The organism is Citrobacter sp. BIDMC107, assembly GCF_001037575.1.
GTDB classification, from domain to species: Bacteria; Pseudomonadota; Gammaproteobacteria; order Enterobacterales; family Enterobacteriaceae; genus Citrobacter; species Citrobacter freundii.
In genome coordinates this window covers 733,801-791,471 of the sequence record NZ_KQ089848.1, presented here as the reverse complement: position 1 = coordinate 791,471, position 57,671 = coordinate 733,801, and the positions used below count along the sequence as shown (strand labels likewise).

Annotated in this window: 56 protein-coding genes (1 of these 56 running past the window's edge); 29 read left to right on the top strand and 27 right to left on the bottom strand. The window is 51.6% G+C overall.

Annotated features, from left to right (window positions below; genetic code table 11):
* The 6 genes from ybiO to rhtA form a co-directional block, all read right to left on the bottom strand.
* Window positions 1-541: the start of a mechanosensitive channel protein gene (ybiO, locus tag SK39_RS03830; RefSeq protein ID WP_044701102.1), read on the bottom strand. Its footprint begins 1,697 nt before the window's first position; only the first 541 of its 2,238 coding nucleotides appear in the window; it begins with the start codon at window positions 539-541; the stop codon falls past the left edge of the window.
* Window positions 542-659: 118 nt separating this feature from the next.
* On the bottom strand, window positions 660-1,382 hold the full coding sequence (glnQ, locus tag SK39_RS03825) for a glutamine ABC transporter ATP-binding protein GlnQ (protein ID WP_003035246.1): 723 nt from the start codon (window positions 1,380-1,382) through the stop codon (window positions 660-662).
* On the bottom strand, window positions 1,379-2,038 hold the full coding sequence (gene glnP / locus SK39_RS03820; protein ID WP_003035248.1) for a glutamine ABC transporter permease GlnP: 660 nt from the start codon (window positions 2,036-2,038) through the stop codon (window positions 1,379-1,381). Before glnP ends, glnQ begins: the two co-directional genes overlap by 4 nt.
* 137 nt (window positions 2,039-2,175) lie before the next feature.
* Complete coding sequence (gene glnH / locus SK39_RS03815; protein ID WP_003035251.1) at window positions 2,176-2,922, bottom strand: glutamine ABC transporter substrate-binding protein GlnH; 747 nt, start codon at window positions 2,920-2,922, stop codon at window positions 2,176-2,178.
* A 365-nt stretch (window positions 2,923-3,287) separates the two neighbouring features.
* Window positions 3,288-3,791: a DNA starvation/stationary phase protection protein Dps gene (gene dps, locus SK39_RS03810; RefSeq protein WP_032936399.1), complete on the bottom strand. Its 504-nt coding sequence runs from the start codon at window positions 3,789-3,791 to the stop codon at window positions 3,288-3,290.
* Window positions 3,792-4,095: 304 nt separating this feature from the next.
* Window positions 4,096-4,983, bottom strand: a complete 888-nt coding sequence (rhtA, locus tag SK39_RS03805) for a threonine/homoserine exporter RhtA (protein WP_003845428.1) — start codon at window positions 4,981-4,983, stop codon at window positions 4,096-4,098.
* Between the two features lie 353 nt (window positions 4,984-5,336).
* On the opposite strand from rhtA, the gene ompX reads away from it, so the two are divergent.
* The gene (gene ompX, locus SK39_RS03800; protein ID WP_048216674.1) at window positions 5,337-5,852 is read left to right on the top strand and encodes an outer membrane protein OmpX; all 516 of its coding nucleotides are present in this window, start codon (window positions 5,337-5,339) and stop codon (window positions 5,850-5,852) included.
* Window positions 5,853-5,916: 64 nt separating this feature from the next.
* Here the strand turns inward: ompX and SK39_RS03795 are convergent, their stop codons facing one another.
* On the bottom strand, window positions 5,917-7,503 hold the full coding sequence (locus SK39_RS03795; RefSeq protein ID WP_048216673.1) for a phosphoethanolamine transferase: 1,587 nt from the start codon (window positions 7,501-7,503) through the stop codon (window positions 5,917-5,919).
* A gap of 276 nt (window positions 7,504-7,779) precedes the next feature.
* Window positions 7,780-7,908: a manganase accumulation protein MntS gene (gene mntS, locus SK39_RS03790; protein WP_003836996.1), complete on the bottom strand. Its 129-nt coding sequence runs from the start codon at window positions 7,906-7,908 to the stop codon at window positions 7,780-7,782.
* A 186-nt stretch (window positions 7,909-8,094) separates the two neighbouring features.
* On the opposite strand from mntS, the gene mntR reads away from it, so the two are divergent.
* Together mntR and SK39_RS03780 are read left to right on the top strand one after the other, a co-directional pair.
* Entirely contained in the window at window positions 8,095-8,568 is a 474-nt protein-coding gene (gene mntR / locus SK39_RS03785) for a manganese-binding transcriptional regulator MntR (RefSeq protein ID WP_003035264.1), read from the top strand.
* Window positions 8,565-9,677 carry an anion transporter gene (locus SK39_RS03780; protein ID WP_048216672.1) on the top strand — a complete coding sequence of 371 codons (1,113 nt, stop codon included), beginning with the start codon at window positions 8,565-8,567 and terminating at the stop codon, window positions 9,675-9,677. Before mntR ends, SK39_RS03780 begins: the two co-directional genes overlap by 4 nt.
* Before the next feature lie 61 nt (window positions 9,678-9,738).
* On the opposite strand, the gene ldtB is transcribed toward SK39_RS03780, so the two are convergent.
* On the bottom strand, window positions 9,739-10,659 hold the full coding sequence (gene ldtB, locus SK39_RS03775) for a L,D-transpeptidase (RefSeq protein WP_003035268.1): 921 nt from the start codon (window positions 10,657-10,659) through the stop codon (window positions 9,739-9,741).
* Window positions 10,660-10,891: 232 nt separating this feature from the next.
* Here ldtB and SK39_RS03770 point away from each other — a divergent pair, with 232 nt between their 5' ends.
* Entirely contained in the window at window positions 10,892-12,487 is a 1,596-nt protein-coding gene (locus tag SK39_RS03770) for an ABC-F family ATPase (protein WP_003035269.1), read from the top strand.
* Window positions 12,488-12,630: 143 nt separating this feature from the next.
* Here SK39_RS03770 and SK39_RS03765 read toward each other — a convergent pair whose 3' ends face one another.
* The 4 genes from SK39_RS03765 to SK39_RS03750 form a co-directional block, all read right to left on the bottom strand.
* A complete protein-coding gene (locus tag SK39_RS03765) occupies window positions 12,631-13,893 on the bottom strand; it encodes a DUF1479 domain-containing protein (RefSeq protein ID WP_003035273.1) in 1,263 nt (420 codons plus the stop codon).
* A 153-nt stretch (window positions 13,894-14,046) separates the two neighbouring features.
* Window positions 14,047-14,862, bottom strand: a complete 816-nt coding sequence (locus tag SK39_RS03760; protein WP_044701108.1) for a Cof-type HAD-IIB family hydrolase — start codon at window positions 14,860-14,862, stop codon at window positions 14,047-14,049.
* Between the two features lie 167 nt (window positions 14,863-15,029).
* Window positions 15,030-17,462 (bottom strand): glycyl radical protein, encoded by a 2,433-nt coding sequence (locus SK39_RS03755; RefSeq protein ID WP_003845442.1) that lies wholly within the window; start codon window positions 17,460-17,462, stop codon window positions 15,030-15,032.
* A gap of 5 nt (window positions 17,463-17,467) precedes the next feature.
* Complete coding sequence (locus tag SK39_RS03750) at window positions 17,468-18,367, bottom strand: glycyl-radical enzyme activating protein (RefSeq protein ID WP_048216671.1); 900 nt, start codon at window positions 18,365-18,367, stop codon at window positions 17,468-17,470.
* 132 nt (window positions 18,368-18,499) lie between these two features.
* Here SK39_RS03750 and fsa point away from each other — a divergent pair, with 132 nt between their 5' ends.
* The gene (gene fsa, locus SK39_RS03745) at window positions 18,500-19,162 is read left to right on the top strand and encodes a fructose-6-phosphate aldolase (protein ID WP_003836983.1); all 663 of its coding nucleotides are present in this window, start codon (window positions 18,500-18,502) and stop codon (window positions 19,160-19,162) included.
* Between the two features lie 179 nt (window positions 19,163-19,341).
* Window positions 19,342-20,271, top strand: coding sequence for an Rpn family recombination-promoting nuclease/putative transposase (locus tag SK39_RS03740; RefSeq protein WP_032948910.1), 930 nt, complete (start codon window positions 19,342-19,344; stop codon window positions 20,269-20,271).
* 48 nt (window positions 20,272-20,319) lie between these two features.
* Here the strand turns inward: SK39_RS03740 and moeB are convergent, their stop codons facing one another.
* Window positions 20,320-21,069, bottom strand: coding sequence for a molybdopterin-synthase adenylyltransferase MoeB (gene moeB, locus SK39_RS03735; RefSeq protein WP_048216670.1), 750 nt, complete (start codon window positions 21,067-21,069; stop codon window positions 20,320-20,322).
* Window positions 21,069-22,304 carry a molybdopterin molybdotransferase MoeA gene (moeA, locus tag SK39_RS03730; RefSeq protein WP_044701113.1) on the bottom strand — a complete coding sequence of 412 codons (1,236 nt, stop codon included), beginning with the start codon at window positions 22,302-22,304 and terminating at the stop codon, window positions 21,069-21,071. Before moeA ends, moeB begins: the two co-directional genes overlap by 1 nt.
* Window positions 22,305-22,479: 175 nt before the next feature.
* On the opposite strand from moeA, the gene SK39_RS03725 reads away from it, so the two are divergent.
* The 6 genes from SK39_RS03725 (at window position 22,480) to gsiD (ending at window position 29,731) form a co-directional block, all read left to right on the top strand.
* The gene (locus tag SK39_RS03725) at window positions 22,480-23,268 is read left to right on the top strand and encodes an aminoglycoside adenylyltransferase family protein (protein WP_048216669.1); all 789 of its coding nucleotides are present in this window, start codon (window positions 22,480-22,482) and stop codon (window positions 23,266-23,268) included.
* A 191-nt stretch (window positions 23,269-23,459) separates the two neighbouring features.
* On the top strand, window positions 23,460-24,425 hold the full coding sequence (gene iaaA / locus SK39_RS03720; RefSeq protein WP_003836974.1) for a beta-aspartyl-peptidase: 966 nt from the start codon (window positions 23,460-23,462) through the stop codon (window positions 24,423-24,425).
* Entirely contained in the window at window positions 24,412-26,283 is a 1,872-nt protein-coding gene (gene gsiA / locus SK39_RS03715; RefSeq protein ID WP_048216668.1) for a glutathione ABC transporter ATP-binding protein GsiA, read from the top strand. The genes iaaA and gsiA overlap by 14 nt, the downstream gene beginning before the upstream one ends.
* Before the next feature lie 28 nt (window positions 26,284-26,311).
* Entirely contained in the window at window positions 26,312-27,850 is a 1,539-nt protein-coding gene (gene gsiB / locus SK39_RS03710; RefSeq protein ID WP_048216667.1) for a glutathione ABC transporter substrate-binding protein GsiB, read from the top strand.
* A 46-nt stretch (window positions 27,851-27,896) separates the two neighbouring features.
* Entirely contained in the window at window positions 27,897-28,817 is a 921-nt protein-coding gene (gsiC, locus tag SK39_RS03705; RefSeq protein WP_048216666.1) for a glutathione ABC transporter permease GsiC, read from the top strand.
* A gap of 2 nt (window positions 28,818-28,819) precedes the next feature.
* The gene (gene gsiD, locus SK39_RS03700) at window positions 28,820-29,731 is read left to right on the top strand and encodes a glutathione ABC transporter permease GsiD (protein WP_003035302.1); all 912 of its coding nucleotides are present in this window, start codon (window positions 28,820-28,822) and stop codon (window positions 29,729-29,731) included.
* Window positions 29,732-29,786: 55 nt separating this feature from the next.
* Here gsiD and rimO read toward each other — a convergent pair whose 3' ends face one another.
* Window positions 29,787-31,112: a 30S ribosomal protein S12 methylthiotransferase RimO gene (gene rimO, locus SK39_RS03695; protein ID WP_003836967.1), complete on the bottom strand. Its 1,326-nt coding sequence runs from the start codon at window positions 31,110-31,112 to the stop codon at window positions 29,787-29,789.
* Between the two features lie 229 nt (window positions 31,113-31,341).
* Here rimO and bssR point away from each other — a divergent pair, with 229 nt between their 5' ends.
* On the top strand, window positions 31,342-31,725 hold the full coding sequence (gene bssR, locus SK39_RS03690; protein WP_048216665.1) for a biofilm formation regulator BssR: 384 nt from the start codon (window positions 31,342-31,344) through the stop codon (window positions 31,723-31,725).
* A gap of 102 nt (window positions 31,726-31,827) precedes the next feature.
* Entirely contained in the window at window positions 31,828-32,925 is a 1,098-nt protein-coding gene (locus SK39_RS03685; RefSeq protein WP_048216664.1) for a PQQ-dependent sugar dehydrogenase, read from the top strand.
* Window positions 32,926-32,930: 5 nt separating this feature from the next.
* On the opposite strand, the gene SK39_RS03680 is transcribed toward SK39_RS03685, so the two are convergent.
* The gene (locus SK39_RS03680; protein WP_048216663.1) at window positions 32,931-33,557 is read right to left on the bottom strand and encodes a glutathione S-transferase family protein; all 627 of its coding nucleotides are present in this window, start codon (window positions 33,555-33,557) and stop codon (window positions 32,931-32,933) included.
* 328 nt (window positions 33,558-33,885) lie between these two features.
* Between SK39_RS03680 and dacC the strand changes: the two genes are divergently transcribed.
* Entirely contained in the window at window positions 33,886-35,088 is a 1,203-nt protein-coding gene (gene dacC, locus SK39_RS03675) for a serine-type D-Ala-D-Ala carboxypeptidase (protein ID WP_003035316.1), read from the top strand.
* A gap of 44 nt (window positions 35,089-35,132) precedes the next feature.
* Here the strand turns inward: dacC and deoR are convergent, their stop codons facing one another.
* Window positions 35,133-35,891, bottom strand: a complete 759-nt coding sequence (gene deoR / locus SK39_RS03670) for a DNA-binding transcriptional repressor DeoR (protein WP_003836960.1) — start codon at window positions 35,889-35,891, stop codon at window positions 35,133-35,135.
* A gap of 64 nt (window positions 35,892-35,955) precedes the next feature.
* Window positions 35,956-36,564 (bottom strand): undecaprenyl-diphosphate phosphatase, encoded by a 609-nt coding sequence (gene ybjG, locus SK39_RS03665; protein WP_003836958.1) that lies wholly within the window; start codon window positions 36,562-36,564, stop codon window positions 35,956-35,958.
* A 298-nt stretch (window positions 36,565-36,862) separates the two neighbouring features.
* On the opposite strand from ybjG, the gene SK39_RS03660 reads away from it, so the two are divergent.
* Window positions 36,863-38,095, top strand: coding sequence for an MFS transporter (locus tag SK39_RS03660; protein ID WP_003836956.1), 1,233 nt, complete (start codon window positions 36,863-36,865; stop codon window positions 38,093-38,095).
* A gap of 28 nt (window positions 38,096-38,123) precedes the next feature.
* Here SK39_RS03660 and SK39_RS03655 read toward each other — a convergent pair whose 3' ends face one another.
* The 3 genes from SK39_RS03655 to SK39_RS03645 form a co-directional block, all read right to left on the bottom strand.
* A complete protein-coding gene (locus tag SK39_RS03655) occupies window positions 38,124-38,405 on the bottom strand; it encodes a hypothetical protein (protein WP_003836954.1) in 282 nt (93 codons plus the stop codon).
* Between the two features lie 107 nt (window positions 38,406-38,512).
* On the bottom strand, window positions 38,513-39,328 hold the full coding sequence (locus SK39_RS03650) for a Cof-type HAD-IIB family hydrolase (protein WP_048216662.1): 816 nt from the start codon (window positions 39,326-39,328) through the stop codon (window positions 38,513-38,515).
* Window positions 39,328-40,536, bottom strand: coding sequence for an MFS transporter (locus SK39_RS03645; RefSeq protein ID WP_048216661.1), 1,209 nt, complete (start codon window positions 40,534-40,536; stop codon window positions 39,328-39,330). The genes SK39_RS03650 and SK39_RS03645 overlap by 1 nt, the downstream gene beginning before the upstream one ends.
* Window positions 40,537-40,621: 85 nt before the next feature.
* Between SK39_RS03645 and SK39_RS03640 the strand changes: the two genes are divergently transcribed.
* Window positions 40,622-41,170, top strand: coding sequence for a TetR/AcrR family transcriptional regulator (locus tag SK39_RS03640; protein WP_048216660.1), 549 nt, complete (start codon window positions 40,622-40,624; stop codon window positions 41,168-41,170).
* Between the two features lie 5 nt (window positions 41,171-41,175).
* Here the strand turns inward: SK39_RS03640 and SK39_RS03635 are convergent, their stop codons facing one another.
* Complete coding sequence (locus tag SK39_RS03635; protein WP_003836947.1) at window positions 41,176-42,090, bottom strand: LysR family transcriptional regulator; 915 nt, start codon at window positions 42,088-42,090, stop codon at window positions 41,176-41,178.
* Between the two features lie 102 nt (window positions 42,091-42,192).
* Between SK39_RS03635 and SK39_RS03630 the strand changes: the two genes are divergently transcribed.
* Entirely contained in the window at window positions 42,193-43,107 is a 915-nt protein-coding gene (locus tag SK39_RS03630) for a DMT family transporter (protein ID WP_016149848.1), read from the top strand.
* A 12-nt stretch (window positions 43,108-43,119) separates the two neighbouring features.
* Here the strand turns inward: SK39_RS03630 and SK39_RS03625 are convergent, their stop codons facing one another.
* The 3 genes from SK39_RS03625 to SK39_RS03610 form a co-directional block, all read right to left on the bottom strand.
* Complete coding sequence (locus SK39_RS03625) at window positions 43,120-43,917, bottom strand: SDR family NAD(P)-dependent oxidoreductase (RefSeq protein WP_048216659.1); 798 nt, start codon at window positions 43,915-43,917, stop codon at window positions 43,120-43,122.
* Window positions 43,918-44,081: 164 nt separating this feature from the next.
* On the bottom strand, window positions 44,082-45,293 hold the full coding sequence (locus SK39_RS03620; protein ID WP_032936370.1) for a multidrug effflux MFS transporter: 1,212 nt from the start codon (window positions 45,291-45,293) through the stop codon (window positions 44,082-44,084).
* Window positions 45,294-45,813: 520 nt separating this feature from the next.
* A complete protein-coding gene (locus tag SK39_RS03610; RefSeq protein WP_003035354.1) occupies window positions 45,814-47,499 on the bottom strand; it encodes an aspartate:alanine antiporter in 1,686 nt (561 codons plus the stop codon).
* A gap of 269 nt (window positions 47,500-47,768) precedes the next feature.
* Here SK39_RS03610 and SK39_RS03605 point away from each other — a divergent pair, with 269 nt between their 5' ends.
* A complete protein-coding gene (locus tag SK39_RS03605; protein ID WP_003035356.1) occupies window positions 47,769-48,149 on the top strand; it encodes an inner membrane protein YbjM in 381 nt (126 codons plus the stop codon).
* Between the two features lie 34 nt (window positions 48,150-48,183).
* Here SK39_RS03605 and SK39_RS03600 read toward each other — a convergent pair whose 3' ends face one another.
* A complete protein-coding gene (locus SK39_RS03600; protein ID WP_003035358.1) occupies window positions 48,184-48,447 on the bottom strand; it encodes a GrxA family glutaredoxin in 264 nt (87 codons plus the stop codon).
* 172 nt (window positions 48,448-48,619) lie between these two features.
* On the opposite strand from SK39_RS03600, the gene SK39_RS03595 reads away from it, so the two are divergent.
* The 10 genes from SK39_RS03595 (at window position 48,620) to rlmC (ending at window position 57,485) form a co-directional block, all read left to right on the top strand.
* Window positions 48,620-48,910, top strand: a complete 291-nt coding sequence (locus tag SK39_RS03595; RefSeq protein WP_003845523.1) for a YbjC family protein — start codon at window positions 48,620-48,622, stop codon at window positions 48,908-48,910.
* A complete protein-coding gene (gene nfsA, locus SK39_RS03590; protein WP_003836934.1) occupies window positions 48,894-49,616 on the top strand; it encodes a nitroreductase NfsA in 723 nt (240 codons plus the stop codon). The genes SK39_RS03595 and nfsA overlap by 17 nt, the downstream gene beginning before the upstream one ends.
* Window positions 49,617-49,675: 59 nt before the next feature.
* Window positions 49,676-50,578 carry a 30S ribosomal protein S6--L-glutamate ligase gene (gene rimK / locus SK39_RS03585; RefSeq protein ID WP_003836932.1) on the top strand — a complete coding sequence of 301 codons (903 nt, stop codon included), beginning with the start codon at window positions 49,676-49,678 and terminating at the stop codon, window positions 50,576-50,578.
* Between the two features lie 90 nt (window positions 50,579-50,668).
* Complete coding sequence (locus SK39_RS03580; protein ID WP_003035368.1) at window positions 50,669-51,145, top strand: type III secretion system chaperone family protein; 477 nt, start codon at window positions 50,669-50,671, stop codon at window positions 51,143-51,145.
* Between the two features lie 433 nt (window positions 51,146-51,578).
* Window positions 51,579-52,691, top strand: a complete 1,113-nt coding sequence (potF, locus tag SK39_RS03575; protein ID WP_003035370.1) for a spermidine/putrescine ABC transporter substrate-binding protein PotF — start codon at window positions 51,579-51,581, stop codon at window positions 52,689-52,691.
* Between the two features lie 138 nt (window positions 52,692-52,829).
* Window positions 52,830-53,963 carry a putrescine ABC transporter ATP-binding subunit PotG gene (gene potG / locus SK39_RS03570; protein ID WP_016149850.1) on the top strand — a complete coding sequence of 378 codons (1,134 nt, stop codon included), beginning with the start codon at window positions 52,830-52,832 and terminating at the stop codon, window positions 53,961-53,963.
* A gap of 9 nt (window positions 53,964-53,972) precedes the next feature.
* Entirely contained in the window at window positions 53,973-54,926 is a 954-nt protein-coding gene (gene potH, locus SK39_RS03565; protein ID WP_003831667.1) for a putrescine ABC transporter permease PotH, read from the top strand.
* On the top strand, window positions 54,923-55,768 hold the full coding sequence (potI, locus tag SK39_RS03560; RefSeq protein WP_003035376.1) for a putrescine ABC transporter permease PotI: 846 nt from the start codon (window positions 54,923-54,925) through the stop codon (window positions 55,766-55,768). Before potH ends, potI begins: the two co-directional genes overlap by 4 nt.
* Window positions 55,769-55,827: 59 nt before the next feature.
* Window positions 55,828-56,316, top strand: coding sequence for a YbjO family protein (locus tag SK39_RS03555; RefSeq protein ID WP_003035378.1), 489 nt, complete (start codon window positions 55,828-55,830; stop codon window positions 56,314-56,316).
* Window positions 56,317-56,357: 41 nt separating this feature from the next.
* Entirely contained in the window at window positions 56,358-57,485 is a 1,128-nt protein-coding gene (rlmC, locus tag SK39_RS03550) for a 23S rRNA (uracil(747)-C(5))-methyltransferase RlmC (protein ID WP_048216657.1), read from the top strand.
* The last annotated feature ends 186 nt before the right edge of the window (window positions 57,486-57,671 follow it).

The window sequence follows — 57,671 nt, the reverse complement described above, 5'->3', positions numbered from 1 at the left end:
GCCAGTTGCTGCGTTCGCGGTTTTTGCGTCGTGCCCATTGTCCCATTTTGCGATACAACGGTAGCGCGCACAGGCGAACCAGCCAGAAAAAACCGAACACTGACACCGCCAGCATTAAAAAATGCGTCAGAGCATTGGTGAACGTTTGCGGATTAAAGGTCTTATGCGGGGCATCGGTAATATTGCGATAAAGCTGGGCAAAGCGGCTGGAGAGCGCCTCACCGTAGTGGCGGGTGACGTCCGTGACGTTTTCCAGTACCGTTTTTTCTTCCGTTAACGTGGGCGGGACAATGGTCGGCACCGGCTCGGCAGGAGGGGCAGTGGCCACTTTGCGTAACTGACCGATCAGCTCCTGACGCGAGGCGTCATTTTCCAACACATCGGCCAGTGCGCCGTAAGCCGCTTTTTTCTGTTCAATATCCGGCTCTTTCGCCGCTGTGGTTTGCGCGTTGGTTGATGTTGGCGTGGTGACGCCAGGTATCGTCACCGCCTGAGTCGGGAAACTCAACAGACAAACAAAAATGAACAGGATCCCGCGCATGACTCCTCCCATGAGAAAATAAATACAAAAGGATAAGTATAGATGTCAGGGCGGGAGAGAATTGAAATGAGAGGATTCTGGTGAAAAACCTCCCTTCGGGCGAAGGGAGGCAGAGCTATCAGGATACGTGCTGCAAGAATTCCTGTAAGCGTTGGCTGGGCGGATTTTCAATCAGGGCCTGCGGATTACCGTCTTCGGCAATACGACCCTTATCAATGAAAATCAGGCGTGAAGCCACTTTTTCGGCAAAACCGATTTCGTGGGTCACAATCACCATGGTCATCCCTTCTTCCGCCAGATCCTGCATAACTTTCAGAACTTCGTGGCGCAGTTCTGGATCCAGCGCTGAGGTTGGCTCATCAAACAGCATCATTTTCGGCTTCACCGCCAGCGCACGGGCGATAGCCACACGCTGTTGTTGACCGCCGGACAGCTCAGAAGGGTAGTGATGGGCGCGCTCGGCCAGACCCACTTTCGCCAGCAGTTCTTTCGCCAGTTTCTCGGCCTGTTCTTTATTCGCCCCGCGTACGCGCTGCGGCCCGAACATGACGTTTTCCAGCGCCGTCAGATGCGGGAACAGATAGAACTGCTGAAACACCATCCCGGCTTCCTGGCGGATTAACCGTTCGTCTACCTTCGGATCGTTCACTTTCAGACCGTCGACGATCAGATCGCCAGAGGTTATCTCTTCCAGTTTGTTAATGCAGCGTAGCAGGGTAGATTTACCGGATCCTGACGGCCCGATAATCACCACTACTTCACCCTGTTGAATGTTCAGGTCAATATTGTGCAGCACCTGGGTTGGACCAAAGTGCTTAGAAACGTTTTTAAATTCAATCACAGGATTTTCATCCTTCTTTCCAGACGACGCAGAATGAAGCTCAGCACCAGCGTAATGATCAGATAGAACACCGCAACGGCGCTCCAGATTTCCAGTGCGCGGAAGTTACCGGCAATGATTTCCTGGCCCTGACGGGTCAGTTCAGCGACGCCAATGACAATAAACAGCGAGGTATCTTTAATGCTGATGATCCACTGGTTGCCCAGCGGCGGCAGCATACGACGCAGCGCGAGAGGCAAAATAACGTGGCGAATAGTCTCTGTGCGTGAAAGTCCAAGGGCCAGTCCGGCTTCGCTGAATCCTTTATGGATTGAGAGCACCGCACCGCGGGTGATTTCCGCAATATAGGCACCGGAGTTGATCATGATGGTGACAACGGCGGCGCTAAAAGGGTCAATGCGTAAATCGTTAAATGCCATTGGTAGAGCGAAGTAAATAAACATTACCTGCACAACGATTGGCGTACCGCGAATGACTTCGATAAACACCAGCGCTACGTGGTTGGCGATCCAACCGCCGAAAGTGCGCGCAAACCCTGCTGCAAGTCCGATTATCAGACCGCCAGCCAGACCGAGGACCGAGATCCACAGGGTCATTTTGGCGCCTTCAATCAAAAGCGGGATGGCGGGCCAGATGGCACTCCAGTCAAACTGCATATGTCGTTCCTGTTACCGTGGTGTAAATATTCAAATGCCCGTTTTGCCGGATGTGCTGTGCTTATCCGGCTTACAGGTCTCAAAAATCCAGGCGTAGGCCCGGTAAGCATCACGCCACCGGGCAACGCTACCGGTTATTATTTAGGTTCAGTACCGAACCATTTTTTGTAGATTTCGTTGTAAGTACCGTTCTCTTTCAGCGTTTTCAGCGCGCCGTTCACTTTCTCACGCAGGTCGTCGCTGCCTTTCGGGAAGGCGATGCCGTACTGCTGGGCTTCCAGTGATTCGCCTACAGCTTTGAACTGACCATTGCCAGCTGTTTTGATGAAGTAAAGAATGTTTGGTGTGTCGTGCAGCACGGCGTCTGCGCGGTTGGTGCCCAGTTCCATATACGCGTTATCGATGTTCGGGAACTGACGCAGGTCTTTAGTTTTGATATTCGCTTTTGCGTAATCAACGGAACCGGTGCCGCTCTTCACTGCGACAACTTTACCATCCAGATCTTTTACGCTTTTGACGTCGTTGTTATTCGCTTTCACCATCACTAACAGACCGCTTTTGTAGTAGCCGTCAGAGAAGTCGATCGCTTTTTTACGCTCATCGGTGATGGTGATACCCGCCAGTGCCAGGTCGATATTTTTGGTTTGCAGAGCCGGGATGATGCCGCTGAAATCCATTGGTTTCAGTTCATAATCCAGCTTCAGTTCTTTGGCGACAGCAGCCCAAAGATCCACATCAAATCCAACGTATTTGTCACCCTGTTTGAATTCGAACGGTACAAACGCGGTGTCGGTTGCGACAACCAGTTTCTTATCTGCGGCATGGGAGGACACCGCAAAAGCCAGGGTAAGTGCAGCCAGTGAAACTTTTAATACAGACTTCATAGGATTTCCTTTTATATCCACGGGGCGATCCCCTGCGAGAACATATGGCTTAATGAAAGAATCGTGCCAATTTTGCAACTCATTGTTTTAACAAGAGGGTGTTTCGTTTCTCTGCACAATAAGTAGGGCAAAGCGAGTAATCTGCACTGTTTTGGGGCACTCATTTGGTGCGAACCAGGCACGGTGCAAACGGTATGACTATTTAGCGTAAAAATTGTTGATAAAACAATCTTTCGTTAACGATTGTGTGAGGTGATTATTACAAATAATTTACTTTGGAGTGACGAATGATCAATGTTATGCACCATAGATGTGCAAAACCCCCGCCGGAGCGAGGGTTATATAGGTAATTCTTATGTCTGCGGTTACTCAATGTTGGCTTCGATAAACCACAGGAATTTGTCGAGATCGCGAGAGGCTGCGGTAAAGATATCCGCGGTATCTTCGTCTTTTGCTTCGCTAATAGCCTTACGTACGCTGTTTGCAACTACGGCATAACGTTCGGCCAGCTCTTTTAAGTGGTCCTGTACGTTATGGATATCCAGCGGGTAACTTTTCAGAGGCGTTTTGCTATTAATAACCTGAGTTGTGCCCAGTGCCACACCGCCCAACTGTACGGCGCGTTCAGCCATAGTGTCGAGGTGATCGGTCAGGGCTGTACGGAAGCCATCCAGCATTTCATGTACCGCAATGAAGTTTGCGCCGCGCATGTTCCAGTGAGCCTGTTTGGTGATCAATGACAGGTCAATGAACTGGATTACTTGCTGATTCAGCAGTTCAACGGTCGCTTTCTTTTCGCTATCAGACACATCGTTGCGGGTATAAAGGAGGGCGGATGCTTTTGTTTTTACCAGTTTCGCGGTACTCATATTTTCATATCCTCTTGATAGTTATGTCCCAACTCTTCAACGGAATTAAGTATAGCGCTAAATTTGGATTTTTTTTTCCGGTGTTGCCTATCACTTTAATAGCGAAGAAGGGGGAAGATATAAAATATCAAATAAAATCAATGCAATGAGTGTTGTGTTTCTTACGTGGTGTTATTTTTATGTTAATTTTTGAGATTGAATGAAATATGCGGATGAGAAAATTATATTTTTTAGAATTATTATCACGCAGATTTACAATTGGATATTCTGCATGATTATGCAAACCATGCAGAATATTACGTGGTTAATTCACGTCGACTTGTTTTATTTGTGGCTCTTTACGAATAGTGAGCGTAGAGCCCATTGATGCGACGATAATGGCACCCAGAGCGAGTGTCTGGATAAGCGTCAGCGTTTCACCGAGGAAGATCATTCCGGAAACCGCTGCCAGGGCAGGTTCCATACTCATCAATGTACCGAAAGTACGCGTCGGCAGGCGCGTCAATGCAATCATCTCCAGTGAATAGGGAAGTGCAGTAGAGAGGACTGCAATGGCCAGGCCTAACGGCAGAATGGACCAATGCCACAGGGCATCACCAGCCTGGATCGCGCCGATTGGCACAAATACCAGTGCTGCAATTAATGACCCTACTGCGACGGTTGCCGGACCGTGTTCCGCCCCGGCTCGCTGCCCGGTAAGAATATAGATGGCCCAGCAGGCACCAGCCCCCAGCGCTAGCGCAGCACCGGTTAAATCGACGTGAGAAACGTCCTGACCTAATGGCAGCAGGAACCACAGTCCGAGTACAGCCAGTGCAACCCAAATGAAATCCACCGGGCGCCGGGATGAAAACAGCGCTACCGCCAGCGGGCCGGTAAATTCCAGCGCCACGGCAATTCCCAGTGGCACGGTCTGGATTGACAGATAGAAGAGATAGTTCATCCCGCCCAGAGACAGGCCATAAAACAGAAGGGGCAGGCGCTGTTCTTTGGCGAATCGCAAACGCCAGGGTTTAAAGAAGACGATAAGGATGAGGGTGCCCAACGCAAGGCGCAACGCGGTAACGCCCGGCGCGCCGACGAGCGGGAACAGCGATTTCGCCAGAGATGCTCCGCTTTGAATGGAGGACATAGCAATTAGCAAAACCAAAATAGGCAACCAGACTGGCGCTTTACGTGACGACCCCGGCATCCTTTCTCCTGTCAAATTATGTCAATAGAAGTAAAACAGCGAGTGTAATGGAAATACACACATGTGGTTGAGTATTCGTTGAAAAAAAAATTGCTCAGTTCCGTACAATGGCATGAAAATGATGGATTAATAATCTGTGTGATTAGGAATAATCTGGATGAATGTGCCATATTGTGCGCGCAATAATGGCATTTTACTTTAGAAAAGTGATGTTAATTGAAAGAGATAGCGGATTTCTGAAATGTTCTGTTACATGAAAGACCCCGTTAGACATCGCTAATCGCAAAGAGTTTCCCATCAATTTTTGGTATATTTAAAACTTAAGATTTACTTGAAGCACATTTGAGGTGGTTATGAAAAAAATTGCATGTCTTTCAGCACTGGCCGCTGTTCTGGCTTTCTCCGCAGGTACTGCTGTAGCTGCTACTTCTACCGTTACCGGTGGTTACGCTCAGAGCGATGCTCAGGGCGCAGCGAACAAAATGAACGGTTTCAACCTGAAGTATCGCTACGAGCAGGACAACAACCCGCTGGGTGTTATCGGTTCCTTCACTTACACTGAAAAAGATCGTACCGATGCTTCTGGCGACTACAACAAAACCCAGTACTACGGCATCACTGCTGGTCCGGCTTACCGTCTGAACGACTGGGCAAGCATCTACGGTGTAGTGGGTGTTGGTTACGGTAAATTCCAGAACGCAGCATCCCCGGCTGACAATCACACCACCAGCGACTACGGTTTCTCTTACGGTGCTGATCTGCAGTTCAACCCGATCGAAAACGTTGCTCTGGACTTCTCCTACGAGCAGAGCCGTATTCGTAGCGTTGACGTTGGCACCTGGATCGCTGGCGTGGGTTACCGCTTCTAATCACTTCGGTGATATGAAAAATCCGCCTCTCGGGGCGGATTTTTTTTGCCTGCAATATGAGCTGTTAACGAGATTTGGTCTCGAAGATGTCGGTACCAAGGTGGTTGTAGTCCACCTTCTGTAGCTTAAAGTTGGTGATGTACACCGGCCCGGCTTTTTTCTCTGAGATAAAGCGGTAGCTGTTGGTTATTTCTTTTGCGCTAATCCCTGTCCACTGCGAGAAAAAGCTGAGGAAATCATTGGCGGATCGGCGGGCCTTAATCACCCGATGCGCTTTATCATCGCTCGACAGCACCATGAAAGGTACCTGGAAATTCTGCTGGAACTGATCGTCATGCGCCAGGTACTGCACCTCTTTTCCACGCTCTTTAAACGCGAGGCCATGATCGGAGAAATAGACCATCGAGAAGCTGGTACCGCTATTACGTAGCTGATCGTATAGCTGGCGCAGTAGGTCATCCGTTTGCGTCATGGTGTACAGGTAGCAAGACGTCTCTTTTGACTGGACGAAAGTCTCGTACCTACCCTGCGTACGGTCGCAGGCCTGCGGATGTGAGCCCATTAAATGCAGTACAATAAGCTGCGGCTGAGTGCGCTCGGTTGCCAGCACCTGTGCGGTCATCTTCAACAGCGCTTCGTCACGGGTATTTTTATCCGCTTCGAAGTCACCGTTCTTGAGGAACTGAACTTCATCAGCGCGTTTTGCAATGCTGGCGATGGCCGTGTCGTATTCACCAATTTGTCCCTGATTGGAAAACCACCATGTCTGGAAACCCGCGCGGTTGGCCAGGGTGACAAAGTTATCCTGGAACTGGGGCTTATTGTCGACCACCCGATTCAGCGTCAGGCCGAGTGATTTTTGCGTTGAACCGCTGGCAGCAATGTAATCCGCAAAGATGTAGCCGTTAACGGAGCTGGTAAACGGGGTGTTATCCCAGTGACCGCCAAACGCGCCTAACGCATCGCGGCGGGCGCTTTCGCCGATCACCACGACGTAGGTGTGATACTTCGGCTTCACGGCGGTTACGGTCCAACTGTCTTTCACGCTCGACAGCTTCGCCATACGCTCTTGTTCGTCGAGCACTTCGTTGTTATTGACGATCACGTCCTTGGCAAACCGGAAAACCGGATAGCCAGTGTCTTTCAGCTTGAACACGCCGCCCCAGGCCAGGTTTTGTACCGGGGTAACAAAGAATGCGACAACGCTGAACAGCAAACAAACGCTGTCGAACTTGTTCCAGCCACGCTTTTGTTCATCTTTTTTACGACGTACGGCGATAACGCCGAGGGCGAAAATAAATACCCCAACCAGATAACTGTACCAGGGGAAGATGGTCAGGATTTCGGTGGACTCTTCCATATTGGTTGAGTGCAGCGCCAGCAAGGTATTGAAGTTCGGTGAGCCGTAAGCCTGGCCGAACGGAAAGTACATTGCCGCAATCAGCGAGCAAAGGCCAATCAGCACTTTCTGCGCGCGCGGCGCGCTGCGCCACAGCAGCATCAATATACAGGTGAAAGCAACGCTATAGAGCAGGCTAAGCGGATAGCCCAGCGCAAGGTTGATCAGCAGAGACTGTAAGAAATAGAGGCCAGTCCACGGACTAATCGCCCGGCTACGAGCAATGATTGAATCTTTGAGGGTTAAATTCATATGCCACTGTTACAAAAACGCCATGTGCTTACCCTGGCGCTAAGGGTCATTGCCTGCCTGAGAGAGCGAGAAGAGGGATAGGGTCCGCATCCGCGAGCCGCAATATACGCAGGGCTGCGAAAAGATAGAGTGTGCGCAAGAGAAGGTCAACTACTACAAAGAAATTGTTTTGCGAGGGACGTGGCAAAACTGACAAAAAGAAGGGTTATTGGGACGAAAACCACCACCGTACCCGGATGACGGCAGGAAAAAGAAGCGGCGTACCGCAACGCCGCATTAATTTTCTGAAGGTTTATCCTTCTCTGGTTTGCTGTTAATCATGTCACACAGCATAGAGATCAGCATCAACCGTACTTTAAAGGGAGAGTGGCTAAACACGCGTATACACCTCTTAAATTCATTCATGTAAACCTCCTGACTTCACGATCCCATCAGTCCTTGAGGGATGTCTTTATTATATACAGATATAGCACAGGCTATATTATATAGCTATTGCTAAAACGTTAATTTTTTGTGCCCGCGCAACTCTGGTTTACAATGAGCGCTCTCTAATCAGATGCCGTTAACGCGTCACAGTAACGAGGAAGCAGAATGAGTCGTCGCGCAGGTACGCCAACAACAAAAAAAGTGACGCAATTGGTGAATGTCGAAGAACACGTTGAAGGATTTCGTCAGGTCCGGGAGGCGCATCGCCGTGAGCTGATTGATGACTACGTAGAGCTGATTTCCGATCTCATTATTGAGGTAGGTGAAGCGCGCCAGGTGGATATGGCCGCACGGCTTGGGGTTTCCCAGCCGACGGTTGCTAAAATGCTTAAGCGTCTTGCTTCAGTCGGATTGATTGAAATGATCCCCTGGCGAGGCGTGTTTTTAACCGCAGAAGGTGAACGACTGGCTCAGGAAAGTCGGGAGCGTCATCAGATTGTGGAGAATTTCCTGTTGATGTTAGGTATCAGTCCGGAAATTGCCCGTCGCGACGCGGAGGGGATGGAGCATCACGTCAGTAAGGAAACGCTGGAGGCTTTTAGCCGGTTTACGCAACAGCAAGGAACAGGCTCTGAATGAGTTTTCCTTTATTACGCGCCTTACAGCGCGATCGTTTTTTCCAGCTGTTAATCATCGTTGGGGTTGTACTGAGCCTGTTCACGCCATTTACACCCCGGTCGTGGCCGGGAGCGATTGACTGGCACACAATTATCACACTCAGTGGCCTGATGTTACTGACCAAAGGCGTGGAGCAAAGTGGTTACTTCGATGTGTTAGGGCGCAAGATGACCCGCCGTTTCAAAACAGAGCGCCAGCTGGCGATATTTATGGTGCTGGCGGCGGCGTTGTTGTCGACGTTTCTGACCAACGATGTTGCGCTGTTTATTGTTGTTCCGCTGACCATCACCCTGAAAAAATTGTGCGCTATTCCGGTGAATCGCCTGATTATCTTTGAGGCGCTTGCGGTTAACGCCGGATCGTTGCTCACGCCAATAGGCAATCCACAAAATATTCTGATGTGGGGACGCTCAGGCTTATCGTTTACCGCGTTTACCTGGCAAATGGCGCCGCTTGCGGGGGTCATGATGCTGACGCTGGTGGTGCTGTGCTGGTTCAGTTTCCCGAATAAAGCGTTGCATTATCATACCGGTACGCGCGCACCTGACTGGCAACCGCGTCTGGTGTGGGGCTGTCTGGTGTTGTATATCATCTTCCTTGCAGCACTGGAGTTAAAACAAGAGCTGTGGGGTCTGGCGATTGTGGCGGCAGGGTTCATGGTGCTGGCTCGCCGCGTGATCCTCAGCGTAGACTGGACGCTGCTGTTGGTGTTTATGGCGATGTTCATTGATGTGCACTTGCTGACGCAGCTTCCGGCCCTGCAGGGGATAACCCACCAGATTGGCGCGCTTTCAGCGCCGGGACTTTGGCTGACCGCCATTGGCCTGTCGCAGTTTATCAGTAATGTGCCCAGTACGATTTTGCTGCTGAACTACGTCCCGCCAACGCTGCTTCTGGCCTGGGCGGTCAATGTGGGCGGCTTTGGGCTGTTACCAGGATCGCTGGCGAATCTCATTGCGTTACGGATGGCAAACGACCGCCGGATCTGGTGGCGTTTTCATTGGTATTCGGTACCGATGCTGATATGGGCGGCGCTGGTGGGATATGGTTTGTTGCTGATGATGTCATAGCGACGCAGAGGCGATAAAAAAGGCGGATGATTCATCCGCCTTTTTCGTTTCAGGTATGTGCTTAGTTCAGGCGAACCGGCATACCAGAACGGTTCTGTACCGCCTGCTCGACGACGGCCTGATCGACGTCAGACTGACCGGTGATGCTGGTAATGCTCTTATTCAGCGTAATTGGTACGATTTCCCCGCCTTCAAACTGCGCTTCAGTCGTAGACAGCGGGTTATGTACCTCGATGTAACGGCTGCCGTCTGGTTCGGTCGTGGCTTTTACCGGCTCATCAATGAACTGTACACGGGTGCCGACCGGCACATTTTCAAACAAGAATTTGATGTCGTCGTTACGCAGACGTACGCAGCCGTGGCTGACACGTAAGCCGACGCCGAAGTTAGCATTGGTACCGTGGATAGCATACAGGCGACCGATATACAGCGCGTACAGACCCATCGGGTTATCCGGACCTGCCGGAACAACGGCTGGCAGCGGCTCGCCTGCAGCGCGGTATTCCGCATGCATTTTCGCCGTTGGCGTCCAGGTTGGGCCTGCTTTTTTACGTTCTACTTTGGTGGTCCAGTTGATTGGCGTGTCTTTGCCCAACTGGCCGATACCGATCGGCAGAACAATGACGGTGTTGGTGCCTTTCGGGTAGTAGTACAGACGCATTTCAGCGCTGTTGATAACAATACCTTCATGCACGGTATCCGGCAGGATCAACTGCTGAGGAATGTTCAGCACGGTGCCGCCTTTCGGCAGGAAGGTATCCACGCCCGGGTTGGCTTCCAGCATGTTAGACAGACCCATCTGATACTCTGCCGCAAAATACTCCAGCGGTTGGGTGTTGCCTTCAGGAATAGTAATGACCTGGTTTTGGCCAATCAAACGGCTACCATCGGTCGGCAGCGGGTACGTGACGGCTGAAGCGGTATTACAAAAACCAACTATTGCGAGTGCCGCCGCGAAAAGCGTTGTTAATTTCATATTCATATTCATGTATGCGAGATTCAGTGCCAGGCAGGCTAGTGGGTTGAGATTTATGTAGTGTTGGGCACGCATTATATGTGCAATCTGAGCAACAAGGAATTCGGATGTGTACTAAATCACATTTTTTTCCTTTTGGTTTCACTTTATCCCTTCCGCATGAAGACGCGATCTTCTTGCAGACTTATGGCATAATAAGCGGTTTGTCACATATTTCTTTCTCTTTCAGGATACGCCAGTGTTAGTTTCCAGCAACGTCACTATGCAGTTCGGCAGTAAGCCGCTGTTTGAAAATATTTCCGTCAAATTTGGCGGCGGCAACCGTTACGGCCTGATTGGCGCGAACGGTAGCGGTAAATCCACTTTTATGAAAATTCTCGGCGGCGACCTCGAACCGACGCTGGGCAACGTTTCCCTCGATCCGAATGAACGCATCGGTAAGCTGCGTCAGGATCAATTCGCCTTTGAAGAATTCACCGTGCTTGACACCGTGATCATGGGTCACGCTGAACTGTGGGAAGTGAAGCAGGAGCGCGATCGCATTTACGCCCTGGCTGAGATGAGCGAAGAAGACGGCTATAAAGTTGCTGATCTCGAAGTTCAGTATGGCGAAATGGACGGCTACTCTGCGGAAGCGCGTGCGGGTGAACTGCTGCTGGGCGTAGGTATTCCGGTAGAACAGCATTACGGCCCGATGAGCGAAGTCGCGCCCGGCTGGAAGCTGCGTGTGCTTCTGGCGCAGGCGCTGTTCTCTAACCCGGACATTCTGCTGCTCGACGAACCAACGAACAACCTGGATATCGACACCATTCGCTGGCTGGAGCAGACGCTGAACGAGCGTGACAGCACCATGATCATCATTTCGCACGACCGTCACTTCCTGAACATGGTCTGTACGCACATGGCGGATCTGGACTATGGCGAACTGCGTGTTTATCCGGGTAACTACGACGAATACATGACGGCGGCAACCCAGGCGCGTGAACGTCTGCTGGCCGATAACGCCAAGAAGAAAGCACAGATTGCCGATCTGCAATCCTTCGTCAGCCGCTTTAGCGCCAACGCGTCTAAATCTCGACAGGCGACCTCTCGTGCGCGTCAGATTGATAAGATCAAGCTCGACGAAGTGAAAGCGTCCAGCCGTCAGAACCCGTTCATCCGCTTCGAACAGGATAAGAAACTGTTCCGTAACGCGCTGGAAGTGGAAGCGCTGGCGAAAGGTTTTGATGAAGGTCCGCTGTTTAAAAACTTCAACCTGCTGCTGGAAGTAGGGGAGAAGGTTGCCATCATTGGTGCCAACGGCGTGGGTAAATCCACCATGCTGAAAACGTTGGTTGGCGATTTGCAGCCGGACAACGGTACCGTTAAGTGGTCTGAAAACGCCCAGGTGGGTTACTACGCGCAGGATCATGAATACGAGTTTGAAAACGATCTAACCGTCTTCGAATGGATGAGCCAGTGGAAACAAGAGGGCGATGATGAGCAGGTTGTGCGCAGCTTCCTTGGCCGTCTGCTGTTCAGCCAGGACGATATCAAGAAACCTGCAAAAGTGCTCTCCGGTGGTGAAAAAGGACGCATGCTTTTCGGTAAGCTGATGATGCAGAAACCGAATATCCTGGTCATGGATGAACCGACCAACCACCTGGATATGGAATCTATCGAGTCGCTGAACATGGCGCTGGAAATGTATCAGGGCACGTTGATCTTTGTTTCTCACGACCGTGAGTTCGTCAGTTCCCTGGCGACCCGCGTGATTGAGATTACGCCAGAACGCGTGATCGACTTCACCGGCAACTACGAAGATTACCTGCGTAGTAAAGGTATTGACGGTTAATTTACCCGTCGTCTTTCGTGTTACAGGTGTGTTGGCTGCACCTGTTCACCCCGGTCACTTACTTATGTAAGCTCCCGGGGATTTACAGGCTGGTCGCCTTCCTGTAACGCGAAATATTTAGGGAAAATTGCGTAAGCTACATATTAAATAATCCCCAGCGCGCGTTTACCGTGGATATTCAAATCCTCCAGCGTGAAGCGTCCTTCCCAGTTAGTTTCATAATCCTCTCGCGGGAAATCACCCGGCGACGCGCCTTTTTCCAGCGCAGCTTTCACTTTGTGGGCGTAGGCCAGATTTTTTTCGCACATCGGGGCGGCAGGGATATACATTACGTTACCCCAGCCCTGCTGATTTTCGACAGGCGCGACGGAGTGAATCACATCGCAATGCCACCACACGGAGTCTCCGGCGTCCAGTTGTGGAATGCTGGTTAACGCTTCAATCAGCAACGGATGCCATTGCGCAGAAATCGGCAGGACTCTGCCGGGCGCTACGCCGCAAAGCTCATCCTCCGGCACATCGTCAAGCAATGGGCGTAACAGCACATACGCCATCGCTTCAGGAATCGGAACCACGTGCAACAATCCCTGACCTGGCAGCATATCGGACAACGCAGTCCAGCCCTGGAAGGTACGGAACACTGAACATTTGGTGGTGTTATCCACCGTGTATTCTTCTACTTCGGTGCGATGCGCAGCCTGCCACGGATCGTAATCTGCCAGCTTTCCATTGAAAACATGAGCAAATACCTGCTGATACGCAGGCAGCAGCCAGCGTTCCAGCGCGCCGGAATCCGTATGCGCGCCCAGCCCTTTGGAGGTGGTTCCCGGCGGACGGCGGCGTATACGGTCAGGGTAGATAACGCTGACATCCGGGTTAAACCATTGTTTACCTTCGCTTGAAAATGTCCAAAGACGATTGAGGAACGACTGCGCATTGGCCATTTCTTCACTTTGGCGGGCCTGCATCTGCGCCTGGGACCAGTAAATGGGGTAGATTTCAGGTCGCGATGCGCTCAGGGTGCCGAAGAAGTTATCGCCTGGCCCTTTGTAGACGTCATCAAAATGGTTGCGATCCAGGTAATCAAGCATCGACTGATCCCATGCCAGCGCCTGTTCGCGGGGGAAATGCCCTTTAATGACTGCGCATCCGCGACGCTTAATTTCTTCACGCTGCTCTGCACTCACGCGACCCGCTTTGATATCCGCATAGGACAACACAGGCCATACCGGGGAGCCTTGCGCTTTGAGAGCGTTGATTTCCGCCACGCGGGTGGCAATGGCATCGCTCAGCTGATTGAAGATCAACTGAACATCCCCAAGCTGTGCCCGCAGTTGCTGTTTCATCTGACGGATTGCAGCTTTGTGATCGGCGGGCAACGTGTCGCTGGTAAAAGTAAAAGCCATAACCACCTCGCATTAACTTTCATTCGAAACTAAATTTAATTACAAGTGACAATATAAGTTAAAAATTAGTTAATGCAAGTTTAAAAACCTGCTGGTGTGAGCAAAATAGAAAAAGAGTGAAAACCGGGATGAGGGATACCCCGGTTGGCAGGATCAGACGTTAAAAGGTGAAGTGTTATCCAGCACTGCCTGAATTACGTTCAGCGCGCCTTGATGGTTATTGTCATCGGTCTGATAGCGGGCAATCGCTTTGATGCTCTCTGCCGCATTGGCCATGGCGAAAGAGTAGTGCGCCATCTTCAGCATTTCCGCGTCATTGCCACTGTCGCCAATGGCGACCACGTTTTGCGGTGACAGGTTCCAGCGTTTTAGCAGACGGCTGATTCCGTTGGCTTTATGCAAGCCTGGAATGATCAGGTCGATAAACCCAAAGCCGCTGGTGACGGGCTTCATAATGCCGTCGAGAGCAGAATGAAGGTGATCGATAACCAGCGGGATCTGTTGGTCCGGTAAATTCAGCGAGAACTTGAACAGCACATCGTCGATATCCTGATAATCCTTGACGGGTTTCAGACGATGGTAGTGTTTTGCCATCAACGCGACAAAGGACTCTGGGGCATTTTCGCTCACGTAGGCGCTTTGCAGTCCACAGGCCACAAAGTTGAGCTGCTTATCTTTGAGCAGTTCGCCAATGACAATGCGTGATTCGTGGCGCGTAAGTTCGCCGTGAAACAGCTGTTTGCCATGTTCAAACACCAGCGCCCCGTTCTCGGCGACAAAAGAGATCTCATCTTTGAGCTGCGGGAAAAAGGAGATCAACTGGTAATACTGGTTGCCGCTTGCCACGACAAATTCAATATCTCGTTTCTTCAGTTCCTGATACTGCGCCATAAAGCGTGCACGATCGTATTGCTTGGCGTCGTCGAGAAAAGTTCCGTCCATGTCGGTGACGATAACTTTGATGGTCATATATGCTCCTGGCTCATAACTGCGACCAGAAACATTTTAATAACAATGTGAGCTAAAGCACAAATTTAATTTCGAATGAAAGTAAAACGCCAGGTGGCAACTTCGCCTTACCCGGCTAAAGGGGGAGTATGTAAGCCCGGTAAGCGCAGCGCCACCGGGCGGGAGGGTTACAGCATATGTTCAGTGCGCGCGATGATATCGTCCTGTGCATCCGGTGAGAGAGCGGTGAAGAAGGCGGAATAACCTGCTACACGCACCACCAGGTCACGGTACTGATCCGGGTGTTTTTTGGCTTCCAGCAGCGTTTCACGAGAAACGATGTTGTACTGAATATGCCAACCTTTGTGCTCTTCAAAGAAGGTACGCAGCAGAATCATCAGCTTTTGTTTGTCAGACTCATTTTCCAGCGTGGCCGGGTTCAGCTTCTGATTTAATAGCACGCCACCGAGAATCGAACCGGTCGGCAGTTTACCCACCGAGCCAATTACCGCAGTTGGGCCGAGATGGTCCGTACCGGAAGCCGGGCTTGCGCCTTCTGCCAGTGGAGTGTGTGCTTTACGGCCATCCGGTGTTGCCATCGTTGCTGCGCCAAACGGCACGTTTGCAGAAATAGACGAGGTCCCGGCGTAGTAATTGCCGCCAACCGGGCCACGTCCGTAACGCGGATTATGATACTGTTTCAGTTCATCGATATAAGTCTGATAAGCGCGGGCCAGCAGCGTATCAACGCTATCGTCATCGTTGCCGTATTTTGGTGCGCCATTGATTAGCCGTTGGCGTAACTGCTCATGGGTCAGACCGTCAAAATCATCGGCCAGCGCGGCGGCCAGTTGTTGTTGACCGATAGCGCCCTGTTCAAAGACCAGTTTCTTCACTGCTGCCAGGCTGTTGCCGAGGTTGGCGATACCCACCTGCAAACCTGATACCCAGTCATACTTCGCGCCGCCTTGCTTAATGCTTTTCGCGCGTTCGATACAGTCGTCTACCAGCGCGGAGCACAGAATATCGTGTACGTTCTCTTCCAGCATGGTGTCAACGACATACTCGATTTCAATGGATTTACGCGTGTAGTAGCGAATCTGTGTATCCCAGGCATCCATCACTTCATCGAAATTGTTGAAGTTGCCAGCTGAGAGCGCTTTTTCCTGCGGCAGGAAGACTTTGCCGCTGGTGGCATCGCGTCCGCCTTCCAGCGCCGCCAGCATCACGCGGGCAAAGTTAATAAAGCTCATGCCGGTGCAGCGGTAGCCCCATTTGCCGCCAACGGCGGTTTCGATGCAACCAATCGCTGCATAGTCATAGGCATCTTGCGGCTCAATGCCCAGCTTAATGAATTCCGGAATGACGATTTCATCGTTGTTAAAGGCTGGCATCCCGAAGCCGCAGCGGATCACCTGCACGCAGGCATCAAGGAAGTCATTACTCATCCCCGCGTGATAACGCACGCTCAGGTTCGGCTGAGTAGAACGCAGGCGGCCACATGATTCCAGAATGGCGTAGGAGAGCGGGTTGACGGCATCCATCGCCTGACCGCTGACCAGGTTCTGGCCACCTATGGTTACGTTCTGATAGAGCGGGCTGCCCGCTGAGGCTTTCGAATGGGAGCCGGAACGGATTTTGTTCACTTCCAGCAGTTTCAGCCAGCAGCTGTGCAACAGCTCAATGGCGTGCTCGCGATCGAGGCTCTGATTCAGTTCTACGTCGCGACGGTAGAACGGGTAGAGGTACTGATCCATACGGCCAAACGACACTGAGTGACCGTTAGATTCAATTTGCAGAATCAACTGGATGAAATAGCACAACTGCAACGCCTGCCAGAATGTTTTTGGTGGCTCATGGGCAATCACATCACAGTTTTCCGCCATGGTCAGCAGTTCATCGCGACGGCTGGTGCGCGTTTCTGTGGACGCCATTTTACGCGCCAGCGCGGCAAAGCGCTCAATGTGCAGGCTAACGGCCTCCAGCACGATATCAATCGCTTTCAGGAACTGATCGCCGTGGAGATCGTCCAGACACGTCAGATTGATGCGGGAGCGACGTTCATCGACCTTGTGGCGCAGGCCGTCGAGACCTTTTTCCAGTAGTAGCGGGAAGTTCACCGCCAGGTGTGCGTCGCCGGAGGTCATATTACCTTCGGCTTTGATAATGCCGGTTTCCAGCAGCCCTTTCTGCTCGTCAGTGAACATCCCGTAGCAGCGATCCTGCACGGTCTGACCACGCCACCACGGACACACCTCGTGTAAGACGCGTTTATTCTCTTCGCTTACCGCAAAGCCTGCGCCCGGTCTGTCGGCGAGGTCGTCGATCTCTTTTTCAATCCAGGAGACGGTGTATTCCGGGAAGATCGGCGCGGCGCGCACTTCGCTTGCCTGGTTACCGATAATCAGTTCGTCATGCTTGATCCAGATGGTGCGTTCCGCCAGATGATGGGCCAGCGCCAGCGCACGGCGTACCGGGATCGGCTTATCCAGGTGTTGCTGATACATCTCGGTATAGTGCTGGGCGCGCTCGGTACAAACCGGCGGTTTCACGATGTGGATCAGGGCTGTTTTATGCGCTTTGATACGATCGCTGAGTGTGTCCAGTTTCAGAGTGGTCATGGCGATTATCCTCGTAGGGTCGCGGTTAAACCTTTAAGGCTGGCATACTGCTGGGCAAATTCGAGCAGTGCAGGCGCATCAAGCGGTTTATCCGGTGCGTTGTAGGGTTGACTGAGTAAGTGGTATTTGTTGATACCAAGGGTGTGGTAGGGCAAAAAATGAATCTCCCCGACGTGAAGCTCGTCGGCAGCAAAATCGGTAATGGCCTGGATGGCGGCTTCTTCAGCGTTGAATCCCTGGATCAGCGGTACGCGGATAATCATTTTTTTACCAGCTGCGGCCAGTTTTTTTAGATTTTCCAGCACACGAGAGGCGCTGCCATCGGTCCACTGTTTAAACGGCGCATCCGCCACGTGTTTTAGATCGGCCAGAAACAGATCGACGTCAGGTAATGATGGTTCAATATACTTCCACGGGACATGCAGGCAGGTTTCCACTGCGGTATGAATGCCTGCGTCGTGGCTGGCTTTGAGCAAAGAAGCCGCCAGCTCTGGCTGCATAAACGGTTCGCCACCGGACAGGGTGAGGCCCCCTCCGCTGCGATCGTAAAACGGTTTATCACGCAATACGGTCGCCATGATTTCGTCCACGCTTTTTATCTCTCCACAGACGGTAAGCGCCTGCGTTGGACAGCAGTGGGTCAGCGCTGCGAGAACGTCATCGGTTAGTTTTTCGCGATGAATCAGCAACCCGCTTAGTGCCCGCTCAATTACCGCGGGTGCGGCCTGAGCACAGAGATCGCAACCGTCAAGGCACAGACGTGCGTCATAGAGCAGATCCTGCGTACGGGCGCGACTTTCCGGATTCTGGCACCACCGACAGCCCAGGGAGCATCCCTTAAGGAACACCACAGTACGGATCCCGGGACCATCATGCGTGGAATAGCGCTGGATATTGAAAATCATAAGCGACCTCTTTTCTTTCGTATAAAGATTAAATTACTTTCGAATGAAAGTTATATTGACGTGCGTCAACTAACCGTGAGGTTTCGCCGTGCTACCTTTTATTCATGCTAATTATTCGTTTGAGGAAAGGTTATGGAACTCTATTTAGATACGTCTGACGTTGATGCGGTAAAAGCTCTGGCGCGCATTTTCCCGCTGGCAGGGGTGACCACTAACCCGAGCATTGTGGCGGCGGGGAATCAGACGCTGGAAGTACTACTGCCGCAACTGCAGGAAGCGATGGGAGGACAAGGCCGTCTGTTTGCTCAGGTGATGGCGACCACCGCCGAAGGGATGGTTAGCGATGCGCGTAAGCTGCGGGCAATCATTGCTGATATCGTGGTCAAAGTGCCGGTAACAGCAGAAGGTCTGGCGGCTATAAAATTGCTGAAAGAAGAAGGGATCCCGACGTTGGGTACTGCGGTATACGGTGCAGCTCAAGGGTTATTGGCTGCACTGGCAGGTGCGGAATATGTTGCGCCATACGTTAACCGCGTGGATGCGCAAGGAGGGGATGGCATTCAGACGGTGACCGACCTGCAGACGTTACTGAAAATGCATGCCCCGCACGCCAAAGTACTGGCAGCCAGTTTTAAAACGCCGCGTCAGGCGCTGGATTGCCTGCTGGCAGGCTGCGAGTCCATCACGCTACCGCTGGACGTTGCTCAGCAGATGATTAGCTCCCCGGCAGTTGATGCTGCCGTCGCGAAGTTTGAGCACGACTGGCAGAGCGCATTCGGTCGCACGTCTATTTAAACGAGAGTGCCGGGATGTAGTCCCGGCATTATTGCGTACATGTTTCCGTCAAAATGAATGTGTTGCAGTTGTACGCTTTTATCTGCGAATCCCTCTCGTAAAACCGACAAAGTCGGCATGCGACCCGTCAGCATGGCAGGTACAGTCGTGTCATCATGTTAATCAGGTGACGGACCGCCATGAAAAAATCACCCACATCCACGCCGCACGATGCGCTATTTAAAACGTTTTTAAAATACCCGGAAACGGCGCGCGATTTCATTGAAATCCATCTTCCCTCCACGCTACGAACGCTGTGCGATTTTTCGACATTAAAGCTGCAACCGACCAGTTTTATCGAGGATAACTTACGTGCATATTATTCCGATGTACTTTGGTCGATGAAAACCAGTGAAGGGCACGGCTATATTTATGTCGTAATCGAACATCAAAGCCGTCCGGATGTTCATATGGCATTTCGCCTGATGCGTTATGCGATAGCGGCAATGCAAAGTCACCTCGACGCCGGGCATAATACGTTACCTTTAGTTGTGCCGATGCTGTTTTATCACGGAATCGATACACCTTATCCCTTCTCTCTATGCTGGCTGGATGAGTTTGATAATCCAACACTTGCACGTCAGCTCTACCTGTCAGCTTTTCCGCTGGTAGATATTACCGTTGTTCCAGATGAAGAAATTATGCAGCACCGACGCATTGCTCTTCTGGAACTGATTCAAAAGCATATTCGTCAGCGCGATTTGATGGGGTTGGTGGACAAGCTGGCCGCGCTGTTGGTTACCGGAAGCGCTAATGACAGCCAGCTAAAAGCGCTGTTTAATTACCTGCTAATCCAGCACGGTCACAAACCGCGCTTTGGACGATTTATGCGCAAGCTGGCGCAGCGGGTACCCGAACACAAGGAGAGTACAATGAATATTGTGGAAAAAATACGTAGGGCAGGACAGCGAAAGGGGATGCGGGAAGGAATGCAAAAAGGCTTGGTTGAAGGCCGCCGCGAGGAAGCGTTACGCATTGCTCACTCAATGCTGGACGATGGTCTCCCACGGGCGGTCATCGTGAGGATTACTGGGCTTTCTGAAGATGACGTTAAATCACTGACGTATTGAACGTATATTAATTCAGCCCCGGATAACAAACGCCGCCGGGGCTTTCGTTTATTGCCCGCAGACCTCGCACCCCGGATTACGCATCAGCTTCATTTCGCGAAACTGGCAGGTCATGGCATCGTACATGACGATTTTTCCGGATGCCGGTTTACCGTAGTTTGCCAGCAGCTTAATGCCTTCCATCGCCTGTAACGAGCCGATCACGCCGATCAGCGGGGCCATCACTCCGGCTTCTACGCAGGTCAGGGCGTTTTCACCGAACAAACGGCTCAGGCAACGGTAGCAGGGCTCGCCTTCCTGATACGTAAAGACGGTAATTTGCCCTTCCATGCGAATTGCTGCACCGGAAACCAGCGGAACTCTGGCGGCAAAGCATCCGGCATTCAGCTGATTGCGGATGCTGACGTTATCCGTACAGTCCAGCACCAAATCGTGTTCGGCAATAAGCGCGTGAATCTCGCTATCGTCCAGCAGCGCATTCAACGGCGTAATGGCGATATAAGGGTTAATCCGCGTTAGCGCGTCACGAGCGGATATCACTTTTGGTTGCCCTACGGTTGCATCGCTGTGCAGCGTCTGGCGTTGGAGGTTCGACACGGAGACCGTGTCAAAGTCGAGCAGGGTTAAATGCCCGACGCCAGCACCAGCAAGGTACTGGGTTGCAGCACATCCCAGTCCCCCCAGACCAACGACCAGTACCCGCGCATCTTTGAGCGCTTCCTGACCTTCGAAATCGAAGCCGCGCAGAATGATTTGCCGGTTATAGCGCATCATCTCCTGGTCGCTGAGTTCTGCCATTACAGACCTCCAAACAGTGCGTTAAATGGCTCAACTTCAACCCATTCTCCGACCTCAACGTTACCGCGATCGCGCTCCAGCACAATAAAGCAATTGCCCTGGCTAAAGGAGCTAAAAATATGCGAGCCCTGGTGCCCGGTGGTAGTGACTTCCAGTTCGCCTTCCGCGGTACGCTGCAATACACCACGCTGAAAATCCAGACGCCCTGGCGTTTTCTTCAGGCGTGAAGCGGTGCGCACGCGCTGGCGCGGAGGCAACCCACAGGCGGTGTTGCCGCTGAGTTTCGCCAGCAGCGGTTGTACCAGTTGATAAAAGGTGAGGGCAGCAGACACCGGGTTACCCGGCAGGCCGCAAAACCAGCTGTTGCTCAGTTTGCCAAAGGCGAACGGTTTACCGGGTTTGATAGCCAGCTTCCAGAAGGCAATTTCTCCCAGCTCTTCCAGAATGGTTTTGGTGTAATCCGCTTCGCCTACCGAAACGCCACCAGAGCTGATGACAACGTCGGCCTGGCTGTCGGCTTCGATAAATGCGGCCCGCAGCGCGTTGGGATTGTCGCGAATAATCCCTAAGTTGATCACCTCGCAGCCCAACTGCTGCAGCATCAGGTGAACGGTCAGACGGTTTGTGTCATAAATCTGCCCGTCGCCCAGCGGCTGACCCGGCAATTGCAGCTCATCACCGGTGGAGAACAATGCCACGCGGACTTTACGCACAACGGGGACCTCGGCAATACCGAGCGAAGCCAGCACGGGAAGCTCGGCGGTTGTCAGACGAGTTCCTGTAGGGAATACCACCGCGCCGTTTGCAATATCTTCACCGCGCAGACGAATATTTTGTCCGCTGCGGACGTCGGCGGTAAAACGCACACCGTCGTCAGTTTGTTCCGTTTGCTCCTGCATTACCACGGCTTCACAACCGGCAGGCACCGGGGCTCCGGTCATAATACGGATGCAGGTTCCCGCAGGCCACTCGCCGTGAAATGGCTGTCCAGCAAAGGCTTTGCCAGCCACCGCAAGAGGCTGGTCTGATTGTAAATCGGCTAATCGCACCGCATAGCCATCCATTGCCGAGTTATCGAATCCCGGCACATCAATCGGGGAGACGACGTCGGTGGCCAGAATGCGGCCAAAGCATTGAACCAGCGGCAGCGTTTCGACGGCGGTGAGTGGGGTAATACGCGAAAGCATCTGAGAAAGAGCCGTTTCAAGCGGCATCAGTCCGGCGGTAAATTCCATGAGAAGACTCCTGCGGGGCAAAATCGAATCCGCTCATTATGTCAGAAAATGGACGCGGACAGTATGCTACCTCAGGCTTAGGATCAGATCTGATACAGGTTTTCTGCCAGAGATTAGCGCTACAGGAAAAATGCAGTATAGACTCATGATTTCTGCTTTTTCTCCAGGAGGCTAAATGTCTGCGACTATCCCGGATTCAATTCGACGACAGGTGAATGCCGCCAGTGCACTGATTGCGCGGATTATCGAGGGCGACCTGGTTGCTGTTCATTTGTATGGCTCTGCTGTTGAAGGTGGCTTAAAGCCCCAAAGCGATATCGATTTACTGGTTACCATTAGGCAGCCACTTAATACCCGGCAAAGAAAAGATCTGATGCAGGGTTTTCTGGAAATATCAGCCCCGCCTGGTAGCGTTGATAGATATCGGGCGCTGGAAGTGACCATCGTGATCTATTCACAACTTGTACCCTGGCAATTCCCACCGTCAAGAGAAATGCAATTTGGCGAATGGTTGCGTGACGATATTCGCGCGGGAATTGTTGAACCGACACAGGTGGATCCTGATCTTTCCATCCTGCTGACCCAGGCCAGGCGCGCCAGCGTAGCGTTGTTCGGTGAAGCCGCTGAGACGTTATTCAACGTCATTCCTTTTAGCGATGTCGTGCAAACATTTCGGCATATTCTTGATATGTGGCAGAAAACGGGCGATTTAGAGGGGGACGAGCGAAATATCATCCTTACTCTGGCGCGTATTTGGTACAGCCTGGTTACGGGCAATATTGTCGCTAAAGATGAAGCCGCCGCCTGGCTTATACCGCAATTACCCGTTGAGTATGCTGACACGCTGCAAGCCGCGCGTGCGGAATACCTGGGGTTAACCAAAAAGAACTGGGCTGCGTCTATGCCGTCTGTTGAACGCTTTGTGTTTTATGCAAAAAAACAGATTGCCGATCGGCTTGAATAATATATTCAACGATGTTGGAAGATCCCCTTTCTGATTAACTCATCTAAATAACCTGATGGGATGGGGGATGAGGTACGGGCCTTAACCTTTACATGACGTCTGCATCTTTCTATATTCAAAAATCGAATCAATAAGTCACAGAAATTCTGATATTTATAACCCCGGTACCTGCCACCTAATGGACGAAAAAAATGGGTAAAGCAGTCATTGCAATTCACGGCGGCGCAGGGGCTATTACCCGTTCGCAGCTGAGCCAGGAGCAAGAGTTGCGTTATATACAGGCGCTGTCGGATATCGTTGAAACCGGCCAGCGGATGCTTGAAGACGGTCGTAGCGCACTGGATGTCGTTACCGAGGCCGTGCGCCTGCTGGAAGAGTGTCCATTGTTTAATGCCGGAATTGGCGCGGTGTATACCCGTGATGAAACCCATGAGCTGGACGCCTGTGTGATGGACGGTAATACGCTGAACGCAGGCGCCGTCGCCGGGGTAAGCCATCTGCGAAACCCGATTCTCGCGGCACGGCTGGTAATGGAACACAGCCCACACGTCATGATGATAGGTGAAGGGGCTGAAAACTTTGCCATTGCGCAGGGTATGGAGCGCGTATCAGCGGATATTTTCTCGACGCCAGAACGCTACGCTCAACTTCTGGCGGCGCGAACAGCGGGTGAAACGGTGCTGGACCATAGCGCGAGCCCGCTGGATGAAAACAACAAAATGGGTACCGTGGGTGCGGTCGCGTTAGATATGTTTGGCAATCTGGCGGCAGCAACATCGACCGGCGGGATGACCAATAAATTACCGGGGCGGGTGGGTGACAGTCCGTTGGTTGGCGCAGGCTGTTATGCCAATAATGCAAGTGTGGCAGTCTCCTGCACCGGAACCGGAGAAGTCTTTATTCGTGCTTTGGCGGCCTATGACATTGCGGCGTTGATGGACTACGGCGGTCTGAGTTTATCCGAAGCGTGTGAACGCGTAGTGATGGAAAAATTACCGGCGCTTGGCGGCAGCGGCGGTTTAATTGCTATCGATCATGAAGGCAATGTCGCTTTGCCGTTTAACAGCGAAGGCATGTACCGCGCCTGGGGATACGCAGGTGATACGCCAACCACCGGTATTTATCGGGAAAAAGGAGATAGCGTTGCCACACAGTGATGAGCTTGATGCCAGCGATGTGCTGGCAGTCAGCAATCTGAATATTGCCTTTGAACAGGAGCAGCAACGTGTCAGCGCAGTGCGCAATCTGTCATTTCGCCTGAAGCGTGGCGAAACGCTGGCGATAGTCGGCGAGTCTGGTTCTGGTAAGTCGGTGACCGCCTTGTCGCTGATGCGTCTGATTGAACAGTCCGGCGGCGAGGTGAGCTGCGATGAAATGCTCCTCCGACGCCGTAATCGACAGGTTATTGAGCTGGGTGAACAGAGCGCATCACAAATGCGTCACGTGCGCGGTGCGGATATCGCGATGATCTTCCAGGAGCCTATGACATCGCTTAATCCGGTGTTTACCGTGGGCGAGCAAATTGCCGAGTCTATCCGCTTGCACCAGGGTGCCAGTCACGAAGAGGCGATGGTAGAAGCGAAGCGAATGCTCGATCAAGTGCGTATCCCCGAGGCGAAGGCGATTTTATCGCGTTATCCACACCAGCTTTCCGGCGGTATGCGCCAGCGGGTGATGATCGCCATGGCACTGTCGTGTCGCCCTGCGGTTTTAATTGCTGATGAGCCGACAACCGCGCTGGATGTCACCATTCAGGCGCAGATCCTGCAACTGATAAAAGTGTTGCAGCAGGATATGTCGATGGGAGTGATCTTTATTACCCACGATATGGGCGTTGTGGCGGATATTGCCGACCGCGTGCTGGTGATGTATCAGGGCGAGGCGGTAGAAACCGGCAGCGTTGAGCAGATTTTTCACGCTCCCCAGCATCCTTATACTAAAGCGCTGCTGGCAGCCGTGCCGCAGCTTGGGGCAATGAACGGGCATGAACTTCCGCGCCGTTTCCCGCTTATTTCATTACACGATCCCAGTCATGTAGAGCCGCAGACCGAACAGAATACCGTGGTTGAAGGCGAGCCAATTTTGCAGGTACGTAACCTGGTGACGCGTTTTCCTCTGCGTAGCGGCATTCTAAATCGCGTAACTCGCGAGGTGCATGCAGTGGAAAACGTCAGCTTTGACCTGTGGCCGGGAGAAACGCTCTCGCTGGTGGGGGAGTCGGGCTGCGGGAAATCCACCACCGGGCGGGCGCTGTTGCGCCTGGTTGAGTCTCAGCGTGGGGAAATCATTTTCAACGGACAGCGTATTGATACCCTTGCTGCCAGCAAGTTGCAGCCGCTGCGTAGGGATATTCAGTTTATCTTCCAGGATCCGTATGCCTCGCTCGATCCACGTCAGACGGTGGGATATTCCATTCTGGAGCCGCTACGGGTGCATGGGTTATTGCAGGGGGATGCGGGGTCAAAACGAGTTGCATGGCTGCTGGAACGCGTAGGATTGCTGCCTGAGCATGCCTGGCTCTATCCGCACGAGTTTTCCGGCGGTCAGCGTCAGCGTATCTGTATTGCACGGGCATTGGCACTCAATCCCAAAGTGATTATTGCCGATGAATCTGTCTCGGCGCTGGATGTTTCAATTCGCGGGCAAATCATCAACCTGATGCTAGACCTGCAGCGAGAATTGGGTATCGCATATCTGTTTATTTCCCACGATATGGCGGTGGTGGAACGGATCAGTCACCGTGTGGCGGTGATGTATCTCGGGCAAATCGTTGAGATTGGCCCCCGACGCGCGGTGTTTGAAAATCCGCAACATCCGTATACGCGCAAACTGATGGCGGCAGTACCAGTTGCCGATCCATCGCATCACCGACCACAGCGTGTGCTGTTGTCGGATGATATCCCCAGCAATATCCGCAAGCGCGGCGAAGAGATTTCCCCCGTGTCGTTACAGTTAGTTGGCCCGGGGCATTATGTTGCGCGTGGGCAACCAGAAAATGCGCTTTCACGTTTATAACAGGCAGACAGGGTTTAAGGAGAATAACATGACAAAAATTGTTGCTCGGAAATGGCTGGTTGCTTTGGGAGTGGCCTCTGCGCTGGCCGCATCGCCTGGCTGGGCGGCCAAAGACGTGGTGGTGGCGGTAGGATCCAATTTCACCACGCTTGACCCCTATGACGCGAATGACACATTGTCGCAGGCGGTAGCGAAGTCGTTTTATCAGGGACTGTTTGGTCTTGATAAAGAGATGAAGCTGAAAAATGTGCTGGCAGAGAGCTATACGGTTTCTGATGACGGCCTGACTTACACTCTTAAGCTGCGTCAGGGCGTGAAATTTCAGGATGGTACCGACTTCAACGCCGATGCGGTTAAAGCCAACCTCGACCGCGCCAGCAATCCGGAAAACCGTCTGAAACGCTACAACTTGTATAAGAATATCGATAAAACCGAAGTCATCGATCCGTCGACGGTGAATATTACGCTGAAACAGCCGTTCTCTGCCTTTATCAATATTCTGGCACATCCGGCAACGGCAATGATTTCTCCCGCCGCGCTGGAGAAATACGGTAAGGAGATCGGTTTCCATCCTGTGGGGACCGGGCCGTACCAGCTTGATACCTGGAATCAGACAGATTTTGTGAAGGTTAAGAAGTTCGCGGGTTACTGGCAGCAAGGGCTGCCAAAGCTGGATACGATTACCTGGCGTCCGGTGACCGACAACAACACGCGTGCGGCCATGCTGCAGACCGGGGAAGCGCAGTTTGCCTTCCCGATCCCTTACGAACAGGCGGCGTTACTGGCGAAGAACAAAAACCTGGAACTGGTGGCCAGTCCGTCTATTATGCAACGTTATATCAGCATGAACGTCACGCAAAAACCATTCGACAACCCGAAGGTGCGTGAAGCGCTGAATTATGCCATCAACCGCCAGGCGCTGGTGAAAGTGGCGTTTGCGGGTTATGCCACGCCAGCAACGGGCGTTCTTCCTCCGTCGATAGCCTATGCGCAAAGCTATACGCCATGGCCATACGACCCGGCGAAAGCGCGCGAACTGCTGAAAGAAGCAGGTTATCCGAACGGTTTTACCACCACGCTATGGTCTTCGCATAATCACAGTACCGCGCAGAAAGTGCTGCAATTTACCCAGCAGCAGCTGGCGCAGGTGGGAGTTAAGGCTCAGGTAACAGCGATGGATGCCGGCCAGCGCGCGGCGGAAGTAGAGGGTAAAGCGCAGAAAGAGAGCGGGGTGCGGATGTTCTACACCGGCTGGTCTGCCTCTACGGGGGAAGCTGACTGGGCGCTGTCACCGCTATTTGCATCACAAAACTGGCCGCCAACACTGTTTAATACGGCGTTCTATAGCAATAAGCAGGTGGACAGTGATTTAGCGGCAGCGTTGCAAACTAACGATCCAGCGCAGAAAGCGAAGCTGTACAAGGATGCGCAGGATATTATCTGGAAAGAGTCGCCGTGGATCCCACTGGTAGTGGAAAAACTGATTTCGGCGCACAGCACCAGATTGACCGGGTTCTGGATTATGCCGGACACCGGATTTAGCTTTGATGATGCGGATTTAAAATAAGCTATTCATTCGGCCCCGCTAACCAGGGGCCGGCGAAGGGAGCGTGATGCTTAACTATGTTTTCAAGCGCCTGCTGGGGTTGATTCCAACTCTGTTGATTGTTGCGGTGCTGGTGTTTTTATTTGTTCACCTGTTACCCGGCGATCCGGCCCGGCTGATTGCCGGACCGGAAGCTGACGCCGAGGTGATTGAACTGGTACGCAAGCAGCTGGGTCTGGACCAACCGCTGCATATTCAGTTCTGGCATTACATGACCAGCGTGTTGCAAGGCGATTTTGGCACGTCGATGGTTTCTCGTCGCCCGGTTTCCGAAGAGATAGCCAGCCGTTTTATGCCGTCGTTATGGCTGACAATTGCGAGTATGGCATGGGCTGTGTTATTTGGTATGACGGCGGGGATCATTGCAGCCGTATGGCGCAATCGCTGGCCGGACAGGTTGAGTATGACGCTGGCGGTCACCGGGATCTCGTTCCCGGCGTTTGCGCTTGGCATGCTGCTCATGCAGATATTCTCCGTTGAGCTCGGTTGGTTACCCACCGTTGGTGCTGACACCTGGCTGCACTATATCCTCCCGTCTATTACGCTGGGCGCGGCGGTGGCTGCGGTGCTGGCCCGGTTTACCCGCGCCTCGTTCGTCGATGTGCTCAGCGAAGACTATATGCGCACCGCGCGGGCTAAAGGGGTGAGTGAGACCTGGGTGGTGTTAAAACATGGTCTGCGTAACGCGATGATCCCGGTGGTCACCATGATGGGACTACAGTTTGGCTTTTTGCTTGGTGGATCAATCGTGGTTGAGAAGGTGTTCAACTGGCCTGGGCTTGGGCGACTGCTGGTGGACTCCGTCGAAATGCGCGACTACCCGGTGATTCAGGCCGAGGTGCTGTTGTTTTCTCTGGAGTTTATTCTTATCAACTTAGTGGTGGATGTGCTTTACGCCGCCATTAATCCGGCTATCAGGTACAAGTAAGGATGCGATTTTTTAACTGGCGCCGACAGGCGATTTTGAATGCAATGCCCCTTGTTAAGCCAGAGCAGATACGCACACCGTGGCATGAGTTCTGGCGTCGTTTCCGTCGACAGCACATGGCGATGTTCGCTGGGCTGTTTGTATTGCTCCTGATCATGGTCGCGATTTTTGCCCGCTGGCTGACGCCATTTGATGCCGAAAATTACTTCGATTATGACCGTTTGAATGATGGGCCGTCGATGCTGCACTGGTTTGGTGTCGATTCTCTGGGACGAGATATCTTTAGCCGCGTGTTGGTTGGCGCCCAAATCTCGCTGGCGGCAGGAGTCTTTGCCGTGTTTATTGGCGCGGCGATTGGCACAGTGCTGGGTCTGCTGGCGGGATACTACGAAGGTTGGTGGGATCGGCTGATTATGCGTATCTGCGATGTGCTGTTCGCCTTTCCCGGCATTCTGCTGGCGATAGCCGTGGTCGCCGTGCTGGGCAGCGGCATTGCGAACGTGATTATCGCCGTGGCCATTTTCTCCATTCCTGCTTTCGCGCGCCTGGTGCGCGGAAATACACTGGTGCTGAAGCAACAGACGTTTATTGAGTCTGCGCGCAGTATTGGTGCCAGCGATACGACCATCATTTTTAACCATATCCTGCCGGGTACGGTTTCATCGATCGTGGTCTTTTTTACCATGCGAATTGGCACGTCGATCATCTCTGCCGCGAGCCTGTCATTTCTGGGATTAGGCGCACAGCCGCCGACGCCGGAGTGGGGGGCAATGCTTAATGAAGCGCGTGCTGACATGGTGATCGCGCCGCACGTGGCGATTTTCCCGGCGGTAGCGATATTCCTGACGGTGCTGGCGTTTAACTTACTGGGAGATGGTCTGCGCGACGCGCTGGACCCGAAGATAAAAGGATAAATCACAGGCCGGATAAGACGTAACGCTTATCCGGCCTACGGTTGAGTTACGCTTATTAAACGCGTGAACCCCACAGATCGTATTCATCTGCGTTTTCGACCTTCACGCGGATGATATCACCAGGTTTCACCTTGGTTTCACCATTCAGGTATACCGCGCCGTCGATTTCCGGAGCATCAGCCATGCTACGACCAATTGCGCCTTCTTCGTCAACTTCATCAACGATAACCAGAATCTCGCGGCCCACTTTCTCTTGCAAACGTTCAGCAGAGATCTGCTGTTGCAATTGCATAAAGCGGTTCCAGCGTTCTTCTTTTATCTCTTCCGGGATTTGATCCGGCAGGTCATTAGCGCCAGCGCCTTCTACCGGGCTGTATTTAAAGCAGCCCACGCGATCCAGACGTGCTTCCTTCAGGAAGTCGAGCAACATCTGGAAGTCTTCTTCCGTTTCACCCGGGAAACCAACAATGAAGGTGGAGCGCAGCGTCAGTTCAGGGCAGATTTCACGCCACTGCTTGATGCGCGCCAGCTGTCTGTCTACGGAGCCTGGGCGTTTCATCAGTTTAAGAATACGCGGGCTGGCATGCTGTAACGGGATGTCCAGATACGGCAGGATTTTCCCTTCTGCCATCAGCGGGATCACGTCATCAACGTGCGGGTAGGGGTAGACGTAATGCAGGCGCGTCCAGATCCCCAGTTTTGATAACTGTTCGCACAGATCAACCATGCTGGTTTTGACCGGCTCGCCGTTATGGAAACCGGTACGATGCTTCACATCCACACCGTACGCAGAGGTATCCTGAGAGATTACCAGAATCTCTTTCACGCCCGCATCGACCAGACGTTTGGCTTCGCTGAGGACGTCGCCAATCGGACGGCTCACCAGATCGCCGCGCATGGATGGAATAATGCAGAACGTACAGCGGTGGTTACAGCCTTCAGAAATCTTCAGATAGGCGTAGTGGCGCGGAGTCAGCTTGACACCCTGCTCAGGAACCAGGCTCAGGAACGGATTATGCTTTGGTTTGGGTACGTAATGATGAACGTGCTCCAGAACCTGCTCGTAGCTATGCGGCCCGGTGATTTCCAGCACCTTCGGGTGGACTTCACGGATCTGATCGACTTTCGCGCCCAGACAACCGGTGACGATCACCTTGCCGTTTTCGTTAAGCGCTTCGCCGATTGCTTCCAGGGATTCCTGAACCGCACTGTCGATAAAGCCGCAGGTATTAACGATAACCATATCCGCGTCGTCGTAGCTTGGCACGACATCATAGCCTTCGGTACGAAGTTCGGTCAGGATGCGCTCAGAATCGACGAGGTTTTTCGGGCAGCCGAGGGAGACAAAGCCGATTTTCGGCTGGTGGGTTACATTGCTCATAGCGTAAAAAGTGTTCAGTTATTGGAATATTCAGGGCAGGGATTCTACAGAGTTCTGAACAAAAATTGTATCGCAATCTCATACCATCAGCGGCCTGCTGGGCGCGGAATTAAAGATTATTTGTAAATTATGTTAATTTTAGGTGATGGATTGATCCTGGACACGACTTTGTTCAAAAAATAACCATACTATTAAGTTGCACCATAGTTGGAAAGAGGAGGAACAAAGTATGGTTGTTGACAGACTGAGAACCGATCTTCTCAACAAATTGATAAACGCCCGTATCGAACTTGCCGCTTATCTGCAGTTGAGAAAAGCGAAAGGCTACATGTCAGTCAGCGAGAGCGATCGTCTGCGTGATAATTTTTTTGCACTGAATCGCGAATTGCACGAACAATCACAGCTTCACGGTATGCATCTTGATCAGGAAGAGTGGAATGCCCTTCATCGTGCTGAAGGGGCGTTAGCCGCCGCCGCTGTTTGTCTTATGAGTGGACACCATGATTGTCCAACGTTTATCGCCGTTAACGCAGAGAAACTGGAAAACTGCCTGACAACGCTGATGCTGAGTATCCAGAGTTTGCAATCTTACCCAACGCTGGAACACGTCTGAATCAGGGGGAGGGCACTCCCCCTTTTCGTTAAGATTATGTAAATATGACGGGGTGATTCCCCTTGCTGGCTACGCTTTATGCAGAGCCATTAAGGAGGTGTTATGCGTCGACTCTTTCTCTGTGCTATCCCACTTGCGCTATTTTCCTCTTATGCCGTCGCGGTAAAAGTGGAAGTGCTGCAAACCAAACTCGATCACCCATGGTCACTGGCTTTTTTACCCGATAACCGCGGTATGCTCATTACGCTCAAAGGTGGACAGCTTCGACTCTGGCAGCCTGATAAAGGGCTTTCCGACCCGCTGACCGGCGTACCAAAAGTCTGGGCGAATGGTCAGGGCGGATTGCTTGATGTGGTGTTAGCTCCGGACTTTGAACGATCCCGCCGGGTGTGGCTAAGCTTCGCTGAAGCCGACCGCGAAGGCAAAGCGGGCACCGCGGTAGGCTACGGGCGATTGAGTGACGATCTCAAACACCTGCAAGGATTTCAGACCGTTTTTCGCCAACAGCCAAAGCTATCCACCGGAAACCATTTTGGTGGACGTCTGGTGTTTGATGGCAACGGCTATCTGTTTATCGGCCTTGGTGAGAATAACCAACGTTCAACTGCTCAGGATCTGGATAAGCTGCAGGGCAAGGTCGTACGGCTTACCGATGAGGGCAAAATTCCACCGGATAATCCGTTTGTGAACATGGCGGGAGCGCGGGCAGAGATTTGGTCGTATGGCATCCGCAACCCGCAGGGTATGGCGATGAATCCGTGGAGTGATGTGTTGTGGCTCAATGAGCATGGCCCACGCGGAGGCGATGAAATTAATATCCCCGAGAAAGGGAAAAACTACGGTTGGCCTATCGCGACCTGGGGTGTTAACTACAGTGGTTTGAAAATTCCCGAAGCAAAAGGTCAAATTGTTGCTGGCACGGAACAACCCATCTTTTACTGGGAAAAGTCGCCAGCGGTCAGCGGAATGGCTTTTTATAATAGCGATACCTTTCCACAGTGGCGGCAGAAGTTGTTCATCGGCGCGTTGAAAGATAAAGAAGTGATCGTACTGAGCGTTAAAGGGAATACGGTCACTGAGGATGGTCGTCTGTTGCAGGAAAGGGGGCAACGGATCCGTGATGTGCGCGTCGGACCAGACGGTTATATGTACGTGTTAACCGACGAGTCCGACGGGGAATTACTAAAAGTGAGTCCCTGATTTGTTTAGCTAACCGGGATCATCACAATTTTTTGAAACGCCGGGCGCTCGGTCAGTTGTTGATACCAGCGTTCCAGATGCGGGCGCGGGGTCCAGCTCAGGCCAACGTTGAACAGGTTATAGATAAACGGTGCCACAGCGATATCGGCAGTGCCAAATTCAGCCCCGGAGAACCATAACTGGTCTGCCAGCGCGTTATCCAGAATGGCAAACAGGTTATCGCAAACTTGCTTACTGGTCTCAATGGCCGCTAGATCGCGCTGATCGGCAGGTGTTCTGACCAGGCCAAATAAGATAACCCGATGCGCAGGGCTTAGCGTCTGATTTGCCCAGTCCATCCATTTTTCGCCGACGGCGCGCGCGGCCGGTGCGTCAATCCACAAACGTTTTTGTCCGTACTGAGCGGCCAGATAGCGGACAATGGTATTGGATTCCCACAGCACAACGTCCGTTTCGTCATCGCGTAGCAACGGGACCAGTCCGTTCGGGTTTAGTGCCAGATAGTCGGCATCGCGGTTACCGCCATGCTGTCCGCCCGCCAGAATTTGGTTATACGGCAGTTCCAGTTCCTCGAGCGTCCACAATACTTTTTTTACGTTGGTCGAGTTATTGCGACCCCACAGTGTAATCATAGTAACCCCGCAAATTAATTGAGCAGCTTTATGGCTGCAGATGCCATCTGACTAGCTCACATGGTGGGGTAAACCTAATATTTACGCAACAAAGTCTAAAAAAATCGTGCCAGGAGCAGCGCAGCGCGGCGTTATTGCATAAACTTTAAAAACTTTACCAACTTACGGTTTCTTTAAGCTCGTTAGTGCGTTATTACTCACCGCACTTATTTTACACGTCATCCATCAGACTTTTTCTGCATGGGTTGGTCGAGGTCGCTTGGCCGGTTTTGTGTAAACACGGTGTGGTATGACGTGGTTTTTTGGAATGGATACTCGGGTGGCATTTATGACGCAATACTTCTCTTCACTTCGCAGCTTTGCTGCAGGTTCTGCACTCTTAATCCTTTTGGCGCCGACCGTACAGGCGGCGGAGCAACCGACGGCCCCGCCGAGCGTGGACGCGCGCGCGTGGATTCTGATGGATTACGCCAGTGGCAAGGTGCTGGCGGAAGGTAATGCTGATGAGAAACTGGATCCTGCCAGTCTGACCAAAATCATGACCAGCTATGTGGTTGGGCAGGCGCTGAAGGCCGGAAAAATTAACCTCAACGACATGGTCACCGTGGGCAAAGACGCCTGGGCGACCGGTAACCCAGCCCTGCGCGGTTCGTCGGTCATGTTCCTCAAGCCCGGCGATCAGGTTGCGGTGTCAGATCTGAATAAAGGCGTTATCATTCAGTCAGGTAACGATGCCTGTATTGCACTCGCTGATTACGTTGCCGGCAGCCAGGAATCCTTTATTGGTCTGATGAACGGCTATGCGAAAAAACTGGGGCTGACCAACACTACTTTCCAGACGGTGCACGGTCTGGATGCGGCAGGACAGTTCAGTACCGCACGTGATATGGCGCTGCTCGGGAAGGCGTTAATTCACGATGTGCCGGAAGAGTATGCTATTCACAAAGAGAAAGAATTTACCTTCAATAAAATTCGTCAACCGAACCGCAACCGTCTGTTGTGGAGCACCAACCTGAACGTGGATGGTATGAAAACCGGGACCACTGCCGGGGCGGGATACAACCTGGTGGCTTCCGCGACCCAGGGCGATATGCGCCTGATCTCCGTGGTGCTGGGGGCGAAAACCGATCGCATTCGTTTTAATGAGTCAGAAAAGCTGCTGACCTGGGGCTTCCGCTTCTTTGAAACCGTTACGCCGATCAAGCCGGATGCGACTTTCGTTACTCAGCGCGTATGGTTTGGCGATAAGAGTGAAGTGAATTTGGGTGCCGGAGAAGGTGGTTCTGTGACCATCCCGCGTGGCCAGCTCAAAAACCTGAAGGCCAGCTTTACCCTGACTGAACCACAGCTAACAGCACCGCTGAAGAAAGGTCAGGTTGTGGGCACTATCGACTTTCAGTTGAACGGAAAATCCATTGAGCAACGTCCGTTGATGGTGATGGAGGATGTGCAAGAGGGTGGTTTCTTTAGCCGCATGTGGGACTTTGTGATGATGAAATTCCACCAGTGGTTTGGTGGTTGGTTCTCTTAACCTTACCTATGCCGGATGGCGCAATCGCCGTCCGGCAGTATCTCTTAATACTTCAGCGTGATACGTTGCGCTTTAGCGTACTCAACAAACTCATCGTCAGGGCGGTTATCACTGATGATGGTATCAAAGCGTTTTAATTCCCCCATCCTCGCAGGCCGCACCTTGCCAAACTTGCTGTGATCGACCACCAAAACGTGATGCTGCGCCATCGACATTGCCCAGTGCTTCACCGGCAGTTCTTCCAGATTAAAACAGGTCGCGCCTTTCTCGATATGAACGCCTGCCGCGGAATAAAAGGCGATATCCGGACACAGATTGTTCAGCGTTTCCTGGAAGTCGAGCGGTTTAAAAATCGCGTTACTGGCATGGAATTCGCCACCACACAGAATGACGCGGCACTGCGGTTTTTCCTGCAGCACCAGAAACGTATTCAACGAGTAGCAGATTGCGGTGAAGGGCAGTTCATTGTCGATCGCTTCAATGATCCACGGTGTGGTAGTACCGCAATCGAAAAAGATGGTCTGATGTGCCTGCACGAGACTCGCCGCCAGCTGGGCGGCGCGACGTTTTTCATCAACCAGACGGGATTTTTGATCGCTGATTAAATAATGGTTAGCGCTGCGGGGTTCCAGAACAATATAGCCCCCGAGCAGTACGACGGGAGCATCATGATTATTCAGGTCGCGACGAATGGTCATCTCAGACACGCCCAGCAACGTTGCGGCTTCTTTGAGGTGTAATTTATCGCTGCGTTTCAGCGCCTGCAGTAATTGACCAATACGCTCGTCGCGTCGAGTTTCCATAGTTCCCCTGGAGAATAGAATAAGTGCTCAGTTTCGCGCTTAATACTACTCTTTTTACCGTGGGTTAGTCACGTACCCAACCTTTACGGATGGGGAGGGCGAAGCAGGCGCGATAGCAAGTTTGCAAGCCGAGGTACAGGGTCGCGCCAAAGCGCTGCCAGATCATCTGGGCGCTCAGACAGCCGATCAACCCAGCCAGTAATCCGCCCAGCATATCCAGCGGCCAGTGTACGCCAAGGTAAACCCGCGACCAGGCAATCGCCACGGCAACGACCATCAGCAGAGCGCCCGTCCACAGGCGATGCCAGAACAGGAAGGCCAGTGCAAAGGTAAAGATAACCGTACCGTGGTCACTCGGGAAAGAATCATCTGCCGCATGATGCAGGAAGTTGTAACCGATGTGGTTTACAAACGGGCGATCGTGAGGGAACAGATGTCCCATCAGCCAGGAAATCGTCAGACCAACTATCAACGCAATGGCCATTTTGATGACCAACTGGCGCTGGAGCGTAACCTGACCACGCGGTCCCCAAAGCCAGAGCACAACGGCTAACAGCGGCACAATGCTGATCAGATCTTTGGCAATGAAAATGGCGAGCGAAATTGCCCATTGCGCAGAGTCGGGTGTTGCATTGATCAGGTAAAAAAGTGAGTTGTTCAGATTTTCCAGCATAACGTCCAGACTCAGTGTAATCGTTAAAAAGGCCCATGGGAGCGAGAGCATAAAATTGCTTTCACGGGATAAAAAGCGGTCTTGTCTTATTTGTCTGCTAAATGACTATTTTTAAGACAATTAATGAGACTTATTGAGCATGATAGCGGTCTCAACTTAAATTAACCTTAAAGCAAAATCTTCTTGAGCAAATGAATGTAAAAATGTGCGCATTTTGCTTTCAAATCACATAATTCACTATCACCAGTACGGCGCATTTATTACACTTTGCGCGATTTTTCTATAGCTAAGAGACTGCATGCAGAACCGTTTATCTTCAGGCGCCCGTTTGGGGCGTCAGGCATTACTTTTCCCTCTCTGTCTGGTGCTTTACGAATTCTCTACTTATATCGGCAACGATATGATCCAGCCTGGAATGTTGGCGGTGGTGGAGCAATACAATGCCGGATTAGATTGGGTACCCACATCCATGACCGCCTATCTGGCTGGCGGCATGTTTTTACAGTGGTTGTTAGGACCGCTATCGGATCGTGTTGGGCGTCGTCCGGTGATGTTAACCGGCGTGCTCTGGTTCATCGTGACCTGCCTTGCGACCCTGCTTGCACAGAATATTGAGCAATTTACTTTCCTGCGTTTTTTGCAGGGGATAAGCCTGTGCTTTATTGGTGCGGTGGGTTACGCCGCCATTCAGGAATCCTTTGAAGAAGCGGTCTGCATAAAAATTACCGCGCTGATGGCAAACGTGGCGTTGATTGCGCCGCTGCTGGGTCCGTTGGTAGGCGCAGCCTGGGTACATGTTCTGCCGTGGGAAGGGATGTTTATCCTGTTTGCTGCTCTGGCGGCCATCTCCTTTTTTGGTCTGCAACGCGCGATGCCGGAAACGGCAACCCGGCTGGGTGAAAAGCTGTCCATTAAAGAGCTGGGCAAGGATTATAAGTTGGTGCTAAGGAACGTGCGTTTCGTTGCAGGCGCACTGGCGTTGGGTTTTGTCAGCCTGCCGTTACTGGCGTGGATTGCGCAATCTCCGATTATTATCATCAGCGGAGAACATCTCAGTAGTTACGAATATGGCCTGTTGCAGGTGCCGATTTTTGGTGCGCTGATTGCCGGTAACCTGGTGCTGGCGCGTCTGACTTCGCGAAAAACCGTGCGTTCGCTGATTATCATGGGCGGCTGGCCAATTGCCGTTGGCCTGATTATTGCCGCTGCGGCCACGGTGGTGTCATCTCATGCATATCTATGGATGACGGCGGGTTTGAGTATCTATGCGTTTGGCATTGGCGTGGCGAATGCGGGGCTGGTGCGCCTGACGCTGTTTGCCAGTGAAATGAGTAAAGGTACGGTTTCTGCCGCAATGGGTATGTTGCAGATGCTGATTTTTACCGTTGGTATCGAGCTGAGTAAACACGCTTATCTGCTGGGAGGCAACGGCTTGTTCAGCTTGTTCAATCTGGCCAGCGGGGTGCTGTGGCTGATTCTTATGGTGATCTTCCTGAAAGATAAACGGGTAGGGGATTCCCGGGAAGGCTAAAGCCCGGTTGCCCGGGCCTGGCAGAAGCTTAGTGGTGATCGTCAATCTGATGTTCGATGATCATGCCTTCACCGACGCTGGCAACATGTCGCGCATAAGGATGTGCGCGATAAACAGGAGCCGGGGCAGGAGTCGGGGCAACATACACCGTTTGTGGCGCGGTAGTCACGTTGACCGCCTGCGGCACGCTGACGGAAGAGGGCACGATCACCACTTTATAACCGCTTGGTACATCAACGGTAACGCTTTGCGCAAATACTGACCCTGCAAAACCCAGCAACAATGTCGCCATCAGTACACTTTTCTTCATAATCCGCTCACCTGAAATATTCACTGGAAGTAATAATCCAGTGGGTTAATTTGAGGCAGATTATGAATAGATCATGCCATCATTTTGTTGCCGTCTGTGCTGAGGCGTTAATGCGTAAACGGTGCTTCATTCTTTAACACGCGGTCGATAATATCCAGGACGCCCTCTTCGTTGTTCGATCCCGCGCGATATTTCGCCGCCTTGATAACCGGCTCATGGGCGTTGGCCATTGCAAAACTAAATCCCGCCTGGCGCAGCATTTCAATATCATTTCCACCATCGCCAAACACAACAACCTCATCGTCGTTAATATTCCAGCGTTGTTGCAGCAACCGCAGACCATTTGCCTTATGCACGCCAGGAATAATTAAATCGATGCTCCTGTAGCCGGTATGCACCGGCACCATAATGTCGCCAATCGCCTCGTGGAGATCGGCCTGCACCTGTGGGATTCTGTCGTCGGAAATATTCAGCCCGAACTTGAAGAAAACGTCGTTAAGATTGTCAAAATTATCTACAAATTCGAGACGATGATAATACATGGCAGAAACAGCTTTATGTTCATCGCTGTACTGCTTCAGCGTGTAGGCGCTGCTTTTACCACAGGCAATGATATCAATGTCTGTACGGGTCAGCAGATGTTCAACGATGGCCTGGAAATCATCCTTTGCCAGTTCGCCGTTAAAAACATCTTCACCTTCACTGACTACCCAACCGCCGTTTTCGGCAACAAATGAGATCTCACTGGCCAGTTCGGGGAAAAAGGAAATCAACTGATAATATTGATTGCCGCTGGCGACCACAAAGCGGATCCCTTGTTCTTTCATCTGGCGGTATTGCGCCATAAAGCGCTCACGGTTATAGGTTTTTTGGTCACTTAAAAATGTGCCATCCATGTCGACCGCAATTAATTTGATGCTCATTAGCTGTTCTCCATCACCGTGGTATTTTTGAGATCCGGTTTCGCCACCGCTTTCGCGACGATGGCGGCGACAAGCACCAGCGCCAGCACCACCAGCATAGCGCTGCGCAGGCCGTAGTGTTCACCCAGGTAGCCCAGCAGCGGCGGTCCAACCAGGAACGCCAGATAGCCGGTTGTTGCGACAACGCTGACGCGGGTTGGTGCATCGGGGCCGGTGTCGCTGGCGGCTGAAATGGTCAGCGGGAAGCCGAGTGATGCACCGAGTCCCCACAAAATAACGGAAACACCCGCCACCCAAGAGCTGTCGACAAAAATAATCAGGCTAATCCCGAGAGCGCCCATCAGCGCACTGGCGCGCACCACCGTGACGCGGCTGTAGCGGTCGATGAACCAGCCGCCAGTAAAGCGGCCAACGGTCATGCCCAGCGTAAATCCGGCATAAATCAGAGAGCCTGATGTTGGGCTAAACCCATGACCGTCCACCATCAGCAGCGGAAGCCAGTCGTTGGCGGAACCTTCAGCAAATGCCATTGCGAGCACCACGACGCCAATCAGCAATAACTGGATATCGCGATAAAAAGGCAGTCCTTTTTCACCGGAGGGAGAACCATCAGCGGCATTTTTACCCGTGCCGTCAGGAATTGCTTTGATGGCGATAAAGATAGGAGTGATAGCTACCAGCGCCGCCAGCAGAATATGCGCGTTTGCCGGGACGCTGAAGGCGGTAAGCATCATCCCGACTCCTGCGCCCGCCAGCGTACCCAGGCTGTAAAAACCATGCATCATCGGCAGCACGGTTTTATTCATTTCGCGTTCAACCGCCGCACCTTCGACGTTGATGGCCACTTCTGCTGCGCCAAAACTGGCGCCAAACACGGCCAGACCAAATGCGAAAAGCCAGGCGGAATGCAGCCAGAGCGCCATGCTGAGGATAGCCATCCCAATGACCGCACATGACATGGTAGTGCGGATCACTTTGCGCGTGCCAAATCGTTTCACCAGCCAGGCCGAACAAAGAATGCCACTCATCGAACCAATAGAGAGTCCAAACAGCACCGCGCCCATTTCGGCGGTAGAGATTGAGAGGATATCTCTGATGGCAGGGGTACGCGTTGCCCAGGAGGCCATTAATAATCCTGGTAAAAAGAAGAACGTGAACAGCGCCCAGGTGCGACGTCTTAAGGCTTTGCGTGATGAGATGCCAGTCATGAATTCGAGCCAAAGAAAAGAGGAAAGAAGACAACATTAGCAAGGTTGTGTACATTTGTACACAAATGCAAGAAGAGGAAATGCAGTGCGACGTGCAAACGATCCGCAGCGGCGGGAAAAAATAGTTCAGGCCACCCTTAAGGCGATAGTAATCCATGGTATTCATGGGGTTACACACCGTAAAATCGCTATGATTGCCGAGGTGCCACTGGGCTCAATGACCTATTATTTTGCAGGAATAGATGATCTGCTGTTGGAGGCATTCAGCTGTTTTACGCATACTATGTCTCAGCAGTACCAGGATTTTTTTGCCGACGTTGCTGATGCGCAGGCGGCCTGCCATGCGATTACCGATATGATTTACGGCTCCCAGGTCACAACGCCTGATAATATGGAGCTTATGTATCAGCTGTATGCTTTCGCCAGCCGTAAACCAGCGTTGAAAACGGTGATGCAGAACTGGATGCTACGCAGCCAACAAACGTTAGAGCAGTGGTTTAATCCGGTTACGGCGCGGGCGCTGGATGCGTTTATTGAAGGAATGACGCTGCATTTTGTCACGGATAAAAAACCGCTGCAGCGAGAAGATATTCTGATGATGGTGGAGCGTATTGCCGAATTGCCGCAGAGATAAAATCCTCAAAATGGTTTGTCGAGGCGGGTAACGGCCTGCCGTAAAAAATCAATGACTTTTACCGCCTCTGGCGTCAACGGTCGGGCGGCTATTTTTACCGTCCCGACATCCATATAAGTAATAAAATCATCAATCGTTCTGTGCATGACGCGCAGACCATCCAGTGACCACGGGCGATACACCAGGTCGGATAAAATGGTTATCCCTCTACCTTTTGCAACCAGACTTCTTATTGCTTCAAAAGAGTTGCTGCGAAAACTGATATTGGGCGTATAGCCACGCTGCTGCCAGTAATCGATGATTACGTCAGGGTACTTATCGGTTTCCAGTAGTAAAAATGGTAGTTTCTCGACGTCTATTAAACGGATCGATGCCTGGCTCTGTAGCGGATGCCCAATAGACGTCCACAGGCGGCGCTGTGAACGAATAAATGTTTCGATCTCCAGGTCGTTATCATGGTTGATATTTGAGGTCAGAAGCAGGCAAAAATCGACCTTTTGTTCCCGTAGCGCCTGTACCAGTTCCGGTGCAGTAGCTTCATAAAACACGATCTCCAGCAAAGGGAAACGTCGTTCAATATCGTTGAGTATATCCGGGATAAGATAGGCAGAGAGCGTTTCAGCAATGCCTATGCGCACCGTGCCGGTGAGAATTTCGCTCCTGTCATGCAGGGCGTCAATAGCCGAGTGGCTACTGTTGATGATGTTGCAGGCATGTGCCAGAAAGCGCTCGCCCTCAGCGGTGAGCTTCACACCTTTGGGATAACGTACAAATAGCTGCACGTCTAATGCTTCTTCCAGGTTTCGCATGGCAATGGTCATTGATGACTGAGAAATATGACAGCGTGCAGCAGCTTTGGAAATTTGTAATGTTTCTGCAAGCGCGATGTAAAACTCAAGTTGCCTTAGCGTAAATTTCATAGTTTTAATCTATGCAGATGGATAAAAACGTTATATTAGCATTCATTCTCACGCCGCCGTAGCCTTGTGGTCATACCGTACAACTGACAATAAGGCGCAAATATGCCCTATCTTTTACTCAGTCTGGCTGCCTGTTTTTGGGGTGGAAATTATGTGATTGGTCATCTCTTGGTCGCTGAAGTTAATCCCATCGTTTTATCAGCGGCACGCTGGGTATTTACCGCGTTATTATTGATGACGCTCTATTTTCGTCAGGTCACAGAGCAATGGCCGGTGATGAAAAAATCCTTTGGTACTATCGTCTTCCTTGCGCTTTGTGGTCAGGTTCTTTTCCCCTTAACGTTGTATATCGGCTTGCAATATACAACCTCGCTTAATGCCGCGATTTATATGTCCACCACCCCGGCGCTCGTACTGTTAATCAATAAGTTTTTTTTTAAAGAGCGGATTTCTGCGCGAAATATAGCTGGTGTGATCCTGAGTACTGTTGGTGTTATATGGCTGGTGTCGCAGGGTGATATGATAAATGCGCGGGTATTTGCGCATCTGAATCAGGGCGATTTCTGGACCATGGGGTCAGCGTTAAGTTGGGCCGTCTATTGTGCTTTTTTACGCATTAAACCGCGTGAGGTAAAGGGAAACGCCTTTGTCGCAGTGAGCGCGCTGTTAGGTGCGATTGTACTTATTCCGGTACTGGCTTTGGAGTTGATACGCAATGGTATGCCGGGATGGAATAGCTATGCCAATACAGGCGTTGTGACTGGGCTGGCATACCTTGTTATTTTTCCTTCGTGGCTGTCATATCTATTATGGAACAAAGGGATTAGCGCTATTGGCGCAACGCGTGGAGAGATCTATTCACACTTGATCCCATTGAGTGGCGGATTATTTAGCGTGATGTTTTTGCACGTCACTCTGCATTCATATCATCTGGTGAGCGCGTTGGTTATTATGTGCGGTATAGCATTGTGTTCCCGTCCGAGTGCAAAAAAAGGCTCGCAGCAGCGCGTGGCGTGAAAAGCGGGTAAATTAGCTTATGGTGGCGCCCCCGGTAATATTTACCACTGTGGCGGTCATGGCGCTGGCATGGTCTGAAGCGAGAAAGGTTGTAACCTCAGCGATTTGTGCAAGCGTAGGCAGGCGCGCGAGCATGGTACTTTGCGCCGCCCCCCCTAACCATTGATCGACGGTTAAACCCATTGACTGTGCTTTAGCGGTGAAAATTTCTCCGGTATAGGAGCCAGCCGCTACAGCATCCACAATCGCATGCGACCGCACGCCGACGACACGAATGTTTATTGGTCCCGTCTCGCTGGCGAGCGCCTTAATAAAAGCCTCTGTTCCTGCACAGCCGACGATATGGCCGAGATGCCCGGGCATCGCCATCGGGGCTGCGGGCGCAACGATGGTGAGAATAACGCCCGGTCGATTGCCGCCCATGTGCGGCGTTACGGCTTTTGCGATATTGAACTGCGCCGCAAGAAAAGGGGTGATACCGCTCATAAACTCAGAGAGGGATAATGCATCGATGCGTTTGCCCTGTTCGTGCATAAATCCCGTTGCGTTAACCACCACATCTATTCCACCGGTTTGCTGTACAAGGCGGGTAACTTCCTTCGATGCGTTGTGCTCGTCGAGTACATTGGTGATAAAGGTTTCGACTGTACCACCTGCCGTTCGGATAATACTGGCCGCCCAATCCAGCTTTTCCTGACTGCGCGCGCCCAGATACACATGGGCTCCTTCGCGCGCCATCGCCTGCGCAACCGCACTACCAATAGCGCCGCTGCCACCGAAGATCACTGCGACTTTGCCTGAGAGTAACATAGCAACCCCATCACCATTTAGCACCGAGTAAAGTATGTGCCATAACGGGCATGCTGCAAATTTGAGAAAGCGTTTCCGGGGAACCCCACTCAGCGATGAAAATCAGGTTATGTCGGGGACGTTGCTGCTATAGGTCTTATAGCAGCAATGTCTATCAGCTCATTTTAACGCCGATCAGTTACTGTAAGTGTTTGATATTTCTTTAACATGTATATCATTATCAAAATTATCAAAAGCAAGTACATCATCCAGATGCTGGTATTTAGCTCAATTAAAAAACTACCGACACCTCCGATAACTGACGGAATAACCAGCGAGGCGGCTCCCATCAACGCAGAGGTCGCTCCCAGGTTGGTGCGCTGGCTGGACATGGTCAGGTAGGTATAGAGTGATTCGAACATCCCTCCAGCAAACATCAGGATAATAAAGAAGAATATAAAAATATTGACGTGATAACTAAGTATTATTAATGGAATACACAGTACAATAAATGAGGCGATGATTTTCAGCCACGAATTCAAAATTTGCGACGCAGACCGTTTCTTAAGAAGTTTACCTGATAATGCAGCCCCCAGCAGTAGGAAGCCTCCAATAATTGATGAAAGCACACCAAATTGCGTTGATGAGTATCCAAACGTAACCATAAAAATAAATGGGGAGGCTGTGACATAGCAATAAATCAGCGAAAATGACAGACCAAGAGACAGACAAGGTAGATAAAATCGAGGTTGTTTGCTGATCTCTTTATACGTATTAAATGATGATTTTAATGAATAGGCAACCCTTCTCTCATGACTGAGTGTTTCAGGGAAGTTAAAATAAACGTATATTAACGTTATAATAGCATAGCCACATATCATTAAAAAAATTGCGCGCCATCCCCATAAGTCATTAATTATCCCTCCCAGCAGGGGCGAAGCAATGGGAACGACACCTTCGATAGTGATGATGATGGCATACAGCGTCGCGGCCACTGAACCACGAGTTACATCTCGAACTGCGCTGATTGCTGTAACCAGCGTTATTGATATAGAAAGACCTTGTATGACACGGATCGCCAGAAACATAACCAGATCGGTTGAGAGCGTGAGACAATATGTTGTCACGCCATAAATAACCGCACCTGTAAGCATAATTTTTCGCCGGCCAATAGCATCAGATAATGGACCAAAAATTAGCTGTCCAAAACCAATGCATAGGGTATAAACCATAATCGACAACTGCGTGGTTGAGACATTTTTTTCAAATTCTTTTGCGATGTCGGGAATTGAAGGTAAATAAGTGTCCACTCCCAGAATTCCCATTATCGTCAACATGGCCAGGCCGACAGTAAAGTAAATTATGTTCTTTCTATGAATAACAGTTTGCAGCTTCATTACTTATCACCATGAGTAAATTAAAAGCATGAAAAAGTTCACTATTTAAATAGAGATGTTGTGGATAATTATCGTGTAGGCAATAAAACAGAGTTGAAATGAACTGTCAAACTTTTGACTCAAAAAATTGAGATATGAGTCACAGGTATATAGCCATAATTTTCGATGGTAGGGTTCCAGTTAAATTTAATTGTGTTTGATTGCCAGGCAGCACGAGGAACCATAAGTACACTGACTTCGAATACGGGCATACTGCTGGTGTTGGTGTTGGTGTTGGTGTTGGTGTTGGTGTTGGTGTTGGTGTTGGTGTTGGTGTTGGTGTTGGTGTACGTGATTGATTTTTTCAGTAGTAAATTTCAGGCAACAAAAAACCCATCAACCTTGAACCAAAACGGCGGGGTTGATGGGCTCCACAAATTGGGGACATCAAAGAAAAGCAGTGGCAATAGTTATGACTGACGCCTTGAAGAAAAGTTCTGCTTACCTGCAAAAAATTTTCGTTTAAGGGTAAATTTCAGCGCTAACCAAGGCCAGGCCAGACAATGACGATGAGTGTCCCCGCTAATGTCAGCAGAACGTTGGCTATCGCGTAGGTCCCGGCATAGCCTAACGCAGGGATGTTGCTGCGTGCGGTGTCGCTGATGATTTCCATTGCCGGAGCACAGGTACGTGCGCCCATCATGGCACCAAACAGCAGGGCGCGGTTCATGCGCAATACGTAAGCACCAAACAAGAAACAGATAACAACCGGAACCAGGCTGACTACCAGACCGGCAATCAACATTTGACCACCGACGGCCCCCAGGCCATTACCAATGCCACTGCCTGCGCTTAAACCGACACCAGCCATGAATACCATCAGGCCAAACTCTTTCACCATGTTCAGCGCACCCTGTGGGATGTAGCCAAACGTTGGATGGTTGGCTCGCAGGAAACCCAGCATGATGCCGGCGAACAGCAGTCCAGCCGCATTCCCGATGCCGAAGCTGAAATTACTGAACTGGAAGGTGATCATCCCGATCATCAGACCGATGATAAAGAAGGCGCAGAAGGCCAGCAGATCGGTCACCTGACTGTGAATCGAAATGAAGCCGATACGATCGGCAATGGTTTTCACGCGACGAGCATCACCGCTGACCTGCAATACGTCACCTTTGTTGAGCACGACGTTGTCATCAATAGGCATTTCAATCTGGCTGCGGATCACGCGGTTCAGGAAACAACCGTGGTCGGTCAGTTTCAACTGGGCCAGGCGACGACCAACGGCATTGTGGTTTTTCACTACAATTTCTTCAGTGACGATGCGCATATCGAGCAGATCGCGATCGAACACCTCTTTACCGTTACGGAAGCTGGGATCGAGGCGGGCATGGGCGTCTGGATAACCCACCAGGGCTATCTCATCGCCCATTTGCAGCACCGCGTCACCATCCGGGTTGGCAAGAATGCCGTTGCGACGGATACGTTCAATGTAACAACCGGTCTGACGATAAATACCCAGTTCGCGCAGATTTTTACCATCGGCCCATGCCACCAGCTCCGGGCCAACGCGATAGGCGCGAATCACCGGGAGGTAAACTTTACGATTGGCGTCAGTATCCAGGCCCCGTTCACGCGCGATTTGTTGGGCGCTGGTTTGCAGATCCTGATGCTGAAGTTTCGGCAAATAGCGCGCACCAACAATCAGACTGACCAGACCAATCAAATAGGTGAGGGCGTAACCCAAGCTCAGGTTATCGAGAGCGCTTGAAAGTTGTGTTCCTGACATTCCTGAATGGCGCAAGGTGTCACCTGCGCCGACCAGCACCGGCGTTGAGGTCATCGAGCCAGCCAGCATACCCGCCGTCAGGCCGATGTCCCAGCCAAATAGCTTACCCAGCCCCAGGGCGATCAGCATTGCGCTACCGACCATCACCAGAGCAAGCATTAGATAATTTTTCCCATCGCGAAAAAAAATCGAAAAAAAGTTGGGGCCGGCTTCGACGCCGACGCAAAAAATAAACAGCATAAAGCCGAGATTTAATGCATCGGTGTTAATACTAAAGTGCTGCTGACCTAATAATAGGGAGACCACTAAAACGCCAATGGAATTACCGAGTTGGACTGAACCCAGACGCAATTTGCCCAGACACAGGCCCAGAGCCAGGACCACAAATAATAACAGGATGTAATTCCCATTTAACAAATCTGCGACGTTTATATTCACGGAGACTAACTTCTTGTTTACTAGTAAGCTATTGAAAGAAATGGCAATTTACGCTAATGTTTTTGCCAGAAATTAAGGGGCGATAGCATCGTACACAGCCCCGAATAATGCAGCATAACAATATATGCGGCTAGTTTAATCTCATTACGTATCAACGGCTATAAGAATCGTGTGGGTGTGTTTTTGGCATGGAATGCCGAGTTACTTTATCTGACTGGACGCCTGCGGGCGAAAAGAGTGTTCGATAGAGAATGTGTCAGGAGGAACGATTGAAACATAAGCAAAGTTGGGCGAGTGCGGTCTGCTGCTTTGTGCTCTTTATTGTGGTGTGTCTTTCATTAACGCTGAACGTGAAAGGGGCATTCAGAGCGGCAGGGCATCCTGAGGTCGGATTGTTGTTTTTTATCTTACCAGGTGCTGCAGCAAGCTTTTTTTCCCATCGTCGGGAAGTACTCAAACCCCTTCTTGGTGCAATGTTGGCGGCGCCGTGCTGCCTGTTACTGATGCGGTTCGTTTTTATGCCGACGCGTTCATTGTGGCAAGAGCTGGCGTGGTTGTTTAGTGCGGTGTTTTGGTGCGCGCTTGGCGCATTATGTTTTTTATTTATCAGTAGCTTATTCAATCAGCATCAACGGCGGAAAAAGAACTGATGACGCCCTCAAGCTGAGGGCGTAGAAACAGCTATCAGGCGAACAGATTCATATTCTCTTTTGCCCAGGCTTCAAAATCCGTGCAGCCGCCGATGTGTTTTTGATCGACGAAAATCTGCGGAACGGTTTCAACTGGCTTACCTACTGTTTTTTCCAGATCTGCTTTGGTAATTCCTTCAGCATGGATATCAATGTAGCGGAAGTTAAAATCGTCATGCTCACTGCTTAATTTTTCTGCTAATTCTTTTGCGCGCACGCAATACGGGCACCCTGGGCGACCAAAAATAACGGCAAACATCTCTTTCTCCTCGAACTTATCAGGCCGGATGGCAATACTTGTTATGATGCCGCGATTTGTGACGGATGGAAAGCAGGTTCAGCCTGTTGCTTTGATATCCTCAAGCTATATCTGTTAAACACGGCAAGCCGGAACGTTTTATAATGAAAGCCATTTCGCCGGGAGGCCGCGTATGCGCACAATTGGTGTATTACCCAAAAGCGTATTGATGCTGGAAATAATTGGGATGGTTTTGTTATCGCTGGCGCTGCTATCGCTTAACGATTACCTCACCTTGCCCGCACCGCTTAACAGCCCGTTAGCCTGCGTGGTGATGATATTTCTGGGCGTACTGCTGATGCTCCCTGCTGCGGTGGCGTTGATGTGGCGTATTGCGCAACTGCTGGCACCGCAACTGATGTCACGCGCACCCGGTGATTCAACTGATTTAGACAGAGACAAAAGAGATGACACCAACCATTGATTTACTCCGCAGCCACCGTTCCATTCGCCATTTTACCGATGATGCTATTTCGGATGCACAGCGTGAGGCGATTATTGCCGCCGCTCAGGGAACGTCAAGCTCCAGTTTTCTACAGTGCACGACGATCGTTCGTATAACGGATAAATCTCTGCGTGAATCGCTGGCTACCTTATCTGGCGGCCAAAAGCATGTGGCGCAGGCCGCTGAGTTCTGGGTGTTTTGTGCTGATTTTAATCGTCATTTGCAGATTTGCCCTGATGCGCAACTTGGGCTGGCGGAACAACTGCTGCTGGGCGTGGTTGATACTGCAATGATGGCGCAAAATGCGTTGACGGCGGCAGAGTCGCTGGGACTTGGCGGCGTATTCATTGGCGGTCTGCGTAACAATATTGAGCCGGTCACCGAACTGCTGAAGCTGCCGCAGCACGTTCTGCCGCTGTTTGGTTTGTGCCTTGGCTGGCCTGCGGATAACCCGGATATCAAGCCGCGCCTGCCTGCGTCGCTTGTTGTGCACGAAAACCAGTATCAGCCGCTCGATACAGACGTTTTGTCGCAGTATGACGAACAGCTTGCGCAGTACTATCTGACCCGCGGCAGCAATACGCGTCGTGACACCTGGAGCGATCACATTCGCCGTACCATCATTAAAGAAAGTCGCCCCTTTATCCTGGAATATTTGCATAAACAGGGATGGGCCACGCGCTAAAGATTTTAACCCAGTGTATGATACGCCAGCTTTTACCAGGTCATTCAGAGAGGTGCAGGGTGAAAATTGCCATTTTGTCCCGGGACGGAACGCTCTATTCTTGTAAACGCCTGCGTGAAGCGGCGATGCAGCGCGGTCACCTGGTTGAAGTTATCGATCCCCTTTCTTGCTATATGAACATCAGTCCGGCGGCATCTTCTATTCATTACAAGGGCCGTCAGCTTCCCCATTTCGACGCGGTGATCCCGCGGATTGGTTCCGCGATTACCTTTTATGGGACGGCGGCGCTGCGCCAGTTTGAGATGCTGGGTAGCTATCCGTTGAATGAATCGGTAGCGATTACACGAGCGCGCGATAAGCTGCGTTCGCTACAGCTGCTGGCGCGTCAGGGAATTGATTTACCCATCACCGGGATCGCCCACTCTCCCGACGATACCAGCGACATGATTGACATGGTTGGCGGTGCGCCGTTGGTGGTGAAACTGGTTGAGGGCACCCAGGGTATTGGCGTGGTGTTGGCGGAAACGCGGCAGGCTGCAGAAAGCGTGGTAGATGCCTTTCGTGGGCTGAATGCCCATATCCTGGTTCAGGAATATATCAAAGAAGCGAAGGGGCGCGATATCCGCTGTTTCGTGGTGGGCGACGAAGTAGTGGCCGCCATTGAACGACGGGCTAAAGAGGGCGATTTTCGTTCTAATCTCCATCGCGGTGGTGTGGCGACTATTGCGAGTATCACGCCGCGCGAAAGAGAAATTGCGCTCAAAGCCGCCCGGACTATGGGCCTGGACGTTGCAGGCGTTGATATTCTGCGCGCTGATCGAGGGCCACTGGTCATGGAGGTCAACGCGTCTCCGGGGCTGGAAGGAGTGGAGAAAACCACCGGGATAGACATAGCTGGCAAGATGATCCAGTGGATCGAACGTCACGCTACGCCTGAATTTTGCCTTAAAATCGGCGGCTAAGCGCAATATCGATTGCGATCGTGGTATGACACGCTCTTTTTGCGTAAGCTGTGCCGGTATTTTTTTCATCAATAGAGGTCGCACATTATTATGACATCACTGGTCGTTCCCACTCTGGATACGTTGCGTCAATGGCTCGACGACCTGGGCATGAGTTTTTTTGAATGCGATACCTGTCAGGCGCTGCATTTACCGCACATGCAGAATTTTGACGGCATCTTTGATGCAAAAGTTGATTTGGTCGATAACGTCATTCTGTTTTCCGCGATGGCAGAAGTCAGACCTTCTGCACTGCTGCCGCTGGCCGCCGATCTGTCCGCGATCAATGCCAGCTCACTGACGGTGAAAGCTTTTCTGGATATGCAGGATGATAATCTGCCAAAACTGGTGGTTTGCCAGTCTTTATCCGTTATGCCGGGTGTGACGTTTGAGCAGTTTGAATGTTTTGTTCGCCAGAGCGAAGAGCAGATATCGATGGTGATCCTTGAAGCCGGTGCGCATCAGCTGTTATTTAATGCTGAAGAAGATGCGCAGAATAGCACCGCTGAAATTCATTTCCTCCATTAATTCTTCCTGAATCTGGACATATATTGCGCAGCCGCTGCCAGAGCGGTTGCGTATTGCCCGTTTTTATTCTGTATTTAACCTTTCATTAAAGAATTATTCACCTCTATTCAGCGCCTTCCGCTTTACGTCATAGACAATTCCTGCATAAAAAATTGATAAAAGACGTTTTTTAATCTGGGCTATATCCACAATTCCTGGCTAAAGTTATTCTTGCGAAGCTTACCAACGTCATCATTTAAACAGCCCCTTGTGACCTGTTCTACGGCCACAATGTATGTTGAATGCCTGGACGGATGCCAGCGAGCAATAGCGGCGTGAGGAGAGGTCTCTCTTTACATCGGTGCCGCATGAAAGAATATGCACGTTTCTTGCATATCATTAGAGTGTGACATTTTTGTTCGTTTGTTAACGAACTTTCAGAAGGAAAGAGATTATGACCGCCTTAAATAAAAAATGGTTATCAGGCCTGGTTGCGGGTGCTCTGATGGCCGTCTCTGCCGGCACGCTCGCTGCTGAACAAAAAACGCTGCATATATATAACTGGTCTGATTATATTGCCCCGGACACGGTGGCTAATTTTGAAAAAGAGACCGGAATTAAAGTCATCTATGACGTATTTGATTCCAATGAAGTGTTGGAAGGTAAGCTCATGGCTGGCAGTACCGGCTTTGACCTTGTCGTTCCATCCGCCAGCTTCCTTGAGCGTCAACTGACCGCGGGCGTATTCCAACCGCTGGATAAGAGCAAATTGCCGGGCTGGAAAAACCTTGATCCTGAACTGCTGAAGTTGGTGGGCAAACACGATCCGGACAACAAGTTTGCGATGCCGTATATGTGGGCTACGACCGGTATTGGTTACAACGTGGATAAAGTTAAAGCTGTGCTGGGGCCGGATGCGCCGGTTGACAGCTGGGATTTGATCCTCAAGCCAGAAAATCTGGAAAAACTCAAAAGTTGCGGCGTCTCTTTCCTTGATGCCCCCGAAGAGGTGTTCGCCACGGTGCTGAACTATTTGGGTAAAGATCCAAACAGTACCAAAGCGGATGATTACACCGGGCCGGCAACGGATCTGTTGTTGAAACTGCGACCGAATATTCGCTATTTCCACTCTTCGCAGTACATCAACGACCTGGCAAACGGTGATACCTGCGTTGCAATCGGCTGGGCTGGGGACGTATGGCAGGCCGCAAACCGTGCGAAAGAAGCGAAAAATGGCGTCAATATCTCCTTCTCAATTCCTAAAGAAGGTGCAATGGCGTTCTTTGACGTATTCGCGATGCCTGCCGATGCGAAAAACAAAGACGAAGCCTATCAGTTCCTCAACTACCTGCTGCGCCCTGATGTGATTGCGCATATCTCCGACCACGTGTTTTATGCCAATGCCAACAAAGAAGCGACGGCTCTGGTAAGCCCTGAAGTTCGTGACAACCCGGGTATTTACCCGCCTGCGGATGTGCGAGCTAAGTTATTCACACTGAAAGTACAGGATCCGAAGATCGATCGTGTACGTACCCGCGCATGGACGAAGGTAAAAAGCGGGAAATAAACCGATGTTTGGGACATGACCCGGCAGGATTTGTGCCTGCCGGGCAGCGTTGAGCCCGGACACATATAACCCGGCAATACGCACCGTTATGGTGCGTTATTTGCACCGTTTCTTTGTTTTATGCCGGAGAGCACCTGAGTGAATGATGCAACCCCACGCCCACAAGCGAAAATCCGCAAGGCGCTGACCCCGCTGCTTGAAATTCGCAATCTGACCAAGTCATTTGACGGTCAGCACGCCGTTGATGACGTCAATCTTACTATCTACAAAGGTGAAATATTTGCTCTGCTCGGCGCGTCCGGCTGTGGCAAATCGACACTGCTGCGGATGCTGGCGGGATTTGAACTGCCGACTACCGGGCAAATCATGCTTGATGGCGTCGATTTAGCGCATGTCCCGCCTTATCTGCGTCCAATTAATATGATGTTTCAGTCCTACGCCTTGTTTCCGCATATGACTGTCGAGCAGAACATTGCCTTTGGTCTCAAGCAGGACAAACTGCCGAAGGCTGAAATCGCCAGTCGGGTGAATGAGATGCTGGGACTCGTGCATATGCAGGAGTTCGCTAAACGCAAACCACATCAGCTTTCTGGCGGCCAGCGTCAGCGCGTGGCATTGGCGCGCAGCCTGGCAAAACGTCCAAAACTGCTGCTGCTGGATGAACCAATGGGGGCGCTGGATAAAAAACTTCGAGACCGCATGCAACTGGAGGTAGTGGATATCCTGGAACGCGTCGGTGTGACCTGCGTGATGGTGACGCACGATCAGGAAGAAGCCATGACGATGGCGGGTCGTATTGCGATCATGAATCGTGGAAAATTTGTCCAGATTGGTGAGCCAGAAGAGATCTACGAGCATCCGACCACGCGTTACAGCGCAGAGTTTATCGGTTCGGTAAACGTTTTTGAGGGACTGCTGAAAGAACGCCAGGAAGATGGTCTGATTATTGAGTCTCCTGGACTGGTGCATCCGCTGAAAGTGGACGCAGATGCGTCTGTTGTCGATAACGTCCCGGTGTATGTTGCGCTGCGCCCGGAAAAAATCATGCTCTGTGAGGCTCCTCCGCCAGAGGGTTATAACTTCGCGGTAGGCGAAGTGGTGCACATTGCCTATCTGGGTGATTTGTCGGTGTATCACGTACGTTTGAAAAGCGGTCAGATGTTGAGCGCCCAGCTACAAAATGAACATCGTTACCGCAAGGGATTACCCACTTGGGGTGACGAGGTCCGTTTGTGCTGGGATGCAGACAGCTGTGTGGTGTTGACGGTTTAAGGAGCGAAGATGAGTACACTTGAACCTCCGGCGCGTGTGGATAAAGCAGGGCGATTCACGCTGTTTATGTCGCGACTGCAAATGAAGCACGGGCGCAAGCTGGTGATCGCGCTGCCGTATGTGTGGCTGCTGCTTCTGTTTCTGCTGCCGTTTCTGATCGTCTTCAAAATCAGTTTGGCGGAAATGGCGCGGGCTATTCCACCGTATACCGACCTCGTTTCATGGGCTGACGATCAGTTATCCATCACGCTCAACTTAGCCAACTTCCTGCAACTGACGGACGATCCGCTCTATTTCGATGCCTACCTGCAATCGTTACAGGTGGCGGGAATTTCGACAATCTGTTGTCTGCTGCTGGGATACCCGCTGGCATGGGCAGTCGCGCACAGTAAACCCTCAACGCGTAATATTCTGCTGTTGCTGGTGATCCTACCGTCCTGGACCTCGTTTTTAATTCGCGTGTATGCCTGGATGGGGATCCTGAAAAACAACGGCGTCCTGAACAACTTTCTGATGTGGCTGGGTGTCATCGACCAACCGTTGACTATTTTGCACACCAATCTGGCGGTCTATATCGGCATTGTTTACGCCTATTTGCCCTTTATGGTGCTGCCGATTTATACCGCGCTGACCCGTATTGATTACTCGCTGGTGGAAGCGGCGCTGGATTTAGGTGCCCGACCGCTGAAGACTTTCTTTAGCGTGATTGTGCCGTTGACCAAGGGCGGGATTATTGCCGGGTCAATGCTGGTGTTTATTCCGGCTGTTGGCGAGTTTGTGATCCCTGAGCTGCTGGGCGGCCCGGACAGTATCATGATTGGCCGTGTGCTTTGGCAGGAGTTTTTCAATAACCGCGACTGGCCGGTGGCTTCTGCTGTCGCCATTATTATGCTGCTGTTACTGATTGTGCCGATCATGTGGTTCCACAAATATCAGCAAAAAAGCGTGGGGGAACACGGATGAATAACTTACCGGTCGTTCGCTCGCCGTGGCGTATTTTTATCCTGGTAGTTGGCTTTACCTTCCTGTACGCGCCGATGCTGATGTTGGTTATCTATTCGTTTAACAGCTCGAAGCTGGTGACGGTTTGGGCGGGGTGGTCAACGCGTTGGTATGGCGAGCTTTTTCACGATACCGCGATGATAAGCGCCGTAGGCATGAGCCTAACGATTGCCGCAGGCGCTGCGACGATGGCGGCAATCCTTGGTACCATCGCCGCCGTGGTAATGGTGCGCTTTGGTCGTTTTCGTGGTTCGAATGGTTTCGCCTTTATGATCACCGCGCCGCTGGTTATGCCAGATGTCATTACCGGTTTGTCGCTGCTGCTGCTGTTTGTAGCGTTGGCTCACGCCATCGGCTGGCCGGCTGATCGCGGAATGCTGACCATCTGGCTGGCGCACGTCACCTTCTGTACAGCGTACGTAGCGGTGGTGATTTCTTCACGTTTGCGCGAACTGGATCATTCCATTGAGGAAGCTGCGATGGATCTTGGCGCCACGCCGCTGAAGGTCTTTTTCGTCATCACGCTGCCGATGATTATGCCGGCGGTGATTTCCGGTTGGCTATTAGCCTTCACGCTGTCACTCGATGATCTGGTTATTGCCAGCTTTGTCTCTGGTCCTGGCGCCACAACGTTACCGATGCTGGTGTTCTCCAGCGTACGTATGGGGGTGAACCCGGAGATCAACGCGCTGGCAACGCTGATTCTTGGTGTGGTAGGAATTATCGGATTTATCGCGTGGTATCTGATGGCGCGAACAGAAAAACAACGGATCCGCGATATCCAACGTGCAAGACGCGGCTGAAAAAACTAAAATCTGCCAACCTGTCTATACGGCGCAGCTGTGGTGGTTGCGCCGTTTTCATGGAAGACGACGCGTTGGGATTTTTTAAGAAATCATCCACATCACATGCTCGCTTAAACGTCCCTGCTTTGGTGCAGGTGGCGGCGCTGGCTATTATTATGATCCGCTGTCTCGATCTGTTGATGATTTTTAATACGCTTGGGTTTCGTGGAACCAGTGAGTTTATTCATCGCAGTGTGCAGACCTGGAATTTGACGCTGGTGTTTCTGGGCAGTCTGGTGCTGCTATTTATCGAAATTTACTGTGCATTTTCGCTGGTAAAAGGACGGAACTGGGCACGCTGGATCTATCTGTTGACCCAGATTATCGCCAGCGTCTATCTGTGGGCTGCTTCGCTGGGCTACGGATATCCCGAACTGTTCAGTATTGCGGGGGAGTCCAGACGCGAAATCCTGCATACGCTGGTGATGCAAAAACTGCCGGATATGCTGGTATTGCTGCTACTGTTTGTTCCTGCGTCCAGCAGGCGGTTCTTCCGTTTGCAATAACGTGTATAATCTTGGCCCCCGGTTAATTTGTAGGTCTTTGTATGCAGTGCGCACTTTATGACGCCGAACGCTGTCGCTCCTGTCAGTGGATAACACAGCCTGTCGCCGATCAACTCTTCGCTAAAACAGCCGATCTGCAGAATCTGCTGGCCGATTATCCGGTCGGAGAATGGTGCGCGCCGGTCAGTGGTCCGGAAAGCGCGTTTCGCAATAAAGCCAAAATGGTGGTCAGCGGCAGCGTGGAAAAACCGTTGCTGGGGATGTTGCATCGTGACGGTACGCCGGAGGATTTGTGCGACTGTCCGCTCTACCCTGAGTCTTTTGCGCCCGTATTTTCCGTTCTTAAGCCGTTTATCGCCCGAGCAGGATTAACACCCTATAACGTTGCGCGTAAACGCGGGGAACTGAAATATTTGCTGTTAACGGAAAGCCGGTTCGATGTCGGCATGATGCTGCGTTTTGTCCTGCGTTCTGAAGCAAAACTGGCACAGCTGCGCGCGGCGCTGCCCTGGTTGCAGGCACAGTTCCCACAGTTAAAAGTGATCACTGCCAATATTCAGCCGGTGCATATGGCGATTATGGAAGGGGAGACAGAGATCTTCCTGACGGAACAACAGGCGCTGGCGGAACGCTTTAACGATGTACCGTTGTGGATCCGCCCACAGAGCTTTTTCCAGACTAACCCGGTGGTGGCGGGGCAGTTGTATGCCACGGCGCGCGACTGGGTGCGACAGCTTCCGGTTAATCACATGTGGGATCTGTTTTGCGGCGTTGGGGGTTTTGGTCTGCACTGCGCTACACCGCAAATGAAACTGACGGGGATTGAAATCGCGCCAGAGGCGATTACCTGCGCGAAGCAGTCGGCGCAGGAACTTGGGCTGCAGAATCTGCATTTTCAGGCGTTGGATTCAACTCAGTTTGCTACCGCTCAGGGCGAAGTTCCGGATCTGGTGCTGGTGAATCCGCCGCGTCGCGGGATTGGGAAACCGCTGTGCGATTTTCTTTCCCGCATGGCACCGCGTTTTATTGTTTATTCCAGCTGTAATGCGCAAACCATGGCGAAGGATATTCGTGAGTTGCCTGGGTATCGAATTGAACGCGTTCAGCTTTTCGATATGTTCCCGCACACCTCGCATTATGAAGTGTTAACGCTACTCAGCCGACAATAATTGCTATGCCTGATGGCGCTTCGCTTATCAGGCCTACAGGTTGTTCGTCATTCGTAGGCCGGATAAGGTGCTTGCACCGCATCCGGCAAATCAATATGCGAAAAAAAAGCCCGTACTTGCGTACGAGCTCTTCTTAAAATATGGCGGTGAGGCGGGGATTGACTCGCTTCGCTCGCCCTGCGGGCA

Coding starts and splice junctions, on each gene's coding strand:
- glnP (WP_003035248.1), bottom strand. CDS start 2,038: ATGCAGTTTGACTGGAGTGCCATCTGGCCCGCCATCCCGCTTTTGATT.
- glnH (WP_003035251.1), bottom strand. CDS start 2,922: ATGAAGTCTGTATTAAAAGTTTCACTGGCTGCACTTACCCTGGCTTTT.
- dps (WP_032936399.1), bottom strand. CDS start 3,791: ATGAGTACCGCGAAACTGGTAAAAACAAAAGCATCCGCCCTCCTTTAT.
- rhtA (WP_003845428.1), bottom strand. CDS start 4,983: ATGCCGGGGTCGTCACGTAAAGCGCCAGTCTGGTTGCCTATTTTGGTT.
- ompX (WP_048216674.1), top strand. CDS start 5,337: ATGAAAAAAATTGCATGTCTTTCAGCACTGGCCGCTGTTCTGGCTTTC.
- SK39_RS03795 (WP_048216673.1), bottom strand. CDS start 7,503: ATGAATTTAACCCTCAAAGATTCAATCATTGCTCGTAGCCGGGCGATT.
- mntS (WP_003836996.1), bottom strand. CDS start 7,908: ATGAATGAATTTAAGAGGTGTATACGCGTGTTTAGCCACTCTCCCTTT.
- mntR (WP_003035264.1), top strand. CDS start 8,095: ATGAGTCGTCGCGCAGGTACGCCAACAACAAAAAAAGTGACGCAATTG.
- SK39_RS03780 (WP_048216672.1), top strand. CDS start 8,565: ATGAGTTTTCCTTTATTACGCGCCTTACAGCGCGATCGTTTTTTCCAG.
- ldtB (WP_003035268.1), bottom strand. CDS start 10,659: ATGAATATGAAATTAACAACGCTTTTCGCGGCGGCACTCGCAATAGTT.
- SK39_RS03765 (WP_003035273.1), bottom strand. CDS start 13,893: ATGGCTTTTACTTTTACCAGCGACACGTTGCCCGCCGATCACAAAGCT.
- SK39_RS03760 (WP_044701108.1), bottom strand. CDS start 14,862: ATGACCATCAAAGTTATCGTCACCGACATGGACGGAACTTTTCTCGAC.
- SK39_RS03755 (WP_003845442.1), bottom strand. CDS start 17,462: ATGACCACTCTGAAACTGGACACACTCAGCGATCGTATCAAAGCGCAT.
- SK39_RS03750 (WP_048216671.1), bottom strand. CDS start 18,367: ATGATTTTCAATATCCAGCGCTATTCCACGCATGATGGTCCCGGGATC.
- fsa (WP_003836983.1), top strand. CDS start 18,500: ATGGAACTCTATTTAGATACGTCTGACGTTGATGCGGTAAAAGCTCTG.
- SK39_RS03740 (WP_032948910.1), top strand. CDS start 19,342: ATGAAAAAATCACCCACATCCACGCCGCACGATGCGCTATTTAAAACG.
- moeB (WP_048216670.1), bottom strand. CDS start 21,069: ATGGCAGAACTCAGCGACCAGGAGATGATGCGCTATAACCGGCAAATC.
- moeA (WP_044701113.1), bottom strand. CDS start 22,304: ATGGAATTTACCGCCGGACTGATGCCGCTTGAAACGGCTCTTTCTCAG.
- SK39_RS03725 (WP_048216669.1), top strand. CDS start 22,480: ATGTCTGCGACTATCCCGGATTCAATTCGACGACAGGTGAATGCCGCC.
- iaaA (WP_003836974.1), top strand. CDS start 23,460: ATGGGTAAAGCAGTCATTGCAATTCACGGCGGCGCAGGGGCTATTACC.
- gsiB (WP_048216667.1), top strand. CDS start 26,312: ATGACAAAAATTGTTGCTCGGAAATGGCTGGTTGCTTTGGGAGTGGCC.
- gsiC (WP_048216666.1), top strand. CDS start 27,897: ATGCTTAACTATGTTTTCAAGCGCCTGCTGGGGTTGATTCCAACTCTG.
- gsiD (WP_003035302.1), top strand. CDS start 28,820: ATGCGATTTTTTAACTGGCGCCGACAGGCGATTTTGAATGCAATGCCC.
- rimO (WP_003836967.1), bottom strand. CDS start 31,112: ATGAGCAATGTAACCCACCAGCCGAAAATCGGCTTTGTCTCCCTCGGC.
- bssR (WP_048216665.1), top strand. CDS start 31,342: ATGGTTGTTGACAGACTGAGAACCGATCTTCTCAACAAATTGATAAAC.
- SK39_RS03685 (WP_048216664.1), top strand. CDS start 31,828: ATGCGTCGACTCTTTCTCTGTGCTATCCCACTTGCGCTATTTTCCTCT.
- SK39_RS03680 (WP_048216663.1), bottom strand. CDS start 33,557: ATGATTACACTGTGGGGTCGCAATAACTCGACCAACGTAAAAAAAGTA.
- dacC (WP_003035316.1), top strand. CDS start 33,886: ATGACGCAATACTTCTCTTCACTTCGCAGCTTTGCTGCAGGTTCTGCA.
- deoR (WP_003836960.1), bottom strand. CDS start 35,891: ATGGAAACTCGACGCGACGAGCGTATTGGTCAATTACTGCAGGCGCTG.
- ybjG (WP_003836958.1), bottom strand. CDS start 36,564: ATGCTGGAAAATCTGAACAACTCACTTTTTTACCTGATCAATGCAACA.
- SK39_RS03660 (WP_003836956.1), top strand. CDS start 36,863: ATGCAGAACCGTTTATCTTCAGGCGCCCGTTTGGGGCGTCAGGCATTA.
- SK39_RS03655 (WP_003836954.1), bottom strand. CDS start 38,405: ATGAAGAAAAGTGTACTGATGGCGACATTGTTGCTGGGTTTTGCAGGG.
- SK39_RS03650 (WP_048216662.1), bottom strand. CDS start 39,328: ATGAGCATCAAATTAATTGCGGTCGACATGGATGGCACATTTTTAAGT.
- SK39_RS03645 (WP_048216661.1), bottom strand. CDS start 40,536: ATGACTGGCATCTCATCACGCAAAGCCTTAAGACGTCGCACCTGGGCG.
- SK39_RS03635 (WP_003836947.1), bottom strand. CDS start 42,090: ATGAAATTTACGCTAAGGCAACTTGAGTTTTACATCGCGCTTGCAGAA.
- SK39_RS03630 (WP_016149848.1), top strand. CDS start 42,193: ATGCCCTATCTTTTACTCAGTCTGGCTGCCTGTTTTTGGGGTGGAAAT.
- SK39_RS03625 (WP_048216659.1), bottom strand. CDS start 43,917: ATGTTACTCTCAGGCAAAGTCGCAGTGATCTTCGGTGGCAGCGGCGCT.
- SK39_RS03620 (WP_032936370.1), bottom strand. CDS start 45,293: ATGAAGCTGCAAACTGTTATTCATAGAAAGAACATAATTTACTTTACT.
- SK39_RS03600 (WP_003035358.1), bottom strand. CDS start 48,447: ATGTTTGCCGTTATTTTTGGTCGCCCAGGGTGCCCGTATTGCGTGCGC.
- SK39_RS03595 (WP_003845523.1), top strand. CDS start 48,620: ATGCGCACAATTGGTGTATTACCCAAAAGCGTATTGATGCTGGAAATA.
- nfsA (WP_003836934.1), top strand. CDS start 48,894: ATGACACCAACCATTGATTTACTCCGCAGCCACCGTTCCATTCGCCAT.
- SK39_RS03580 (WP_003035368.1), top strand. CDS start 50,669: ATGACATCACTGGTCGTTCCCACTCTGGATACGTTGCGTCAATGGCTC.
- potF (WP_003035370.1), top strand. CDS start 51,579: ATGACCGCCTTAAATAAAAAATGGTTATCAGGCCTGGTTGCGGGTGCT.
- potH (WP_003831667.1), top strand. CDS start 53,973: ATGAGTACACTTGAACCTCCGGCGCGTGTGGATAAAGCAGGGCGATTC.
- potI (WP_003035376.1), top strand. CDS start 54,923: ATGAATAACTTACCGGTCGTTCGCTCGCCGTGGCGTATTTTTATCCTG.
- SK39_RS03555 (WP_003035378.1), top strand. CDS start 55,828: ATGGAAGACGACGCGTTGGGATTTTTTAAGAAATCATCCACATCACAT.
- rlmC (WP_048216657.1), top strand. CDS start 56,358: ATGCAGTGCGCACTTTATGACGCCGAACGCTGTCGCTCCTGTCAGTGG.